53 protein-coding genes and 1 tRNA gene (1 of these 54 running past the window's edge) are annotated in these 56,807 nt (G+C 61.0%); 25 read left to right on the top strand and 29 right to left on the bottom strand.

Going from position 1 to position 56,807, the window contains the following annotated elements:
* Positions 1-240, bottom strand: partial view of a tRNA (N6-isopentenyl adenosine(37)-C2)-methylthiotransferase MiaB gene (gene miaB / locus ASE94_RS00285; RefSeq protein ID WP_061908622.1) — the start only. The gene continues 1,152 nt to the left of window position 1, outside the view; 240 of the gene's 1,392 nt are visible here — the first part of the coding sequence; it begins with the start codon at positions 238-240; its stop codon lies off the left edge, out of view.
* Positions 241-336: 96 nt separating this feature from the next.
* Here miaB and ASE94_RS00280 point away from each other — a divergent pair, with 96 nt between their 5' ends.
* The 6 genes from ASE94_RS00280 to ASE94_RS00255 all read left to right on the top strand — a co-directional run bounded on the left by ASE94_RS00280 (position 337) and on the right by ASE94_RS00255 (position 6,822).
* A complete protein-coding gene (locus ASE94_RS00280; protein WP_061908621.1) occupies positions 337-525 on the top strand; it encodes a hypothetical protein in 189 nt (62 codons plus the stop codon).
* A gap of 47 nt (positions 526-572) precedes the next feature.
* Positions 573-2,303, top strand: a complete 1,731-nt coding sequence (locus ASE94_RS00275; RefSeq protein WP_062628719.1) for a sensor histidine kinase — start codon at positions 573-575, stop codon at positions 2,301-2,303.
* Between the two features lie 128 nt (positions 2,304-2,431).
* Positions 2,432-2,701 (top strand): 30S ribosomal protein S15, encoded by a 270-nt coding sequence (gene rpsO / locus ASE94_RS00270; RefSeq protein WP_061908913.1) that lies wholly within the window; start codon positions 2,432-2,434, stop codon positions 2,699-2,701.
* A gap of 353 nt (positions 2,702-3,054) precedes the next feature.
* Positions 3,055-5,199, top strand: coding sequence for a polyribonucleotide nucleotidyltransferase (gene pnp, locus ASE94_RS00265; RefSeq protein WP_062628718.1), 2,145 nt, complete (start codon positions 3,055-3,057; stop codon positions 5,197-5,199).
* Between the two features lie 225 nt (positions 5,200-5,424).
* Positions 5,425-6,075 (top strand): L,D-transpeptidase, encoded by a 651-nt coding sequence (locus ASE94_RS00260; protein ID WP_061908618.1) that lies wholly within the window; start codon positions 5,425-5,427, stop codon positions 6,073-6,075.
* A 195-nt stretch (positions 6,076-6,270) separates the two neighbouring features.
* On the top strand, positions 6,271-6,822 hold the full coding sequence (locus tag ASE94_RS00255; RefSeq protein WP_062628717.1) for an AAA family ATPase: 552 nt from the start codon (positions 6,271-6,273) through the stop codon (positions 6,820-6,822).
* On the opposite strand, the gene ASE94_RS00250 is transcribed toward ASE94_RS00255, so the two are convergent.
* From ASE94_RS00250 to rimP, 6 genes are all read right to left on the bottom strand, one after another.
* Positions 6,803-7,387: a hypothetical protein gene (locus ASE94_RS00250; RefSeq protein WP_062628716.1), complete on the bottom strand. Its 585-nt coding sequence runs from the start codon at positions 7,385-7,387 to the stop codon at positions 6,803-6,805. The genes ASE94_RS00255 and ASE94_RS00250 overlap by 20 nt on opposite strands.
* 13 nt (positions 7,388-7,400) lie before the next feature.
* Positions 7,401-8,003, bottom strand: a complete 603-nt coding sequence (locus ASE94_RS00245; protein ID WP_062628715.1) for an HAD-IA family hydrolase — start codon at positions 8,001-8,003, stop codon at positions 7,401-7,403.
* Positions 8,004-8,172: 169 nt separating this feature from the next.
* Positions 8,173-10,797 (bottom strand): translation initiation factor IF-2, encoded by a 2,625-nt coding sequence (gene infB / locus ASE94_RS00240; RefSeq protein WP_244483892.1) that lies wholly within the window; start codon positions 10,795-10,797, stop codon positions 8,173-8,175.
* A gap of 239 nt (positions 10,798-11,036) precedes the next feature.
* Positions 11,037-11,726 (bottom strand): RNA-binding protein, encoded by a 690-nt coding sequence (locus ASE94_RS00235; protein WP_162236019.1) that lies wholly within the window; start codon positions 11,724-11,726, stop codon positions 11,037-11,039.
* 25 nt (positions 11,727-11,751) lie between these two features.
* Positions 11,752-13,347 carry a transcription termination factor NusA gene (nusA, locus tag ASE94_RS00230; RefSeq protein ID WP_061908612.1) on the bottom strand — a complete coding sequence of 532 codons (1,596 nt, stop codon included), beginning with the start codon at positions 13,345-13,347 and terminating at the stop codon, positions 11,752-11,754.
* Positions 13,348-13,974: a ribosome maturation factor RimP gene (rimP, locus tag ASE94_RS00225; protein ID WP_082460686.1), complete on the bottom strand. Its 627-nt coding sequence runs from the start codon at positions 13,972-13,974 to the stop codon at positions 13,348-13,350. It abuts the gene before it with no gap.
* Between the two features lie 214 nt (positions 13,975-14,188).
* Between rimP and ASE94_RS00220 the strand changes: the two genes are divergently transcribed.
* Together ASE94_RS00220 and ASE94_RS00215 are read left to right on the top strand one after the other, a co-directional pair.
* Positions 14,189-15,430 carry a sensor domain-containing diguanylate cyclase gene (locus ASE94_RS00220; RefSeq protein WP_061908610.1) on the top strand — a complete coding sequence of 414 codons (1,242 nt, stop codon included), beginning with the start codon at positions 14,189-14,191 and terminating at the stop codon, positions 15,428-15,430.
* Between the two features lie 219 nt (positions 15,431-15,649).
* Positions 15,650-15,934, top strand: coding sequence for a hypothetical protein (locus tag ASE94_RS00215; protein WP_061908609.1), 285 nt, complete (start codon positions 15,650-15,652; stop codon positions 15,932-15,934).
* A gap of 61 nt (positions 15,935-15,995) precedes the next feature.
* On the opposite strand, the gene ASE94_RS00210 is transcribed toward ASE94_RS00215, so the two are convergent.
* The 3 genes from ASE94_RS00210 to metK form a co-directional block, all read right to left on the bottom strand.
* Complete coding sequence (locus ASE94_RS00210; protein ID WP_061908608.1) at positions 15,996-16,364, bottom strand: helix-turn-helix domain-containing protein; 369 nt, start codon at positions 16,362-16,364, stop codon at positions 15,996-15,998.
* 130 nt (positions 16,365-16,494) lie between these two features.
* Positions 16,495-17,199 carry a tRNA (guanosine(46)-N7)-methyltransferase TrmB gene (trmB, locus tag ASE94_RS00205; protein ID WP_062628711.1) on the bottom strand — a complete coding sequence of 235 codons (705 nt, stop codon included), beginning with the start codon at positions 17,197-17,199 and terminating at the stop codon, positions 16,495-16,497.
* 77 nt (positions 17,200-17,276) lie between these two features.
* Positions 17,277-18,533, bottom strand: coding sequence for a methionine adenosyltransferase (gene metK / locus ASE94_RS00200; protein WP_062628960.1), 1,257 nt, complete (start codon positions 18,531-18,533; stop codon positions 17,277-17,279).
* A 206-nt stretch (positions 18,534-18,739) separates the two neighbouring features.
* Between metK and ASE94_RS00195 the strand changes: the two genes are divergently transcribed.
* The 7 genes from ASE94_RS00195 (at position 18,740) to ASE94_RS00165 (ending at position 24,209) form a co-directional block, all read left to right on the top strand.
* Entirely contained in the window at positions 18,740-19,354 is a 615-nt protein-coding gene (locus ASE94_RS00195) for a ribonuclease H-like domain-containing protein (protein ID WP_062628710.1), read from the top strand.
* 72 nt (positions 19,355-19,426) lie between these two features.
* Positions 19,427-19,996 carry a hypothetical protein gene (locus ASE94_RS00190; RefSeq protein ID WP_156351711.1) on the top strand — a complete coding sequence of 190 codons (570 nt, stop codon included), beginning with the start codon at positions 19,427-19,429 and terminating at the stop codon, positions 19,994-19,996.
* Positions 19,996-20,454 (top strand): lipopolysaccharide transport periplasmic protein LptA, encoded by a 459-nt coding sequence (gene lptA / locus ASE94_RS00185; RefSeq protein ID WP_062628708.1) that lies wholly within the window; start codon positions 19,996-19,998, stop codon positions 20,452-20,454. The genes ASE94_RS00190 and lptA overlap by 1 nt, the downstream gene beginning before the upstream one ends.
* Entirely contained in the window at positions 20,451-21,197 is a 747-nt protein-coding gene (gene lptB / locus ASE94_RS00180) for an LPS export ABC transporter ATP-binding protein (protein ID WP_061908603.1), read from the top strand. The genes lptA and lptB overlap by 4 nt, the downstream gene beginning before the upstream one ends.
* A 108-nt stretch (positions 21,198-21,305) precedes the next feature.
* Entirely contained in the window at positions 21,306-22,814 is a 1,509-nt protein-coding gene (gene rpoN / locus ASE94_RS00175; RefSeq protein WP_062628707.1) for an RNA polymerase factor sigma-54, read from the top strand.
* Between the two features lie 306 nt (positions 22,815-23,120).
* Entirely contained in the window at positions 23,121-23,693 is a 573-nt protein-coding gene (locus ASE94_RS00170) for an HPF/RaiA family ribosome-associated protein (protein WP_061908601.1), read from the top strand.
* Between the two features lie 48 nt (positions 23,694-23,741).
* A complete protein-coding gene (locus ASE94_RS00165) occupies positions 23,742-24,209 on the top strand; it encodes a PTS sugar transporter subunit IIA (RefSeq protein ID WP_062628706.1) in 468 nt (155 codons plus the stop codon).
* A gap of 84 nt (positions 24,210-24,293) precedes the next feature.
* Here the strand turns inward: ASE94_RS00165 and ASE94_RS00160 are convergent, their stop codons facing one another.
* A complete protein-coding gene (locus tag ASE94_RS00160) occupies positions 24,294-24,578 on the bottom strand; it encodes a DUF1150 family protein (RefSeq protein WP_061908599.1) in 285 nt (94 codons plus the stop codon).
* Between the two features lie 17 nt (positions 24,579-24,595).
* Entirely contained in the window at positions 24,596-25,015 is a 420-nt protein-coding gene (locus ASE94_RS00155; RefSeq protein ID WP_062628704.1) for an Hsp20 family protein, read from the bottom strand.
* A 74-nt stretch (positions 25,016-25,089) separates the two neighbouring features.
* On the opposite strand from ASE94_RS00155, the gene ASE94_RS00150 reads away from it, so the two are divergent.
* Positions 25,090-26,004, top strand: coding sequence for a glycosyltransferase family A protein (locus tag ASE94_RS00150; protein WP_200913547.1), 915 nt, complete (start codon positions 25,090-25,092; stop codon positions 26,002-26,004).
* 50 nt (positions 26,005-26,054) lie between these two features.
* Here ASE94_RS00150 and ASE94_RS00145 read toward each other — a convergent pair whose 3' ends face one another.
* Positions 26,055-26,363, bottom strand: coding sequence for a hypothetical protein (locus ASE94_RS00145; protein ID WP_062628702.1), 309 nt, complete (start codon positions 26,361-26,363; stop codon positions 26,055-26,057).
* A 284-nt stretch (positions 26,364-26,647) separates the two neighbouring features.
* Here ASE94_RS00145 and rpmI point away from each other — a divergent pair, with 284 nt between their 5' ends.
* The 6 genes from rpmI to ASE94_RS00115 all read left to right on the top strand — a co-directional run bounded on the left by rpmI (position 26,648) and on the right by ASE94_RS00115 (position 32,876).
* Positions 26,648-26,848, top strand: coding sequence for a 50S ribosomal protein L35 (gene rpmI / locus ASE94_RS00140; RefSeq protein WP_035084480.1), 201 nt, complete (start codon positions 26,648-26,650; stop codon positions 26,846-26,848).
* A 19-nt stretch (positions 26,849-26,867) separates the two neighbouring features.
* A complete protein-coding gene (gene rplT, locus ASE94_RS00135; protein WP_061908595.1) occupies positions 26,868-27,269 on the top strand; it encodes a 50S ribosomal protein L20 in 402 nt (133 codons plus the stop codon).
* A gap of 112 nt (positions 27,270-27,381) precedes the next feature.
* Positions 27,382-28,512 (top strand): phenylalanine--tRNA ligase subunit alpha, encoded by a 1,131-nt coding sequence (pheS, locus tag ASE94_RS00130; protein ID WP_062628701.1) that lies wholly within the window; start codon positions 27,382-27,384, stop codon positions 28,510-28,512.
* A 5-nt stretch (positions 28,513-28,517) separates the two neighbouring features.
* Positions 28,518-28,970: an ASCH domain-containing protein gene (locus ASE94_RS00125; protein ID WP_062628700.1), complete on the top strand. Its 453-nt coding sequence runs from the start codon at positions 28,518-28,520 to the stop codon at positions 28,968-28,970.
* 13 nt (positions 28,971-28,983) lie between these two features.
* A complete protein-coding gene (gene pheT, locus ASE94_RS00120) occupies positions 28,984-31,407 on the top strand; it encodes a phenylalanine--tRNA ligase subunit beta (RefSeq protein ID WP_062628699.1) in 2,424 nt (807 codons plus the stop codon).
* Positions 31,408-31,580: 173 nt separating this feature from the next.
* On the top strand, positions 31,581-32,876 hold the full coding sequence (locus ASE94_RS00115) for a folylpolyglutamate synthase/dihydrofolate synthase family protein (protein WP_062628959.1): 1,296 nt from the start codon (positions 31,581-31,583) through the stop codon (positions 32,874-32,876).
* 122 nt (positions 32,877-32,998) lie between these two features.
* Here ASE94_RS00115 and ASE94_RS00110 read toward each other — a convergent pair whose 3' ends face one another.
* From ASE94_RS00110 to ASE94_RS00035, 16 genes are all read right to left on the bottom strand, one after another.
* Complete coding sequence (locus tag ASE94_RS00110) at positions 32,999-34,669, bottom strand: glycoside hydrolase family 3 N-terminal domain-containing protein (RefSeq protein WP_062628698.1); 1,671 nt, start codon at positions 34,667-34,669, stop codon at positions 32,999-33,001.
* Positions 34,670-34,827: 158 nt separating this feature from the next.
* Positions 34,828-35,151, bottom strand: a complete 324-nt coding sequence (gene trxA, locus ASE94_RS00105; protein WP_061908590.1) for a thioredoxin — start codon at positions 35,149-35,151, stop codon at positions 34,828-34,830.
* A 79-nt stretch (positions 35,152-35,230) separates the two neighbouring features.
* Positions 35,231-38,662 carry a double-strand break repair helicase AddA gene (addA, locus tag ASE94_RS00100; RefSeq protein ID WP_062628697.1) on the bottom strand — a complete coding sequence of 1,144 codons (3,432 nt, stop codon included), beginning with the start codon at positions 38,660-38,662 and terminating at the stop codon, positions 35,231-35,233.
* Positions 38,659-41,679: a double-strand break repair protein AddB gene (addB, locus tag ASE94_RS00095; protein ID WP_062628696.1), complete on the bottom strand. Its 3,021-nt coding sequence runs from the start codon at positions 41,677-41,679 to the stop codon at positions 38,659-38,661. Before addB ends, addA begins: the two co-directional genes overlap by 4 nt.
* Positions 41,676-42,341: a nucleotidyltransferase family protein gene (locus tag ASE94_RS00090; RefSeq protein WP_162236017.1), complete on the bottom strand. Its 666-nt coding sequence runs from the start codon at positions 42,339-42,341 to the stop codon at positions 41,676-41,678. Before ASE94_RS00090 ends, addB begins: the two co-directional genes overlap by 4 nt.
* Positions 42,342-42,552: 211 nt before the next feature.
* A complete protein-coding gene (locus ASE94_RS21360; protein ID WP_082460680.1) occupies positions 42,553-45,051 on the bottom strand; it encodes a methyl-accepting chemotaxis protein in 2,499 nt (832 codons plus the stop codon).
* Positions 45,052-45,142: 91 nt separating this feature from the next.
* Positions 45,143-46,117, bottom strand: a complete 975-nt coding sequence (gene accD / locus ASE94_RS00080; protein ID WP_062628693.1) for an acetyl-CoA carboxylase, carboxyltransferase subunit beta — start codon at positions 46,115-46,117, stop codon at positions 45,143-45,145.
* Positions 46,118-46,258: 141 nt separating this feature from the next.
* Entirely contained in the window at positions 46,259-47,083 is an 825-nt protein-coding gene (trpA, locus tag ASE94_RS00075) for a tryptophan synthase subunit alpha (protein WP_062628692.1), read from the bottom strand.
* Complete coding sequence (trpB, locus tag ASE94_RS00070) at positions 47,083-48,297, bottom strand: tryptophan synthase subunit beta (protein WP_062628958.1); 1,215 nt, start codon at positions 48,295-48,297, stop codon at positions 47,083-47,085. The genes trpA and trpB overlap by 1 nt, the downstream gene beginning before the upstream one ends.
* Positions 48,298-48,341: 44 nt before the next feature.
* The gene (locus ASE94_RS00065) at positions 48,342-48,989 is read right to left on the bottom strand and encodes a phosphoribosylanthranilate isomerase (RefSeq protein ID WP_062628691.1); all 648 of its coding nucleotides are present in this window, start codon (positions 48,987-48,989) and stop codon (positions 48,342-48,344) included.
* A 58-nt stretch (positions 48,990-49,047) separates the two neighbouring features.
* The gene (locus tag ASE94_RS00060; protein ID WP_061908581.1) at positions 49,048-49,410 is read right to left on the bottom strand and encodes a lipopolysaccharide assembly protein LapA domain-containing protein; all 363 of its coding nucleotides are present in this window, start codon (positions 49,408-49,410) and stop codon (positions 49,048-49,050) included.
* A gap of 42 nt (positions 49,411-49,452) precedes the next feature.
* Positions 49,453-49,734 (bottom strand): integration host factor subunit beta, encoded by a 282-nt coding sequence (locus tag ASE94_RS00055; RefSeq protein WP_061908580.1) that lies wholly within the window; start codon positions 49,732-49,734, stop codon positions 49,453-49,455.
* Between the two features lie 35 nt (positions 49,735-49,769).
* Positions 49,770-50,717 (bottom strand): signal peptide peptidase SppA, encoded by a 948-nt coding sequence (sppA, locus tag ASE94_RS00050; RefSeq protein WP_156351709.1) that lies wholly within the window; start codon positions 50,715-50,717, stop codon positions 49,770-49,772.
* Positions 50,718-50,798: 81 nt separating this feature from the next.
* The gene (locus ASE94_RS00045) at positions 50,799-51,302 is read right to left on the bottom strand and encodes a GNAT family N-acetyltransferase (RefSeq protein WP_062628689.1); all 504 of its coding nucleotides are present in this window, start codon (positions 51,300-51,302) and stop codon (positions 50,799-50,801) included.
* Positions 51,303-51,376: 74 nt separating this feature from the next.
* Positions 51,377-53,131 carry a 30S ribosomal protein S1 gene (rpsA, locus tag ASE94_RS00040; protein ID WP_082460678.1) on the bottom strand — a complete coding sequence of 585 codons (1,755 nt, stop codon included), beginning with the start codon at positions 53,129-53,131 and terminating at the stop codon, positions 51,377-51,379.
* A gap of 143 nt (positions 53,132-53,274) precedes the next feature.
* Entirely contained in the window at positions 53,275-53,928 is a 654-nt protein-coding gene (locus ASE94_RS00035; protein WP_062628687.1) for a (d)CMP kinase, read from the bottom strand.
* A gap of 189 nt (positions 53,929-54,117) precedes the next feature.
* Here ASE94_RS00035 and ASE94_RS00030 point away from each other — a divergent pair, with 189 nt between their 5' ends.
* The 3 genes from ASE94_RS00030 (at position 54,118) to ASE94_RS00020 (ending at position 56,638) form a co-directional block, all read left to right on the top strand.
* Complete coding sequence (locus ASE94_RS00030; RefSeq protein ID WP_061908576.1) at positions 54,118-54,519, top strand: TIGR02300 family protein; 402 nt, start codon at positions 54,118-54,120, stop codon at positions 54,517-54,519.
* Positions 54,520-54,658: 139 nt separating this feature from the next.
* Positions 54,659-54,734: transfer RNA gene (locus ASE94_RS00025), tRNA-Ala, on the top strand.
* Positions 54,735-54,871: 137 nt separating this feature from the next.
* Complete coding sequence (locus ASE94_RS00020; protein ID WP_062628686.1) at positions 54,872-56,638, top strand: alpha/beta-hydrolase family protein; 1,767 nt, start codon at positions 54,872-54,874, stop codon at positions 56,636-56,638.
* Positions 56,639-56,807: the final 169 nt, after the last annotated feature.

The raw sequence follows: 56,807 nt of genomic DNA, 5'->3' as shown, positions 1-56,807 counted from the left end.
ACCGGTGGCCCGCCTTTCGGTCTGTAGCTCGCGCAAGCGCCCAAGCTCGGAAAAGACCTTCTCGCTGGCCTTTTCCCGAATATGGCAGGTGTTGAGCAAAACCAGATCTGCATCGCCAATATCTTGCGTCGGCATATAGCCGTGCGGGGCAAGCGCATCGGCCATCCGGTCGCTGTCATAGACATTCATCTGACAGCCATAGGTTTTTATGAAGAGTTTCTTAGGCGCAATCTGGTTCATGAGCGGTTGTTTAGCAGATGACAGGTTCTGTTGGAACCGGCTGCAACTGAGGAGGGGGCGGATGTGTTGTTCAAGTCTCAGCCAAAGGAAAATGCCATGACCACCGCTCCAAAAGACGAGGCAGCCGCCATGAAGGACGGCAAGAAACCTGGCCCCAAGGAATCACCTGTGCAAGTGCGCAATGCAGGCGAAGAAGCGCAGGCTGACAAACCCAAGAAATGGGATAAGGTGGACGAAGCTGTCGACGAGAGCTTTCCTGCCAGTGACGCCACCGCGAAGTATTGACCTGCCCGCCTGGGCCTAACCTGCCATTTGACGAGGACAAATCCGCCATGGCAGCACAAGCCCATCATGGGGCCAGTGAACAAGCCAAAGCGAGCAAACTCAAGCCGCGACGGCCACAACCCGTCGCGCTCTATCTGTTCGCACTCGTCCTCGTCATTCTCATTCCAGCGCTTATCGTCGCGCTCGTCCTGCTCAACAGCACCAATGATGCGCAGGAAGAAGTGGTCGAGGCGCTGACCAATGCCACCGTTCAGGCCATGGGACAGTCCGTCGATCGCGAGGTCGCCGGCATGATCACGACCTTGCGCGTTCTCTCATCCGACCAGTCGCTCGAAGGCGGGCAATTGGGCGAATTTCACCGGCGTGCCGTTATCGCACTCGCTGGTACCGGATCCTACCTGATCGGCGTCGACAACACGGGCAATCAACTGCTCAATACGCGGGTCGCCTTTGGCGATCCGCTGTCGCGTTCCTCGGACTTTGAAACTGCGCAGCGTAGTTTGGAGCGCGGACGGCCGACCGTTTCGGGCCTTTTCTTCGGCAAGGTCGCGCAGACCTGGGTCTATAATGTGTGGTTGCCGTTGCCCGACGGCGCTCCTGTCAGGCTCTTGGCGCTGACGCAAAATGCTCGGGATCTCATCCCCGTCCTTCAATCGCGCGAACTGCCGCAGGGCTGGAACGCCGCGCTGGTCGATGGACAGAACACGATCATTTCTTCGACGACTGGCGACGAATTCGCCATTGGCGACACGCTGCCGATGCGGCGCGACCCGAAGACACAACTCCCAGGCTGGACCGAAGAAACGATCCGGAACGATAAGGTCGTGACGGCCGAATGGCGTTCGGCGATCACCGGATGGCGCATCGTTGCCTGGGCCTCGGCAGGCGACGTGAAACGGCCGCTTGGCGAATCCCTCATGCAGCTTGCTGCCTGGGGGCTGATCATTGCGATCGTCGCCTCGCTCATCGCCTTTTTCATCGCACAGCAATTGAGCCTTTCCGTCCGCGGATTGAGACTCGACGCGCAGCGTCTGGGGCGCGGCGAAGCGGTGTTTGAGCGGCATTATCCGGTGGGCGAGATCGACGAGGTTTCAAAAGCCCTGGTGCTCGCCTCGCGACAGCGGCAGACGGCAGAGCGCGACGTGCGCTTCCTGATGCGCGAACTGGCGCACCGCTCGAAAAACCAGATGGCGGTTATTTCTGCCATGGCCAAGCAGACCTCGCGCGGCGCGACGGATGTGCCGAGCTATGTACAGGCGCTCGAACGCCGGATCATGGGCTTGGCGCGATCGACCGACCTGTTGCTTGCGCATGGCCGGGCGGGCGTGTCGTTGCGCGAATTGATCGACCTACAGCTTGCGCCTTTCCGGCCGCACGACGAGGCGCGCGTAACCATCGACGGACCCGACACGCGCATCAATCCGCAGGGCGCGCAGATCCTTGGGATGGCGCTCCATGAACTGGCGGTCAATGCCACGCAATATGGTGCCTTTGCCGATGAGCGTGGCAAGCTCACACTCGCCTGGTCCGAAAACGGCGATGAGTTGGAGATGCGCTGGCGCGAGACGCTTTCAGGGCCTCTCAAGGCGAGCGAACGCGCCGGGTTTGGCACGACTGTCCTCCGCGCTATGGTGGGCGGCGCGCTTGGCGCCAAGGTCGAGCGGCATGAACATCCCGATGGGGTCGAATGGACGATCGACATTCCCGTCTCGGCCCTTGATCCGGCCTTTGCCGCGGTGCGCCCCGACGAGCAGATCGAGGACCGGCAGGGCGAATAAGTCTGGCAATGCCAGCCTTCTTGCACTATATCGACCGCCAGCAGGCCCATTGCCCGCCCAATTACCGGCCCTTCCTGGACGACATCCTGGCTTGGGCTCTTCATCCTCAAATATACAAGGATATGCAGATGTCGATTACCGCTGAGCGCAAGAGCGACCTCATCCAGGAATATGCAACCAAGGCAAACGATACCGGTTCGCCGGAAGTCCAGGTCGCTATCCTGTCCGAACGCATTGCCAACCTGACCGAGCACTTCAAGGACCACTCCAAGGACAACCACTCCCGTCGTGGTCTCCTCAAGCTGGTTTCGACGCGTCGTAGCCTTCTCGACTACCTCAAGAAGGTCGACGAGAACCGTTACAAGACGCTGATCGAAAAGCTCGGCCTGCGCCGCTAAGCACATTCCGGCACGGAGGTCCGCCTCCGTGCCGGTTGCCCTTTCAGGGAGCGTTTTTACGAGAAAGTGGATGCCGCTTTTCGAAAACGTGACGATCTGAAAAAGGGCTACTTCCGGGAGCAGTAAGCTCCCCTTAGGCCGGCGGTGCCGGAGCATGGCAGGATTATTGGCGCCTTCCGCTGTGGAGGCGCTTGTTGTCTTGTCCATGTTCTCAATCTGCCAGATTGAAACAGTGCCTGATTTTGAGCCGGTGCGCACATGGGGTGCGGCGCCGGTGCGGGCACACCGGAAGCGTTCGTGGGCCCTCGCCTAGCCCGCGTTCCCGCGCTCCGGACAGAATGGAAAGACAAGATATGTCGATCAAGTTTGATCACCACAAGGTTGAGCTCAACTGGGGCGGTCAGCCGCTGACGCTCGAAACCGGCAAGATCGCCCGTCAGGCTGATGGCGCCGTGCTCGCGACGCTGGGTGAGACCGTGCTGCTCGCGACCGTGGTTTCGGCCAAGTCGGCCAAGCCCGGCCAGGACTTCTTCCCGCTGACCGTAAACTACCAGGAAAAGTATTTTGCCGCCGGCAAGATCCCAGGTGGCTATTTCAAGCGCGAAGGCCGTCCGACCGAGAACGAGACGCTGACAAGCCGCCTTATCGACCGTCCGATCCGTCCGCTCTTCCCCGATGGCTACAAGAACGAGACCCAGGTGGTCATCACCGTTCTGCAGCACGACATGGAAAACAATCCCGACGTGCTCGCCATGGTCGCAGCCTCGGCTGCTCTCACCATCTCCGGCGTGCCTTTCATGGGCCCGATCGGAGCTGCGCGCGTTGCCTATATCGATGGCGCCTATGTGCTGAACCCTTCCATTGATCGCCGTTCGGATTCCAAGCTCGATCTCGTCATGGCCGGCACGCAGGATGCCGTGCTCATGGTTGAATCGGAAGCTCAGGAGCTCTCCGAAGAGGTCATGCTCGGCGCCGTGATGTTCGGCCATGCCGAAAGCGCCAAGGTGATCCAGGCCATCATCAAGCTCGCCGAGCTTGCCGCCAAGGAACCGCGCGACTTCCAGGCTCCGAACTTCTCGGCACTCGAAGCCGAAGTTCTGGCCATTGCCGAAGCGGATCTCCGCGCTGCCTACCAGATCACCGAAAAGGCCCAGCGCTATGCTGCGGTCGACGCCGCCAATGCCAAGGTCAAGGAAGCTTTTGCTGCCAAGATCGAAGCCGGCGAACTCGCCAAGGAAGAACTGGGCGAAGTCGTCCACAATCTTCAGGCCAAGATCGTGCGCTGGAACATTCTTGATACCGGCAGCCGCATCGACGGCCGGGACCTCAAGACCGTTCGCCCGATCCTTGCTGAAGTCGGCGTTCTGCCCCGCACCCATGGCTCGGCCATCTTTACGCGTGGCGAAACCCAGGCACTGGTAGTTGCAACTCTTGGTACGGCCGAAGACGAGCAGTTCATCGACTCGCTCGAAGGCACCAAGAAGGAAAACTTCCTGCTGCACTACAACTTCCCTCCCTACTCGGTTGGTGAAGCTGGTCGCATGGGTTCGCCCGGCCGTCGCGAAATCGGCCATGGCAAGCTGGCCTGGCGCGCGATCAACCCGATCCGTCCGTCGATGGAAGAATTCCCCTACACCGTCCGCGTGGTATCGGAAATCACCGAGTCGAACGGCTCTTCCTCGATGGCAACCGTCTGCGGCACTTCGCTCGCATTGATGGATGCCGGCGTGCCGATGAAGCGTCCCGTGGCCGGTATTGCCATGGGTCTGATCCTCGAAGGCGAGAAGTTTGCGGTTCTTTCCGACATCCTCGGCGACGAAGATCACCTCGGCGACATGGACTTCAAGGTGGCTGGTACCGATCAGGGCGTAACCTCGCTCCAGATGGATATCAAGATCGCCGGCATTACCGAAGAGATCATGAAGATCGCCCTGGCCCAGGCCAAGGAAGGTCGTATCCACATCCTCGGCGAAATGGCCAGTGCACTCTCGGAAAGCCGTGGCGAAGTGGGCGAATTCGCTCCCCGCATCGAAACGCTGAAGATCCCGACCGACAAGATCCGTGAAGTGATCGGCACCGGTGGCAAGGTCATTCGCGAAATCGTCGAGAAGACTGGCGCCAAGATCAACATCGAAGACGATGGCACCGTGAAGGTTTCGTCTTCGGACGGCACCCAGATCGAAGCTGCGATCAAGTGGATCAAGTCGATCACTGACGAAGCTGAAGTCGGCGCGATCTACCAGGGCACCGTGGTCAAGACCGCCGATTTCGGCGCCTTCGTGAACTTCTTTGGCGCCAAGGACGGCCTCGTCCATATTTCCCAGCTTGCCGAAGCTCGCGTTGCCAAGACCACCGACGTGGTCAAGGAAGGCGACAAGGTCTGGGTCAAGCTTCTCGGCTTTGACGAGCGCGGCAAGGTCCGCCTCTCCATGAAGGTTGTCGATCAGGCAACCGGCAAGGAACTGGTCAAGGAAGCCAAAGAAGCCGACGCCGAATAAGGTCTTCTAAGCCTTTTCACGTTAGGGTTCGGACCAAGGTCCGGACCCTTTTTCTGGCCAGAAATTCACAGCCGCGTGAGACCTGTGCTTTTTTAGCAACAGGTCAGACTGTGATCACATTGTGGCGAGGAACTGCCGCATTCGTGCCACGTTAAGCGGCAGAAGCGTTACTGCAAGGGACGAGGCATTGTCTCGATGTCCCATTGCCCTCCAGAGGTTTGAGTTTTGATTTCCCGCCGCTTGTTTCTCCTCGGCCTGTCTGCCACCACCCTGGCTGCCTGCTCCACCACCCGCCAGCCTGTGATGCAGGAACCGGTCATCGACCCCTATTACGTGCGCATGTATGGCCCAATGCCGTCGGAACCCTATCCGGTTGCGGCGATGGACCTGCGCCGCGTCGACCCCAAGTGGTGGCGTCAGGAAGTGGAATATTTCACGACCGAACGTCCGGGCACGATCGTCGTCGATACGCCGGCGCACTACCTCTATCTCGTGATGGAGAACAATCGTGCCCTGCGTTACGGCGTTGGCGTCGGCAAGGACGAAGCTCTGGTGTTCCGTGGCAATGCCACGATCGGCCGTAAGGCTGAATGGCCGCGCTGGACCCCCACCAAGTCGATGATTGCGCGCGAACCAGACCGTTACGGCCCTTATGCCGGCGGTATGGCACCGGGCGAAACCAACCCACTCGGACCGCGCGCGCTTTACCTCTACAAGAACGGCGCCGATACCCTCTTCCGCATTCACGGCACCACCGAGCCCTACACCATCGGCACCAATGTGTCGTCAGGCTGTATTCGGTTGATGAACCAGGATGTGATCGACCTCTACTCTCGCGTTCCGGTTGGAACACGCGTAACGGTGATCAACGCCTAATCCTGTTACGCAACCAGGACGCAATGTCCGCGTAATAGACCTGTCGGAGTATTGTTCGACAGTTTTTAGAAAATTGCCGGTTGCGGACCATACCGTAGTCACCCGCTTCCGGCATTTCAGAGCCCGTTCCGCAAGGAGCGGGCTCTTTCTGTTTTGGGGATCGCCAGGGGCATCCGCCACTGTTAGCGTGCCAATATGTTCGTCCTTATCAATGGCTCATTCGGCATCGGGAAGACGACGCTCGCAAAGCGCCTCGCTGCGGACATGCCCGGCGCGGTCATCTCCGATCCTGAGGATGTGGGCTACGTGCTGCAACGCACGCCCGCGTTCCTGCTCAGCATGAAACGAAAACCGGCCGATTATCAGGACATGGCGCTTTGGCGCCGGTTGATCGTCATGCAAGCGGTGCTGAAGCATCGAAGCGCACTGATTGAGATCGTGCCGATGGCCTTCACAGACAGAACGTATTTTGCCGCGCTCGAGACAAAACTGGCGCAGACAGCGCCGGTGCTCAAGCTCTGTCTCATTGCGCCGCTGGCGACAGTACGCGAGCGGCTCGAGGCGCGGGCAGCATCGGAAAAGCGTCCGCTGGGAGAGTTTGAAATCATGCGCTCGGCTCAATGCGTTGCGGCGCACGCCGATCCAATATTTGGACGCCCGGTGGACGCGATGCAAGCGCCCGATGTTTTGGCCGCTACAGTGCGGGCCATGATTGATGCGGAAGCCTTTAGGCCAGCAGCGCCATGAGCTTCTTGTCCGCGCGACTTTTCGCGGCGGCTTCGGGCGTGATGTGGTCTAGGACTTCGGTAAGGAATGCTTTGCGCGTAGCAGGATCTGGAAAGGCATCGAGAGGCAAGACCAGAGCGATAATGCCCGAGAGAAAGCTCAGGCTCTCAGGGGTCGCGAAAACGCCTTCAATGCCGCCCCAGCGCAGGAAGAAGTCGATGTCGTCGTCTTTCCAGCGAAGGCCTACATCGTCCGCCGTGAACTGCATCGGGCTGCGCGGGTGGGCCGCGTTCACATATTTGGCCGAGTAGCGATAGAGCCAGGGGATCATCACCTTGGAATAAAAGATGCCCACAAGGATGAAGAGCACGAAGATCAGCACATAGTCCGGCACCTGCGGCAGGACAGTATTATGAAGCACGATGCCGCCCGCGGCCGAAAGAGCACCGCCGATCACCATCGTCCCGTAGAGAATGGCATTGGCGCGGACACGATAGGCTTTGGGATAGCGATGACGCGCAACAACGACGCTGGCTTTGAACAGATCCTCGAAGTCGACTTGATAGGTGAGGCTGAAGGGCTGCATCGAGGCTCCGGGACTAGAGGGTGGCAAGGGCGGCCGGGATAGTCATGCCGGGTAGCCAATGGATGGCAGACCAGCCATGAGCGCGAGCGGCAAGGACATTAGATTCGGTGTCGTCGATGAGAACAATGCTGTCGCCCTTGCTGGCGAGAGCACGGTCAACGTGGGCATAGAATTCGGCGCTCGGCTTTTTGTGGCCGATAGCGGCGGAATAGAAGATGCCGTCGACCTCGGCGGCAAGGACGAGGGTTTCCATAAGGTATCTGGCGCGGAGATGGTCTTGATTGGTCGCCAGATAGACCGGATGGCCGGCGGCGCGCAGGTCGCGCATGGCGTCGCGAACTTTAGTGTCGATGCGAGAGTCGTTTTTGAACCAGTAGTCGATGAGTGTCTGGACTGAGACGTGAGGCGCGATGGTTTTCAGAGCCTCGGTCAGTTCGGAGACCAGCGGCTTTTGTCCGGTGACGATGGCAGACCAGCGGGGCCGAAAGAAGCCCGACTGCAGGGCTTCAAGGGAAATGCCGAGGTCGGCTTCAAGGTCTGTGAAGAGATGGGCGCCGTCTTGGGGGCGGCCGGTGAAGAGGACACCGTCGACGTCCATCAGAATAGGTTTTTGCATTTTTGTTCCCCTGCTTCTGCGATCGGCTCGGCCGCCCCCTCATCCCGCCCGTTGGGCCACCTTCTCCCCGAGGGGAGAAGAATGGATAAAGCCGACAAGCAACAGAACAGAGAAAACAAAAAAGGCGCAGCCGTGGCTGCGCCTGATCTTTCTTGAGGAGCGAGAACGCTTAGAGCTTGCGCTGGACGGTCTCGACGCGGAAGCATTCGATAACGTCGTTGGCGCGAATGTCTTCGTAGTTCTCGAAAGCCATACCGCATTCCTGGCCGGTCTGGACTTCCTTGACTTCGTCCTTGAAGCGCTTGAGCGTCTTGAGCTTGCCTTCGTGGATAACGACGTTGTCGCGGAGGAGACGGACGCCGGCGCCGCGTTCCACGATGCCTTCGGTGACCTGGCAACCGGCAACCTTGCCGACCTTGGTGATCTGGAAGACTTCGAGAATTTTTGCGTAGCCGATGAAGGTTTCGCGACGTTCCGGCTTGAGAAGACCGGACATGGCGTTCTTCACGTCGTCCACGAGATCGTAGATCACGTTGTAGTAGCGCAGCTCGATACCATCGCGGGTCGCGAGCTCATTGGCCTGCTTGTTGGCGCGGACGTTGAAGCCCATGACGATGGCGTTGGACGCGGCCGCAAGGGTGACGTCCGACTCGGTGATGCCGCCAACGCCGCTCATCAGGATCTGGGCCGACACTTCGTCGGTCGAGAGCTTGTTGAGAGAAGCAACGATGGCTTCGACCGAACCCTGCACGTCAGCCTTGATGATCAGCGGGAACTTGGAGATCCCGGCGATCTTGAGCTGGTTCATCATCTGCTCAAGGCTCGTTGCACCGCCGCCGGCCGTCTTTTCACGGATGGCGCGCTGACGATATTCGGTGACCTCACGGGCACGAGCTTCGGTTTCGACCACCGAGAAGCGGTCGCCGGCCGATGGCACGCCGGTAAAGCCGAGGACTTCCACCGGAATGGACGGACCTGCGGATTTGACCTGTTCGCCCTTGTCGTTGATGAGGGCGCGAACGCGGGCAAACTCGGTACCAGCGACGAGAATGTCGCCGATGGAGAGCGTACCGCGCTGCACGAGAACCGTTGCCACGGCACCGCGACCACGATCGAGCTTGGCTTCGATGACAAGACCTTCGGCGCGACCATCACGGGCAACGCGAAGTTCGAGAACTTCGGCCTGCAGCAGGATGGTCTCGAGGAGCTTGTCGAGGCCAGCCTGGGTCTTTGCCGAAACTTCAACGTCAAGCACGTCGCCGCCCATCGATTCGACGAACACTTCGTGCTGCAGGAGTTCAGTGCGAACGCGCTGCGGATTGGCTTCGGGCTTATCCATCTTGTTGATGGCGACGATGATCGGAACACCAGCCGCCTTGGCGTGCTTGATGGATTCGATCGTCTGCGGCATGACGCCGTCGTCTGCAGCCACCACGAGAACGGCGATGTCGGTTGCCTGGGCACCGCGAGCACGCATGGCGGTGAACGCCTCGTGGCCCGGGGTATCGAGGAACGTGATCTTGCTGCCGTTCTTTTCGACCTGATAGGCGCCGATGTGCTGGGTGATGCCACCGGCTTCGCCCGAAACCACATTGGCTTCGCGGATGGCGTCAAGGAGCGAGGTCTTGCCGTGGTCGACGTGACCCATGATGGTCACGACCGGCGCACGATCGGTCAGATCCTCGGCCTTATCGTCGGACTGGATGTCGAAGAGACCTTCTTCAACGTCGGCATCCGAAACGCGCTTGACCGTGTGGCCCAGTTCCGAGGCGATCAGTTCGGCCGTATCGGCGTCGATCACATCGTTGATAGTCGCCATCTGGCCCTGCTGCATCAGCATCTTGATGACTGTGACGGAGCGTTCGGCCATACGGTTGGCGAGTTCGGCAACCGTAATGACTTCCGGGATGATGACTTCGCGGCTGAGTTTTGGCGCATCCTGCTGGTTGCGGCCCATCTTCTTGTCGCGACGACGCTTCATGGCCGCAAGTGAAGGACCACGATCTCGATCGTTTTCCGTCGTGGCGCTCGAAACGGTCAGGCGACCGCGTGCCGAAGCGTCATTGTCATTGCGGCGCGACGGACGCTCGGGCTGAGCGCGCGAGGCGCGGCGAGCGTTTTCGAGTTCGGCTTCGGTCGTCGGACGCTGCTGTGGCGCGCCGGTACGAACGCGACGGCCATCGGCCTCGCTCGGTGCGGCGGGCGGCACATTGCCGATCGGGGCCATGCCGGCGCCGGCAGGACGACGATCGCCGGCCGGACGAGTTCCTGTGCCAGCGGGACGCGTGCCAGTCGAGCCGGCAGGACGCGTACCAGTCGAACCGGCAGGGCGTGCATTGGGGTTAGGACGCGCGTTCGGATTGGGACGTTCACCATCCGGGCGGCCGGTCGGGCGCTCGTTGGACGGACGCTCGCTCCGCTGCGGACGGCTAGCCTGGCCTGGACGACCCGACACCGTGCGCACCTGGGACGGACCCGGATTGCGCTGGCTGGCCGGCACGAAGGGTTCGCGCGGCTGTTCAGGTTCGCTTGGTGCCGGAGCCTCTTCGACAGGCGCAGCCACGACGTCGTCTTCGACGCGACGGGCTTCATCGGCCTGACGGCGTTCTTCTTCCTGACGAGCGGCTTCTTCGCGCACCTGACGGCGACGATTGTCGTCTTCGATGCGGCGCGCTTCTTCGGCAGCAAAGCGTTCCTTGTCCTCTTCGGCGCGAGCGCCGGCGAGAGCAAGGGCCCTTTGACGGGCTTCGGCTTCAGCAGCCGAGAGGCCAAGCGGAGCACGCTGGGTCTGCATGGGGCGGCCCTGCGGACGACCCGAGCCACCCGGCCGGCCACCGCCGGTCTGAGCGCCACCGGCCGGCACACCGGCGGGTTTTGGAACAACGCGGGTGCGCTTTTCCACGACCACCGTCGAGCGCGAAGGACCGCGCGACGTGCCCGCGCGATTCCCGAGACCCGACCCGCTCTTGAGGGTCAGTGTCTTCTTCGCGCCAGCATCGTCGGAACGCTTGTCGTCGTTATCAGCCATACTTCCTATCGTCTTTCGTCCTGTTCCACGGACAAAAGCACACCGGACGCCGCAGAGCGGTCGGTGTCGTTATCCGTCGGATTGGCAATGTAGCGGGCCAGTCTATTGGCCTTTTCCAGTGCCGATTGGGCTGCTGCCCCTGTCATGAGGGCAGCATGTATCACATTTTCTAGTCCAAGTGCCAAACCCAATTGCGTGCTTGAGAGCAATTCGAAATGGGGCACTTGTTTACCGGCTGCGCTGCCCTCGCGTCGGGCATGATTGAGGGCGCGCAGGGCCCCCAGCATCTTGTTCTTGCCATCGGCGGCACCATCGGTGGCCGAGAGGAGAGCGATAAGCTGACCGCCCTCGATGGCACTTTTCACCTTCATGCCGCCAGAGGTGAACTGGCCGGCTTTTCGCGCCATGGCGAGAGCCGAAGAAAATCTTTGTTCAAGGCGCAGGCGCGTCAGGTCTGCCAAATCGACCGGGACAGTGACCTGCTCCTTGAGGCTGCGTGCAAAAGCCTTCTTGCGCACAGCTTCTTCGACCGAAGCATGGCTCAGCGTTATCCAAACGCCGCGGCCTTCGGCTTTGGCGTCCGTATCGGGCACTATAGTGCCATCTGGGCCGAGCACGAAACGAATAAGGTCCTCAACCGGCTTTTCGAGCCGGGTGAGAGCACATGTTCTTATCGTTTCAACGGGCCGGGGCAAGACACTTCTCCGAAGAAAGCGGTCCTTAGACCGCTTCCTCCGTCGTGTCGTCGCCTTGTTCTTCGGCGACTTCATCGGCGGTAATCCAGCCAGCGCGGAGGCGGGCCTGGAGGATCATGTCTTCGGCTTCTTCGCGGCTCACGGGGAAGTCCTTGAATGTTCCCTCGAAGCGCTTGGTTTCGCCATCCTTGCGTTCGCTCCAGCCGACGAGATCGTCAGCGGCGCAGCCGGCAAAGTCTTCCACGGTCTTGATGTCTTCCTTGCCGAGCGCAACGAGCATAGCCGCGTTGAGGCCCGGAATTTCATAAAGGTCTTCATCGACGCCAAGCGCGATGCGCTCATCATCGAACTTGCGTTCGATTTCGGCGAGGTATTCAGAAGCACGGTTCTGGATTTCGCCAGCGGTTTCTTCGTCGAAACCTTCGATCGAGGCGATTTCATTGGGTTCGATATAGGCGAGCTCTTCGACCGAAGAGAAGCCTTCCGAAGCCAATAGTTGGGCAACCATCTCGTCAACGTCAAGGGCCTGCATGAACAGGGTCGAGCGTTCGGTGAATTCCTTGTGGCGGCGTTCGCTTTCTTCCTGCTCGGTCAGGATGTCGATATCCCAGCCGATGAGCTGGCTCGCGAGGCGCACGTTCTGGCCACGACGACCGATGGCGAGCGAGAGCTGCTCATCGGGAACGACGACTTCGATGCGCTCGGCCTGTTCGTCGAGAACGACCTTGGCGACATCGGCTGGCTGGAGCGCGGAAACCACGAGATCGGCAATGGTGTCAGTCCAGGGAATGATGTCGATCTTTTCGCCCTGGAGTTCGGCGACGACGGCCTGAACGCGGCTACCGCGCATACCGACGCAGGCGCCGACGGGGTCGATCGAGGAATCGTTCGAGGTCACGGCGATCTTGGCGCGTGAACCCGGATCGCGAGCGATCGAGCGGATGGTGATCACGCCATCATAGATTTCAGGCACTTCCTGCATGAACAGCTTGGCCATGAACTGCGGATGAGTGCGCGAGAGGAAAATCTGTGGACCACGCTGTTCGCGGCGCACGTCATAGACATAGGCGCGGACGCGATCGCCATAACGGAACATTTCGCGCGGGATCAGCTCGTCGCGGCGAATGATGGCTTCGCCACGGCCGAGATCGACGATCACATTGCCATATTCGACGCGCTTGACGGTGCCGTTGACGATCTCGCCGACGCGGCTCGAATATTCTTCGAACATCCGATCGCGCTCGGCATCGCGCACCTTCTGCACGATGACCTGCTTGGCCGACTGGGCAGCAATGCGGCCGAATTCCATCGGCGGCAGCGGCTCGGTGAGGAAGTCACCAATCTTGGCTTCGGGCGACTTGGTCTTGGCGAACTTGAGATTGACCTGGCGGCTTGGCTCTTCGACTTCCTCGACGATTTCGAGGAGGCGCCACATGCGGGTTTCACCCGAGCGCGGATTGATTTCGACCTTAATCTCGGTTTCGGCGCCATAACGGCCCTTAGCGGCCTTTTCCATGGCATCCTGCATCGCTTCGATCACGACCATACGGTCGATCGACTTTTCGCGGGCGACGGCATCCGCGATCTGCAGCAGCTCAAGGCGATTTGCGCTAACGGCCATTTATTTGTTCTCCTCGGAGAAAGTATCGTCGTTGTCGGCATCGGCATATTCGACCGTTTCGGTCTCGTCGTCGTCGATCGGATGCAGTTCCTGATCGGCGCGTGCCATATCCATCAATTTGTCGGTCATCACGAGCTTGGCTTCCGACAGGGTCGAGAACGCAAGCTTGTGGTCGGGATTGGTGCCGCCAGGCGCATCGGGCAGGCGGATGGTCACGCCATCCTCGTCGACGGCGATGATATCGCCCCGAAAACGCTTGCGGCCATTGATCATGTCGAGCAATTCGACCTTGGCCTCGTGGCCCAGGAAACGCTCGAAATCGCGCTTGCGCACCAGTGGCCGATCGATGCCGGCGGAGGACACTTCGAGGTGATATTCGCGCTCGATCGGATCTTCGATGTCGAGGACAGGCGACAGATCCTTCGACAGTGCTTCGCAATCATTGATGTTGAAGCGGCCGTTTTCGTCTTCGGCCATGATCTGCAGGGTGCAGCCGTTTTCAGGCGTGATCTTCACCCGAACCAGCGCATAGCCCAATCCATTGGCCACCGGCTCGACGATGCGCGAGATACGCGCTTCGAGCCCGGTTTCCTTGATGTAGCGTTTTTCGGTGAGGTCGAAAGCCAATTGGGGTCCCAGATAAGCAAAAAGAGCGGGGCCGGTCCGGCGCCCACCCTCTCAATGAGAGCAACGATGTTGACGTCCATATAGACCGCAATGCTGCTTGTGGCAAGGGTCGGCCTTTGTCGGGACGGGTACCAAGGTACGCAACATTGGCCTAATATGCTGACATCAAACAAAGGTGCGGCTCACTTTGCTGCCACGAGCCTTGGAGCTTTGCATGTCCAACGCCAGTTCCTTCTCCAATCCGCCTGGGAGCGAAGAGGATCGGCTGAAGGCCCTTGCCCGCTACGATATTCTCGATACGCCGCCAGAACCGGCCTTCGATCGGGTGGCGCGGCTGGTCCAGATGATTTTCGGGGTGACGACCTCTGCCGTCTCGCTGATCGATGCGCACAGGCAATGGATCAAGGCGGGGCGTGGGCTCGATTTCACAGAGGTCGCTTTGAGCAACAGCTTTTGCAATCAGGCGATTCGCGAAAAACAGGCACTGGTGGTTCGGGACCTGACAGAGGACGACCGGTTTCGCGACAATCCCTATGTGACCGGGGACCCCAATGTGCGCTTTTATGCTGGCACACCGATCCGCACGCCGGACGGGCACAATATCGGAACGGTCTGCGCCATGGATTCGGGCCCGCGGAACTTTTCCGAGAAGGATGTCGCGATTCTTGAGGAATTGGCCGAAATCGTGATGGACGAGATCGAGTTGCGCCGTCTTGCCAGCACCGACGGGTTGACCGGGCTCAGTACCCGCCGCGCCTTCAAGGAGGAAGCGGAGCGCTTCGTCGAACTTGCGCGACGGCATCGCAGCACCCTCAGCGCCATCAGCTTCGACATCGATCATTTCAAGACGATCAATGATACCTACGGGCATGCGGCCGGCGACATGGTGCTCAAGGCCATAAGCGAAGTTGCGGCAGCGACACCGCGGCAGAGCGATATCGTGGGGCGGCTCGGTGGCGAAGAGTTTGCCCTCGTCCTCCCAGGAGCCGATATCAACTCAGCTCTGGCTGTGGCGGAAAAGCTCAGGCTTGCTGTCAGCGCCTTACAATTCCCCGGCAGCCAGCCACCATTCCAAGTCACCGCAAGTTTCGGCGTTGCCGCGCTCGATCCGGGCCGAGACGATCTCGAAAGCCTTCTAATCAAGGCTGACGAAGCGCTTTATGACGCAAAGCGAAACGGGCGCGACCGCGTTGTGGCCTGGACCGGGACGCTTGCCACGACCAAACCTGTGGAGCGCCAGCGGGTCTTGAAGGCAGGACGGCTCGTTCTTCGAAGGCAGAATTTTTCGTGCGATTGCAGCGTGCGCGCCCTCTGGGACGATGGCGCGGAAGTGCATATAGCCAGCGGGCTCGATGTGCCTGATGTGGTGACGCTTGAAATTCCCGATGCGGCGATGAGCTGGGAAGGACGCATCGTCCTGCGCCGTCCCAACGCGCTCGAACTGCAGTTTTTGTGAGCCTGTTACTATCAGGTGGGCAAGCCATCGCGCGGCACGCACCGGCAGGTAAGCCAGTATCCATCCGGTGACCGGGTATCCTTATAAACACCTGATTTCACTTGAAAAACCGTCATACCCAATTTGGGAAATACAAGAGCGAAAAATCGTCATTTCGTTTCTTGGAGACAGATTTTGGGGTCCTATTTCTGGAGTGTTCAAACGAAAGGAACACTCCAAATGATCAAGAACACCATGCTCGCCCTGACCGCCATTGCCCTCGTTGCCGGCGCTGCCGCACCAAGCTTTGCCGCCACCAGCCTTGGCGACAGCAATAATGACAAGAGCTACCTGACCGACGAAGTCGCCAACGACTATACCCTTGCCCGCCTCAACGAAAAGGGCATCAAGGCAACGTCCGTCGAAGACTGGAATGGTCTCGTGCGCGCTTTCGTGACCAAGGAAGATGGCACTCAGGCCATGCAGTTCTTTGATGCGGATACGCTGGCCCCAGTCTCCATCTAAAGACTGAAGCGTCTGACGCTCCTGGCGCTGCCGGTTATCGGCAGCGCCCGAAGCTTGAAGATCAATCGATAGTGGCGCCGCTGATCCGGTCGAAATTATCCCGGGCGGCTTCCATAGCCTCGCGGTTGCGCAGCACAAATGTCTGGAAAGAATCGACGAGGTCCAGGAGATCGAGCCCGAGTTCGGTCAGCGCATAATCGACGCGCGGCGGAATGGTGGCAAAAGCGGTGCGCGAGATGAAACCATCGCGCTCAAGTTCGCGTAAAGTGGACGACAAGGTCTTCTGAGAAATGCCGGCAAGCGAACGGCGGATTTCATTGAAGCGCAATGTGCCAGCACGCAATTCCGAGACGACGACCAAAGTCCATTTCCCCGCCCGCAATTCCAAGAGAGCCCTGTCTTGGGACGAAAGGGAAAGCGGTACGGACATGTTTGGGCTCCGAGGCCAGTCAATCAAAGGCCGGAGTGGTCTTCACGGCGGCGTGTTGCCGATATGGGAAGTTTTTGCCAAAGCGGAAGAGGGCAGCATTCCGAACTCGGCGTTCGCCGAAACGAAACGATCAGCGCCTGAAGAAGGTGAAATAAAAGCTGATAAGGCGCCCCTCTCGACGGGCCTTTTGCTCGTAGCGCGTCGGCTGCCAGCCGGGATAAGGCGTATGCCAACTGCCGGGCGCGTCCGGAGCAAAGGTGAAGAGCGGCTCGCGCACGATGTGGGCCAGGGTCCAATCGGCATAGTCTTCGATATCGCTGGCAAAGTGGAACGTGCCGCCCGGACGGATGACGCGGGCGAGTTCCTTGAGCGTCACTGGCGAGACGAAGCGACGCTTATGGTGGCGCGTTTTGGGCCAGGGATCGGGATAAAGGAGATAGACCGCGTCGACGCTGGCATCGGGCAGCGTCACGAGAAGTTTTAGCGCATCATCGGTGAAGAGGCGGACGTTTTCGATGCCGTTCGCAAGGATGGCCTGGACCATCTTGCCGATGCCGCCCGTAAAAACCTCGCAGCCGATAAAGCCGGTTTCTGGTTCTTCGGTCGCCTTGCGCGCCAGATGCTCGCCACCGCCATAGCCGATCTCGATGACGATGCGCTTGGCTTCCGGGAACAGGGTCTTAGGATCAAACTGTTCGCCCAGCGTGATTTCAAGCTCGGGCAGGGCTTGATCTACCTGAGCCTTCTGCCCGCCATGCAGCTTCTTTCCGGAGCGGCGGCCAAAAAAGGCGCGCTGTTCGCCATCGCGAGTTTTGGGAAGCTGGTGGTCGGTCATGGCAGAACAATTTCAAAAAAGCGAAGGCCTCTCCCCGCATCGCGGAAAAGAGGCCTTGCGTCAATCCAAAGCGAGGATCAGGCCACCGCGGCCTTGAGAGCCTTCACGAGATCGGTCTTTTCCCAGGAGAAGCTGCCGTCGCGGCCCGGCTTGCGGCCGAAGTGGCCGTAGGCCGAGGTTTTGGCGTAGATGGGCTTGTTGAGGTCAAGATGCGTGCGGATGCCGCGCGGCGTCAGGTCCATCACCTCGGCCAGGGCCTTTTCGAGCCTGGCTTCGTCGACCTTGCCGGTGCCGTGGAGGTCGACATAGATCGAGAGCGGCTTGGCAACGCCGATGGCGTAGCTGAGCTGAATCGTGGCGCGCTCGGCAAGGCCGGCGGCGACGACGTTTTTGGCCAGATAACGGGCCGCATAGGCAGCAGATCGATCGACCTTGGTCGGGTCCTTGCCCGAGAAGGCGCCACCACCGTGCGGTGCTGCGCCACCATAGGTGTCGACGATGATCTTGCGACCGGTGAGGCCAGCATCGCCGTCGGGGCCACCAACGACGAACTTGCCGGTCGGGTTCACGTGCCAGACGGTCTCGTCGCTGATCCAGCCTTCAGGCAGGGCCGCGCGGATGATCGGTTCGACGATCTTGCGGACATCGGCAGAGGTCAGCGATTCGTCGAGGTGCTGGGTCGATAGCACGATCTGGGTAACGCCGACCGGGTGGCCATTTTCATAGCGAATGGTGACCTGGCTCTTGGCATCAGGCCCGAGCTTGCCGGCAGGGCCAACATTCGCCTTGCGGGCAATGGTCAGGTCTTCGAGGATCTTGTGCGCGTAGTAGATCGGGGCGGGCAGAAGTTCTGGGGTTTCGCGGCTCGCATAGCCAAACATGATGCCCTGATCGCCGGCACCGACATCCTTATTGCCCGATTCATCGACACCCTGGGCGATGTCGGCCGACTGGCCATGGAGCAGGACTTCGATCTTTGCCGTCTTCCAGTGGAAGCCAGACTGTTCGTAGCCGATGGCGCGAATGGCCTTGCGGGCAGCCGACTTGAATTTGGATGGATTAACGAGCGGCGCGCCGGACGCATCGGTCAGGACATTGCCCGACTTGTCCTTCTTGAGAAGGGTTTCGGGCACGCGGACTTCGCCGGCGATGACGAGACGGTTGGTCGTTGCGAGGGTTTCGCAGGCGATGCGGACCTTTGCCGGATCCATGCCGACCTTCTTGGCTTCACGGAAGACGAGGTCGACGATCTCGTCGGAAATGCGGTCGCAAACCTTGTCGGGATGGCCTTCGGAAACCGACTCGGAGGTGAACTGATAGGACGATCGTGCCACGCGGCGGCTCCAGAATGCAGAAAATGGGCCAAAATGGCCAAAACTAGCGGTTTTGTTACATTCGTCCTGTTTGCGGTCAAGCGTCATATAAAGAAATCTTGATATGACCCTTCGGCAAGGTTGAGCAATTCTTGCTTATCGCCGGTGCCTTTCCATCGCCGTCTTGCTGTGCCAAGGAATGACCAAGATGAAGAGTGGGAAAAACCATGGCTATTCGAGTGCATCGCGGCGATCTGCCCAACCTGAATAATTACGGCCGCGAAGTCGCTATCGACACCGAAACCATGGGCCTCAATCCGCATCGCGACCGGCTATGTCTCGTGCAACTGTCGCCGGGCGATGGTAGCGCTGACATCATTCAACTGCCCAAGGATCCGGGCGAAGCGCCGAACCTCGTCAAACTGCTCACTGATCCCGGCGTCACCAAGATCTTTCACTATGCGCGCTTCGATGTCGCGGTGTTGCAGCAGCGCTTTGGCGTCGTGACCGGGCCGATCTATTGCACCAAGATCGCCTCGCGCCTTGTCCGCACCTATACCGACCGGCACGGGCTCAAGGAATTGGCACGCGAGTTGCTCAATGTCGATCTTTCCAAGCAGCAGCAAAGCTCAGACTGGGGCAATGAAAAGCTCAGCGATGCGCAGCTCGATTATGCTGCCTCGGACGTATTGTATCTCCACGATCTGAAGCGCCATCTCGATCGCATGTTGAAGCGTGAAAACCGGATGGAACTGGCGCAATCCTGCTTCGACTTCGTCAAGACGCGTTGTGCGCTCGACCTGCTGGGCTGGCAGGAAACCGACATTTTTGCGCATAGCTGAGGTCCGAGCGTGGCGACGGCGGACGGCTCAGAGCGGTCTCGACATTACCGGCGCTTGATGCGCCGGAATCGCATGGTCGGACTTATGCGGTTCGCGGTGCCCGCTGCCGGTCTCGTCATTCTCGCGATATTGCTGATTCAGATCGCGATATCGAGCTTTGGCGCGCGATATGGCATTGGCACCATTACCGTCGATCAGGACCGCGTCCGGGTCGAGGCGCCAGAATATGCCGGGACCATGTCGGATGGCTCGACCTATCGCGTCTGGGCCGAACAAGCCGAAGCGAAAATCGAAAACACCGATCTCATCGAATTGGCCAATGCCCGCGTCGAGGTCAACCGCAATGACGGTCTGCGCCGCGAAGCGTCAGCAAGCCGGGGCGTGCTCGACACGATCCACCAGCAGGTGGTGATTGAAGGCTCGACCGATATCGGCGATTCGAGCGGAACTTCGGGCCGGCTGGTCGATTCGGTGTTCGATTGGCTAAGCCAGACTTTGACCACGCAGGGCGCCGTATCGATCGACTATGCCGATGGCACGACGATCCGGGCCAAGGGCATGGTGCACGAAGCCGAACTTGGCCGCTGGACATTTAACAACGCGATCGTCACCTTGCCCTCAACGCCCGGGGAAAATCAGTAATGCGTCTCAAAAACTTTGGTCTTGCTGCCGTTCTGGCGCTGATGCTGGCGCCGGCTGCATTGGCGCAGACCCCGGTAGAAATTTCGGCCGACACGTTTACGGTCGAAGAATCGGCGCAGCAGGCGGTGTTCACCGGCAATGTGGTGGTCAAGCACCCCACTGCCAATGTCTGGGCCGACAAGGTCGTCGCTTCTTATGGCGAAGGCGGCACCAGCGACATCAAGACATTCGAAGCCACGGGCAATGTGCGCATCGAAACCGATGACCAGAACGCAACGGGCGAACGGGCCGTCTTTACACCCAGCGACCAATTGATGCGGCTGACGGGCAATGTGAAGGTCACAAATTCCGGCGGCACGGTCAATGCCGAGGAACTGGTGGTCAACCTCGAGACCAATGTCTCGACCTTTACCGCCAAACAGGGTGGCCGGGTGACCGGGGTTTTCACTTCGCAATGAGCCAGACGCGTCTCGATCAATCCGGCTGGCTGGTTGCACAGGGCCTCGCCAAGAGCTTTGGCAAGCGGGCCGTGGTGCGCGACGTCTCGCTCGCGGTGCGGCGGGGCGAAGCTGTCGGGCTTTTAGGGCCCAATGGGGCGGGCAAGACCACGGTTTTCACGATGATCATGGGGCTCGTGCGGCCCGATGCCGGGAAAATCCAGCTCGATGGCAATGACATCACCCATTTGCCGCTGTTTCAGCGCGGACAATTGGGGATCGGCTATCTACCGCAGGAGCCGTCGATCTTTCGCGGTATGACGGTCGAGGGTAATATCCTTGCGATCCTCGAAAACACGGTGCGCGGACGGGCCGAGCGCAAGCAGCGGCTCAGGCAGTTGCTCGACGAGTTTTCGATTTCCCATCTTGCCAAATCCAATGCGCTTTCGCTCTCGGGTGGCGAGCGGCGGCGCGTGGAAATTGCGCGCGCGCTGGCGGCCGAGCCGATCTTCATGCTGCTTGATGAACCCTTTGCCGGCGTCGATCCCATTGCCGTGGCAGAAGTGAAGGGTCTTGTGCGGCAGTTGACCCAACGCGGCATCGGCGTGCTGATCACCGATCACGCGGTGCGCGAGACGCTTGGGCTAGTGGATCGGGCCTATGTGATCCATGGCGGTTCGGTGATGATCCAGGGTAAGCCCGAAACAATTTCTGCGGACCCCGACGCACGCCGCGTCTATCTCGGCGAAAATTTCCAGTTCTAGTACACACTTCAACTGGCACGGAACTTGCCCTCAAAAACGAATTGCGTCATGGTGCGCCTCGGGAAGCCGCCCGAGAGGGCATGATTAGTGGGCCAAGAGGTTGAATAGATGGCACTTTCGCCGCGGCTGGAGTTTCGCCAGGCCCAAAGCCTGACGCTGACGCCGCAGCTGATGCAGTCCATCAAGCTGCTGCAGTTGAGCCACCTCGAACTCAATGATTTCGTCGACCTGGAACTCCTGCGCAATCCCTTGCTCGAGCGCGAGGATGGATCGGAGGGCGGCGACGCCGAGCCTGCCGAGCTTCCGGATCGGCAGATCGAACTCAGCGCTTATGAAGATACCGTCGCCCAGGGGGAGCGGACAAAGGACGCGGCCGAAATCGCCGAGGGCTATGACACGGCGGTCGAGAACGTTTTTCCCGATGCCGCACCGCACGATATCGGGGTCACCAATGGCCCGGATCGCGGCGGCAGTTTTGAGGGCGGCGAGGCGCCTGATCTTGATCAGTTTGTCGCGTCTAAACCCAAGCTCAGTGATCACCTTGAAACCCAGGCGCAAATGCTGCTGCGGACGCCGGCAGACCGGTTGATCGGACAACACCTCATCGATGGGCTCAATGAAGCGGGCTATCTAACGGTCGAGTTGGACGCTGTCGCAGAGCTTTTGGGCGCGGAGCTGGGGGATGTGGAAGCGGTCTTGGGCGCGCTCCAGACCTGCGACCCTATAGGAATCTTCGCCCGATCCGTTTCCGAATGCATGGCGCTGCAATTGCGCGAGCGCGATCGACTCGATCCAATGATGCAGCGGCTCCTTGATAATCTCGCGCTTGTTGCCGAGCATAATCTTGCAGGGCTGATGAAAATCGTCGGCTGCGATCGCGAAGACCTGGCGGATATGCTGGGCGAGTTGCGCCTACTCGATCCGCGGCCTGGCCTGGCCTTCGACAGCGCGCCGATCGAATCTGTCGTCCCTGATGTTTTTGTGCGGTCCGGGCCGGATGGCGGCTGGCAGATCGAACTCAATACCGAGACCCTGCCCCGCGTGTTGGTCAACCGCGTCTATTATGCCGAGGTGACCAAGAAAACGCGCGACACGGCGGAAAAGAGCTTTCTGTCCGATTGCCTTGCGACAGCGAACTGGCTGACTAAAAGCCTCGACCAACGGGCGCAGACGATCACCAAGGTGGCTGCAGAAATCGTCAAGCAGCAGGACGGGTTCTTGACCCATGGCGTGGCGCATCTCAAGCCCATGACGCTCAAAATGGTCGCCGAAGAAATCGAGATGCATGAGTCGACTGTGAGCCGCGTCACCGCCAATAAATATATGGCCACCCCGCGCGGGCTCTACGAGATGAAGTATTTCTTCACCACTGCCCTCGCCTCATCGACCGGCGGCGGGGACCATTCGGCGGAAGCCGTGCGCCACCGGATCAAGCAATTGATCGATGCCGAGCCGGCCAATGACATCCTTTCGGACGACACCATTGCCGAGCTGCTCCGCAAGGAGCAGGGCATCGACGTCGCACGCCGGACGGTCGCCAAGTATCGAGAAGGCATGAACATTCCCTCCTCGGTCATTCGCCGGCGGCAGAAGAAGGCCCTCCAAAAAATCGCCTGAGCCAAGCGCTGCGGCAGATCGCCCCGCAAGCGCGAAATGGCTGGAACCCAAGGTTGGGGTTTAAGCGTTCGATTCCATGCCCCATCGGGAATGTGCGAGCGAAAGGCTAAAGACATTGCGCCTTTCTGTCATCCGCTCAATCGCCTCTTTGGGACGGGATGCGGATTGCCCATCCGGTCGGGCGGGTCTAGCATCATCGAACTGTCACACCACATATCGTGTGACGGTTGGCAGGATCCCGAATGTCGGGGAATCGGCTTTTGGGACCTTCTGCGTCGAACACACGACCGAAAGGAAGAAAAAGCCATGGCCTTGCGCGTTTCGGGAAAGAATATGGATGTCGGCGATGCTCTCCGGGGCAAAGCGGAGGAGCATTTTGAAGCTGTCGTCGGCAAGTATTTCGACGGCGGTTATGATGGACATCTGACCCTCACCCCCGATGGGATCGGCTATCGCGCCGATTGCGTGGTGCATCTGGACAGCGGCGCGAGCCTGCAGGCAAGCGCCCAGGGTGGCGACGCCACCTCGGCCTATGAAGTGATGGCGCTCAATATCGAAAAGCGGTTGCGTCGGTATAATCGCAAGCTCAAGTCGCATCGTCGCGGACCGGGAACGGGCGACGATGAAACAGCGCAATATACGGTTTTCGGGTCGTCGGATGCCTTCGATGAGCTCGACGAAGACTACGCGCCGCCCGTTGTTGCCGAGACCACCAAGAACCTTCGCCAGATGAGTGTCGAAGAAGCCGTGATGGAGCTCGACCTTTCTGGTCAGCAGGTTGTGATGTTCCGCCACGCTGGACATGGCGGCCTGAATGTGGTCTACCGCCGCGCGGACGGCAATATAGGCTGGATCGATCCTGCTTTGGGGGCAAATTGATGCGCCCTCCTGCCGTAGCAAAGCTTAAGTAGAGCCCAAGGCAGATTAATGGAATTGGCCGACATTCTGGCGGAGGACGCCGTACTTGACTGTACGGGGCTGACCTCGAAGCGTCAGCTGTTTGAGGTCTTGTCCGATAAGGCTTCTGAAATCACCGGCATGGATCGAAACGAGATCCTTGCGTCCATCACCGGGCGCGAGGAACTTGGATCCACGGGCCTGGGGAACGGTATTGCCATTCCCCATGGCAAGCTCAATGGCCTCAAGGACGTGACCGCCGTTTTTGCGCGGCTGGACGAGCCCATCGACTTCGATGCGGTCGACGATCAGGCCGTCGATGTGGTGATCATGCTGCTCGCACCGGTCGGCGCGGGTGCGGATCATCTTAAGGCTCTCTCGCGCGTGGCACGCTTGCTGCGCACTGAAAGCGTCATAGACCAATTGCGGACCGAAACGGATCGAAAGCGGCTCTACAACATGCTGACGACCTCGCTCGAGGACAGCGCCGCCGCCTGAATGCGGATTCCTGAAATTAAGAAGCCCCGCTGGCCAACTGCTGGCGGGGCTTCTGTCTTAGGCTACGGCTCAAGTGACGCTGGCTTAATGCAGCGTTGCGAGCCCCAGATTCTGGTCGCCGAGCCACTCGGTAACGGCGTCGGCAGTATCGGCCACCATGAGCGGCGTGCCGTCGGCAGACATGACGAGCTGGTAAAGCTCATCGGAATTGAACTCGGCCTCGCTGATCATGTGGGACAGCAGTTCCCCGTAAACCGGCTTGATATAGGCCACGGCGCTGCCGCCAAGCGCGGCGAACTGGGCCTCGGTCAAGTGCCGGAGCGGGTGTGCCTCGGGGTTCAGGGCATCGATATTGCGTCTATCCATCATTTTATTGGCCCTTTCTATCAGAGCGATCGAATGTCTATTCGGCGGGCGAGCTTGGTTACGCGTGGACGCTCAAGAGCAATAACGAGCATTCCATGGTTTAAAGTTGCATCTTTGACGATCATGCCATCGGCGAGCAAAAAAGTTCGCTGAAATTGGCGGGCGGCAATGCCGCGATGCAGGAACTCGCGCCCCGGCTCATCCTTCTGCTTGCCGCGGATGGAGAGCTGGTTGTCTTCGGTCATCACTTCGAGCTCGTTTTCGGCAAAACCGGCCACGGCGATGGAGATGATGAACCGCTCGGCCCCATCGGGCTCTGAAGTGCGCTCGATATTATAGGGGGGGTAGCCATCCGCCGACCGGGCAAGCCGATCGATCCTCTCTTCGAAACTATCGAAGCCGAGGAGAAAAGGTGCGGAAAACACCGAAATACGCGACATCAACGCCGTCCTTGTTTAGCCAAGCAACGATGCCGGCCGACCCAAAACACTGGCATCGGCTGACTGAGGCAGATATGGGTGTTTCCCGCCTCGGTTCAAGCCCAGAGGCCTTTGCCGCACGACGTTTCGAGGCCTCTGTGACCCAATCCCGTACTGTCGCCGTCATTACCCCAGCCTTCCGTGCTCAAGACACGCTTTCGACTACGGTGCAGAGTGTGATGGACCAGAGTTTTGCCGATTGGCAGCATTGGATCATTGCCGATGACGGGTTCGATTATGCGGCTTTCCTGGACGAAAAGGGGGTGCGCGATGATCGCCAAATTTTCCTGACCAGTGGCGGGGTTGGGACAGGCGCATCGCGAACGCGGAATGTGGCGCTCGAAAAACTTGAAACGCCTTTTGTCGCCATTCTCGATGCCGATGACCGACTAAAGCCGGATAAGCTCGAACGGGCCGTGGAGGCGCTGCAAAATGCGGCGATCGTGACGACGGCGCTCGATGTCATGACCATGGATTTTGCGCATCTGCGCTATGTTGGTGACGGGCCGGATCGCGACCTGACGCCGGGCGAGCACAAGTGGGTGAGCGTCTCGATGGATTCCATGGTCGTCTGGGACCGGACGAAGACCGATGCGCGCTATGATCCGACGCTGAGCAACATGACCGATCTCGAACTGCTGCTGCAGCTTTATCGCCACGCGCCACGGTCGCTGCATTTGGGTACGCCCCTCCACGACTACGTGAAGCGCGATGGCTCGATGAGTAATGGCAAGGATGTGGCGGCGGGGATGATCGCTTCCAAGACCGAAATACTCCGGCGGGTCGAGAGTGGGTTCTACGGCCTGTCATCCGTCGATATCGCAGGAATCGCGCGGTTTTTGCGCGTGTCGCTGGCAGCGGAGGCGGCGTATGGAGCGGCCCTGGCAGAGCACCCCGGGCTTTTGTTTGAAAACCATCTCGAGCCAATGCTCGCTGCAGCCAAAGCTTGAAACAAAAAAGGCGGCCACATGGGCCGCCCTGTTGCCATCACACGCTGGTCTTAGAGCGCGTAAAGGGTAACGCTGGTGCTGCTGGTCGCATCAAGGCCAACGATCTGGTCGATCTGGAAACCCTGGTCGGTCACAGTGCGTGCGAGAGCTGGGTTGTTCTTGATCTTCTGCTGCAAGGACGCTGTGTCGACGTCGATCGCAAGCGAACGGGCTTCAGACGGGTTGACGGTCAAAACAGTGGCAAAGTGCGCTTCGTCAAGTGCCTGGATGGAAGAATCGACCTCGAATGGACTGGCCATAGCGGCGCCGGCAGAGGTGGCGAGAAGGGCAGCGACAGCAAAAGCTTTGATGGTACGCATAGATATACTCCTTAAAATATCGCTCCGACGCTGGGAGCGTGCTGAATAGACGCGAAACCCCCGAATAAAGTTTCATGAATGTTCGGTAAGGTTGAACACCAAAATGTGGGTGATCCAAACCCCGCGGTTTTCGTAAGCGCGCCACCGACGAGTCGGCCTTGCCAATCCTCACCATTCCCCCTATAGAGCGCCATCTCCGGATCGCCCGGCCAAAAGGCATGCCGTGGCGATCTTTGAATGCGATGGGCCCAAATCCATCCTATTTTCCTATAAGGACCCGCAAAATGCCCAAGATGAAGACCAAGTCCGGCGCCAAGAAGCGTTTCAGCTTCACCGCCTCGGGTAAGGTGAAGGCCGGCGTTGCCGGCAAGCGCCACCGCCTGATCAGCCACAACGCCAAGTACATCCGCACCAACCGCGGCACCAAGATCCTGTCCAAGGGCGACGAGGGTCTGGTGAAGTGGTACATGCCGTACAACCGCTAAGCTGGAAGGACACTAAAATATGGCACGCGTAAAAAGAGGCGTAACCGCCCACGCCCGTCACAAGAAGGTCTTGAAGGCCGCCGAGGGCTATTATGGCCGTCGTAAGTCTACGATCCGTATCGCCAAGCAGGCCGTCGAAAAGGCCGGCCAGTACGCGTATCGCGATCGTCGCGTCAAGAAGCGCAATTTCCGCGCTCTCTGGATCCAGCGTATCAACGCTGCTGTCCGTGAACACGGCCTGACCTACAATCGATTTATCGACGGCCTCAGCAAGTCTGAGGTTGCTGTCGACCGCAAGGTGCTGTCCGATCTCGCGATCACCCAGCCCGAAGCGTTCGGTGCCCTGGTCGCCAAGGCCAAGGCAGCGCTGGCTTATCTCGAGGGCGTCGACAAGACGACCCACGCCCGCGTCACCGCCTAACCTTCAGTCTCGCTGAGGTCGAAATTGCGCCTTGCGCCAACCTGAAAAGGGCTGGCGCGGGGCGTTTTTGTTTGCTCTAACCGCCTTCAAATTTCATTGCCGAGAGCCCCCAATGTCCTTGGAAACTGATATCAACACGCTGCGCACCGAACTTTCCGCTGCGATCGCCGCCGCGGACACCGAAACCGCTCTCGATGCCGTCCGCGTTGCTGCCTTGGGCAAAAAAGGCTCGGTCTCGGCCTTGCTCGGTACGCTTGGCTCCATGGCTGCAGACGAACGCAAGAACGCTGGCCCCGCCATCAACGGGCTGAAGAATGAGATTGCGGGTCTGATCGACGCGCGCAGCACCGAACTCAAGGGCGCGGCGCTCGAAGCGCGGCTCAAGGCCGAGACTGTCGATGTGACGCTGCCATTGCAGCCGGCGCCGACCGCCAAGGGCCGTATCCACCCGATCAGCCAGACAATCGACGAAATCACCGCCATCTTCTCGGATATGGGTTTTTCCATAGCCGAAGGGCCCGATATCGAGACCGACTACTACAATTTCACGGCGCTGAATTTCCCCGAAGGTCACCCGGCGCGCGAAATGCACGACACGTTCTTCATGAAGACCGGTCCGGACGGCGTGAAGAAAGTTTTGCGCACCCACACCTCGCCCGTGCAGGTGCGCGTGATGCAAAAGACCAATGAGAAGCCGGCGGCCTCCTACCTAACCCCGTCGCAGGATCCGCCGATCCGCGTCGTCATGCCCGGCCGCACCTATCGCAATGACTCGGACCAGACGCACACGCCGATGTTCCACCAGGTCGAAGGCCTCGTCATCGACAAGGACTCGCACATTGGCCAGTTGCGCTGGGTGCTCGAAGAATTCTTGAAGGCTTTCTTTGAAGTTCCGAGCGTGACGCTGCGCTTTCGCCCGAGCTTCTTCCCCTTCACCGAACCGTCGATGGAAGTCGACGTGCAATGCGATCGCTCGGGCAGCGAAGTGAAGATCGGCGAAGGCAAGGATTGGCTCGAAATTCTGGGCTGCGGCATGGTGCACCCCAATGTGCTGCGCAATGCCGGGCTCGATCCCGATGTCTATCAGGGCTTTGCCTGGGGCATGGGCATCGATCGCTTGGCCATGCTCAAATATGGCATGCCGGATCTACGCGCCTTCTTCGACGCCGACCAGCGCTGGATCAAACATTACGGCTTTAGGCCGCTCGACTTGCCGACGCTGTTCGGCGGCCTGAGCAGCTAAGCGCAATGACAATGCCCGCCGACAGAGCCCAACCCGTGTGTTTCAGCTTCGGAGACAATCCAGAGCTGGCGGATCGGCTGCTTGCGCTGGTGCTGGCGGGCAAGAAGGATGCGACCTGTGGGGCACTGGCCCACTTTGGCGGCGGCGGGGAGCCGCTGCCGCAGGTTGGGCGGCGGGACATTGTGCTCAATGGCGCGGGTGAAGAGGCCTGCGTGATCGAGACGGTCAGCGTCGAGATCATGCCGTTCGACGCCATTCCTCCAACCTTCACAGATCGCGAGGGCGAGGGGCCCTATGCCGAATGGCGCGCAGGGCATGAGGCCTATTTCGCGCGCAATGGCGGATTTTCTCCCGACATGGAGATCGTCTGCGAAATTTTCAGGCTGGTAGAGGTGCTGCCGGCCGGACGTCAACTTTTGGCCGAAACGCTGCTAGCCAGCGCCGACGGCACCTTCTGAAGGTCCCAAGAACATGAAATTCACGCTCGACTGGCTCAAGGAACATCTCGAGACCAATGCGTCCGCCGATGAGATCGCCGTGGCGCTGACGACGATCGGCCTCGAGGTCGAAGGCGTTGAGAGCCAGGGCAAGGCGCTCGAAAAGTTTGTCATCGTGCAGGTGGTGAAGGCCGAGCCGCATCCCAATTCCGATCACCTCAATATCTGCAAGGTCGATGCGGGCACGGGCGAGCTGATCGACGTCGTTTGCGGCGCGCCGAATGTGAAGACCGGTATGAAGTCCGTCTTCGCTTTCCCCGGCACCTATATTCCGGGCAAGGATTTTGAACTCAAGGGTGGTGTGGTCATTCGTGGTGCACCGTCCAACGGCATGCTCTGCTCGGCGGCGGAACTGCAGCTCAGCAACGATCATGACGGCATTATTTCATTGCCTGACGATGCACCGATCGGTGCGAAATATGTCGACTATGCCGGTATCAATGGCGTGGTTTTCGATATTTCCATCACGCCGAACCGCGGCGACGCGACGGGCGTCTATGGCGTGGCGCGCGATCTTGCCGCCTTTGGTCTTGGCACGCTGAAGAAGACCGACTTTTCGCCAGTGCCGTCCAAGGGCAAAAGCCCGATCGCGCCGCTGCCGCAGCAGTTTTCTGGCGATGAGCCCAAGGCGATCCGCAAGTTTGCCGGCCGCTTCATTGCCAACGTGAAGAACGGCCCGTCGCCGGACTGGCTGCAGGCGCGCCTGCGGGCTGTGGGCCTGCGGCCGATCAACACTGTTGTCGATATCACCAACCTCGTCTCGCTCGGGTGGGGCCGGCCGCTGCATGCCTATGATGCCGATAAGGTCGAAGGCACCATGGTGCTGCGCAATGCGCGTGGTGAAGCGTTCGATGCGCTCGATAACAAGATCTACACGCTCGACGAGACCATGACGGTCATCGCCGACGACACGGGCCCACTCTGCCTTGGCGGCATCATGGGCGGCATCCGCTCAGGCGTGACCGAGGAAACCACCAACATCTTCATGGAATGTGCAAGCTGGGACCCGGAGCTGATCGCCCGGACCGGCCGCAAGACCGGTATCGTATCCGATGCCCGCTATCGACTTGAGCGCAATGTCGATCCGGCGCTGACCGAGCCGGGCATGGAACTGGCGACGCGGCTGGTGCTTGAACTCTGCGGCGGCGAACCGATGGAGCCGGCGATCTCGGGCGAGGACGTTTTTGCCAATACGGTTGTCGAATTTCCGCTAGGCGAAGTGCGCCGTCTGACGGGTCTTGATGTGGCTCCGGAGCGGATTGAAGCAATTTTGGCTTCGCTTGGTTTTGCGGCCGAAGGGTCTGGCGACACGCGCACGGTGAAAGTGCCGAGCTGGCGTCCCGATGTCACCCAAAAGGCTGATCTCGTTGAAGAGGTCATGCGCATGGTGGGCGTCGACAATGTGCCGGTGGAACCGCTGGCGCGCCTCAACCACGTCGCGCCGCGCATTCTGACCACCATCCAGAATCGTCGCCGCATTGCTCGTCGGACGCTGGCAGCGCGCGGCCTCGATGAGGCCGTAACCTGGAGCTTCATTTCGCACGACGACGCCACGCGCTTTGGCGGCGGCACAGAGGACCGGCAGCTGGCCAATGCCATTGCTTCCGACATGACCGACATGCGGCCCTCACTACTGCCGGGCCTGCTGGCTGGTGCAAGGCGCAATGCCAATCGCGGCTTTGCCGATGTGGCGCTGTTCGAAGTCGGGCAGGTGTTTCTTTCGGATAAACCGGAAGGCCAGCATACCTATGCCTCGGGTGTGCGCACCGGAACGGCTAAGCTTGATGGCGCGGGGCGCCACTGGTCGGGCAAGGCCGAAACGGTTTCCGTCTGGGATGCCAAGGCCGATCTCGCGGCAGTGCTCGATGCGCTCGGGATCGATGTCGACAAGGTGCAGGTGCTGCCTGAGGCTGCGTCCTGGAGCCATCCCGGTCGCGGTGGACGCTTTGCGCTAGGTCCAAAGGTCACTTTGGGCTGGTTCGGCGAACTGCATCCGGCGCTGGCGGCTGATCTCGATATTTCGGGGCCGGTTGCGGCCTTCGAAATCGACCTCGATGCCATGCCGGAAGCGCGCAAGAAGGCGACGAAAACCAAGCCGGCGCTGGAACTGAGCCAGTTCCAGCCGGTGTCCCGCGATTTTGCCTTTGTCATGGATAAGGGCGTTGCCGCGGCGACGATCCTGAGGGCGGCCAAGGGTGCGGATAAGGCGCTGATCACCGGTGTCGGCATTTTCGATGTGTTCGAAGGCGCCCATGTCGGCGAGGGCAAGAAGTCGGTCGCCATCGAAGTTACTCTGCAGCCGCGCGACAAGACGCTCACGGACGAAGATATCGAGAAGGTTTCGGCGGCAGTTGTCGCGGCCGTGACCAAGACGACGGGCGGCGAACTGCGGAAGTAGTTTTCGCCCACGTCACCCCCTCCCATCCTCCCCCATCAAGGGGGAGGTGTCGGGCCGGTGGGTGTCTCAATACTCTGCCAAGCTCCGACCTTCACCTCCCCCCTTGTGGGGGAGGTCGGGAGGGGGGTAGGGCAAGCGCGTTGCGATTCTTCGCCGCCACCTCGGAGACAAAAGTGTCCCGCACCGACGCCATTTTGAAACGCCTGTCTGGCCTTCATCCCAAGCTGATCGATCTCAGCCTCGATCGCATGCTGCCGCTCCTCGACAAGCTCGGCAATCCGCAGGATCGGTTGCCGCCTACCATCCATGTGGCGGGGACCAATGCCAAGGGCTCGACGATCGCCTATCTCCGCGCCTTTCTCGAGGCGGCGGGGAAAAAGGTGCATGTCTATAATTCGCCGCACCTCGTGCGCTTCAACGAGCGCATCCGGCTGGCAAGCAAGCTCGTTGAGACGCGACTGCTCAATGCCGCTCTCGAAGAGGTGGAGCGGATTAATGGCGGGGCCGGCATCACCTTTTTCGAGGTGACGACGGTGACGGCGTTCAAGCTCTTTGCCGAGACGCCGGCCGATTTCCTGCTGCTCGAAACCGGAATGGGCGGGACGTATGACACGACGAATGTCGTCAAGCAGCCGCTTGGGACCATCATCACGCCGGTCGACTTCGACCACCAGGGATTTTTGGGAAATACGATCGCCGAGATCGCGTCGAACAAGGCCGGGATTTTGAAGCGTGGCTCGAAGTCCGTCATAGGCATTCAACGCGACGAGGGTCGCAAGGTGCTGGAGCGCGCGGCGCATCGGTTGGGGATCACGCCGCTTTGGCAGGGCGAGGATTTTCACGGAACGCAGCAGGACGGGCGGTTGGTTTATACCGACGAGGCTGGCATGCTCGACCTGCCACCACCGGCGCTGCTCGGACCGCACCAGTTCGACAATGCGGCCCTGGCCATTGCCGCAGCGCGGCATTTTGAATTGCCGGTGACCGACAGGGATTTTGCCGAGGGCCTGCGGAAAGTGACCTGGCCGGCGCGGATGCAGCCGGTCCGCTCGGGCAAGCTGCGCGATCTGCTGCCGGCAGGCCACGAGCTTTGGCTCGACGGGGGGCATAATCCGCATGGGGCCATGGCGCTGGCGCGGACCATCGCCGAATTCGACCGCAGCCGGCCGGCGCCGCTGGTGCTGATCATGGGCATGATGAACACGCGTGATCCCGGCGAATTTCTTGAAGCGTTCAAGGATTTTCAGCCGCGGGTGATGGCGCTGACCATTCCGGGAGAGCCGAATGCGCACCCAGCCGGACATATCGTCAACCGCGCGGAAAGCTTGCGGCTTCTGGCGCGGCCGAAGCGGTCGATCGTCTCGGCGCTTAAAGCAGCGGCGGAGGTGCCCAATGCGCGGGTGCTGATTTGTGGGTCGCTGTATCTGGCGGGTGACGTGCTGGCAAAGAACGGTACGCCACCGGATTGAGGCTGGCGCGGACGCCATCGGCTCCTCTGCGGAGGATGGATACCCCTCACCCTGGCAAATCTGCTGAACGCACATTTGCCTGTCCCTCTCCCACAAGGGGCGAGGGAGGATTGAGTGGTCCACTAATACTTCGCCTGCTCACTACCGCAGAAGGGATCGACCGGGCTTGTTCCCGTAAACGCTTTGCGCCCCAGAAGTGCGTTGAGGACCGCCTCCTGGATGGCGTCGCTCGAGCCGTAGGCGTTGATATAGGTGGAGACGCGCGGGGCGTCGTAGAGATAGTAGGGAAAGCCGAGAGAAACCATGAGTGTCGGCACTTCGTGCCAGTGGCGATGCATGGCGCCGAAGACAGAGCCGGTCAAGCGTTTCCAATCGAGGAAGATGCGGCTGCGGGTGAGGAGCGTTTCCTCGGCGAGCAGATAAAGCACGAGATCATAGTCGCTCGGACGCTCGGCGAGGTCGGGCGTGTGGAGCGTGACCTCAAAACCCTCGCGCGTCAGCATATCCGGCAGGGATAGCGGGATCGGGTGCGGGGCGAAGGGCTGGACGGCGCCAGTCGAATAGATCAGCACGCGCTTGTGCTTGGCCGGCGAGAGCGGCAGGAGGTTGGCCGTGTCTTTCACCAGCGTCGGCATGCGGGCAGTGACTTCTGCAGCCTTGGCCAGCTTTTCCGGCGTGGCGACAATTGCGCGAGCGGTGTCGAGATTGGGCTCGGGACGGTCCCTGTGAAGGCCAAGGGCGGCCTTGAGGGCGAGGACGCGGGTGACGGCCTCGTCGACGCGCTCCTGGGTCAGGCGGCCATCGGCAACCGCCTTCACGAGGCGCATCAGGTCGCCATTGGGGTCGTCCGAAAACAAAATAACATCGCAACCAGCGATGATGACTTCGGGCAGGGTTTCGTCGCGCGGGCCCCAATCGCCGAGACCAGCCATGGGCGTGGCGTCGGAGACGATGAGGCCATTGAAGCCCAGGCGCTCGCGGAGGAGCGTTTCGTTGAGCACGCGGCTCAGCGACGCTGGGCGGAATGCCTCAGAGGTGGCTTCGGGATCGAGCTCCCGCACGAAAGCCGGGAAGGCGATGTGGGCGGACATGACGCTGAGAACGCCGGCATTGATGGCGGCGCGGTAGAGGCGGCCAAACTTTTCTTCCCATTCGGCAAGGGTCAGCGGGTTGACCGTCGTGACCAGATGCTGGTCGCGATCGTCAAAACCTTCGCCGGGCCAATGTTTGACTGTCGCAGCCACACCATTGCCCTGGAAGGCGGCGATCTGGGCCAGGGCGTGGCGCTCGATCTTGTCGATATCGCTGCCATAAGAACGCGTACCGACGATGGCGCTGCGCCAGGCGGCGTTGATGTCGATGACGGGAGTAAAACTCCAGTTGAGGCCGACGGCGCGGGCTTCCTCCGCCATGATGGTGGAGATGGCCGTGGTGGCTTCGACATCGTCGACAGCGGCAAGGCCGAGCGGGTTGGGCACCGAGGTGCCGAAAGGCAGACTCATGCGGCTGCCTTCGAGATCGGCCGATACCAGCATGGGCGCAGGACCGATGGCGTCGAGCTGGCGGGCAAAGTCGATCTCGGCGGCGAGATTTTCGGAATAGATGCGGGTCACGCCACCGGGGCGGAAACTCTTTAGCGTTTCCAACGCTTCGTCGGCCGGGCCGCGGGCCAGCAGCACAAAAAGCTGGGCCAGCTTGTCGCGCGGCGCCAGGCCATCGCGTGTCGAATGGACCCAGGCGATCGCCTCTTCGTCGAGATGGAACGGGGCGGCGGACAGGTCGATGGCGGACAAGGGCAGTCTCCGGAAACGGCGAATTCTATAGAGCTAGCAGAGCGCTTAGGGCGCTGCCACTCGTGAGTGACCGGATAAGGCGACCAGATTGTGGTCGGCAAACAAAAGCGCCGCCGGACGTGTGTCAAGCGGCGCTTGGTATTCTTTAGGAGGCCGTCTTAGGCGGCGTGGCCTTCGAGCCACTTGGTGAGGCCTGCCTTGGGCGTGCCGGCACCGATCTTCATGTCGGCGGCTTCGCCATTCTTGAACAGAATCATGGTGGGGATGGAGCGGACGCCATACTTGACCGTCGTCGAGGGGTTCTCGTCGACGTTGAGCTTGACGATCTTCACCTTGCCGGAAAGTTCGGTGGAGAGTTCATCGAGCACGGGGGCGATCGCCCGGCAGGGCCCGCACCACTCCGCCCAGAAATCGACCAGAACCGGTTCCTGAGAATTTAGAACTTCCTCGCCAAAGGTGGCGTCGGAAACCTGCTTCGTCATTTAGTGTGCCTTTTGGGTTGAAAGCGGTGGCTTGTTTGCTCCCAAAGCTGGGGAGAGTCCAGCCTCTGCACAAGATCGATCACCGCAGGGTGAAATCCGCAGTGGCGCCGTCCAACAGGGCTTTGGGCAAAATCAGCAATGATTCCAACTCTGTCCACAGGATCGCTGCCCTAACAGGACGGCCGGGGAACAGCTGGCTTGCAACCAGCGCATATAACCCGAGCTGCGTGATGTACCGCGCCGGCACGCCGGCGGCCTCCTTCGGCGCCGACGCATCGGACTTGTAGTCGATCACCGTTACCCCGGTGTCGTCAACCACAAGCCTATCGATACGCCCAGCAAGGCGGATTGGTTCCCCGCCCCGCGTGCCTTGCACCAGAAAAGCCACTTCGGCCCGGCTGTCGGGTCCGAAGAGCGGGGCGAAGTCGGGGTGGTCGAGGATCGACAGCGCCTTATCACCCAGGCGACCCCATTCGACTGGCAAGTCGGGCAGCAGGGTTTCGAGCGCGCGCGGAATGACATTGGGCCAGAGGGCGGGATCAACCTTGCCTAAGTGCTGAAGCAGGGCGTGAAGGGCGATGCCGGATTTGCGCGCGGTCTCGGCGTCGCGCACGCGTTCGGCGAGCGTCGCGAGGACGGGTTCGCCGCCGACGGCTTCATGGGCCCGCGAGGGCGAAAGGATTTGCGGTGGCGCGAAATCTGGCAGGGGTGGCGGATCGACCCAGGTGGATTTGGGCGCACTGGTGGGTTGGGTCGCGGTGGCGATCAGCGGCGTCGGGCGATCCGCCGGGAAGATGAGCGCAGAGAGGCCGTTTTCGTCCTCGACGCGCTCGGACGCTGCGCCGAGCGCTGATTCTATGGCCTCATACCATGTGCCGTCGAGCTTGCCGCGCTGGGTCAGGGCGCCGGTGACATAGAGTTCGTCTTCAGCGCGGGTCATGGCCACATAGAGTTTTCGCCAATATTCCTGGGCAAGATTGGCGTCGATCTCTTCCTTGCGCGCGAGGGTCGCGGGGACATGCTGGCGTTGGCTAGCGGCGTGGATGAGGAGTGGGCCGGGTGCGCCATTGAGCACATAGACCGGGCTGCCAATCTGCTTGCTGTCGGGCTTGCTTGCAGCATCAGCCATGATGACGATGGGGGCTTCGAGCCCCTTGGCGCCGTGGACGGTCATGACGCGGACGCCGCCACCGCCTTCGGCCAATTCGCGCTTGATCGAGACGTTGCGGCTGCGCATGTCGGCGGCAAAGCCTTGCAGCGACGGCTGCTCGCGCTGTTCGTGGGCCAAGGCCAGTTCGAGGAATTCGGAGAGGACCTCGTCCACCTCGGGGCCGAGGCGCGTATGGAAGCGTTTGAGGCCGCCATCGGCATAGAGGACGCCGGTCAAAAATTCGAAGGGACGCTCGAAATCGAGATCGGCGCGCCAGCGCGTCAGGCGCTCGGCAGCAGCCCTATCGGCGGGGCTGCTTGAAGCCAGGAGCGCGGACCAGAGGCTCTGGTATTGGGAGCGGGTGCTGGCGAGAATGAAAAGATCGTCTTCGGAAAAATCGAAGAGCGGGGAGCGGAGAAGCGCGGCCAGTTGCAGATCGTCGGCGGGGTTGAGGAGGACATCGATCAGCGCGAGGAGATCGAGAATGGCGATATGGCTCGTGACCGCAAGTCGATCGGCGCCAGGGGTCGGCACATCGAGAAGGCGCAGGGCGCGGATGATTTCCTGGAAGAGCGCACTGCGGGATTGGACGAGGATCAGCACATCATCGGCGCGCACGGCCCGGCCGCGCTGGGCAAGGGGGCGCCCCGTATCGATCCAGCCCTTGATCTCACGGGCCATGCGGAGGGCCACTTGGCGCGCTGCGCTTTGTTCTGCTTCCACCGGCTCCAGCGGCCACTGGCCGTCGCCGAGTTCGGATTTTTGCGCCTGGATGGGCGGCCAGAGCGTAACCGCGCCGCCGGCCTGGCTGCGCGCCGCGGTGTGGAGCACGGGGTCGGCGGCGAGGAGCGCGAGCTGGATGTCTGGGCGGGCGCAGACGCGGTCCACAGCGTCGAGAATGCCTTTGAGCGTACGGAAACTCGTATGCAGCGGCAGGCGGGCAAAGGCCATTTCGGCGGCTTCGGCACGGCGGGCGAAATCGTGGCCGGTGGTGCCGAATAGCGCCGGCTGGGCGCCCTGGAAGGAATAGATCGACTGCTTCTGATCGCCCACCGCAAAGACCGAGCGCGGGCGGCGAGCGGCGCCTTCGCCGACGAAGAATTCTGCGGCCAGCGCCCGGACGACGCGCCATTGCTGATCATTGGTATCCTGGCTTTCATCGACCAGAATATGCTCGATGCCTGCATCGAGCTTGTATTGGACCCAGGGCCCGATTTCCGAATTGTCCAAGAGATCGCCGAGGCGGGCGACGAGATCGTCGAAATCGAGCAGCGCGTGGCGGCGCTTGTCGTCTTCGTAGCGATTGGCAATGGCAACGAGAATATCGAGAACCGCGGCGCTGCGCTCGACCAGTTCGGCGGCTTTGATGCGCGTGTCGAGGGCGACGAGCCGAACCTGTTCGCGTGTCAGGGTGTCGAAAATGGCGGGGTGATCGGCCTGCTCTTTCTTGACCATCAGGCGGCTGCGCGGAGTGCCTGTACCCGTGAAGAAGGCGGCGCGGAGGAGATTGGGATCGGGCTGATCGGGATCGAGGCGCGCGAGAAGATCGGCGCAGGTCTTGTTGCCTGCGGCATCGCCGCCAAGCGTCGAGACGATATGGCGGAGCGTGGTCGGGTCGAGGAATGTGTCAGCGGTGACGCTAACGATCAGGTCGGCCGCGCTTTCCTTGCCTACACCGACAAGCATTCGCAGCCGTTGCTTAGCGGCCTCAGGATCGGCAAGAAGGGCTTTGAGACGTGCGCCTTGCCCCAAGGCAGCGCCAATGGCTTCCCCGATATGATGATCACTCAGGCGTTCGAAGAGCGTTTCGACCGCGGCTCGGTTTTCGCCACCGCGCAGGCCCTCGGCGAGGACGCTTTCGCGGGCGGCCATGATCAACTGGCTCTGCTGGTCTTCTTCGATGACGGCGAAATCGAAGGGCACGCCGGCTTCGATGGGGAAGCGATGGAGCACGGCTTCGCAGAAGGCGTGGATGGTGAGGATGCGGAGCCCGCCGGGTGTTTCAAGGGCGCGGGCAAAAAGCGTGCGTGCGCCATTGAGCCCGTCCGTATCGGGGACGGCGCCGGTGAGGCCAAACACGGTCTCGCGCAGTTCCGCATCGTCAATGACGGCCCAGCGCGCCAATTCATTGGACACGCGCTTCCGCATCTCGGCGGCGGCGGCTTTGGTATAGGTGAGACAAAGGATGGATTCAGGCTTCACCCCGGCCAGCAGCAGCCGCAAGACGCGGCGGGTGAGGACGAAGGTTTTTCCCGATCCGGCATTGGCCTCAACCCAGATGGAGTGGCTCGGGTCCGTCGCGCGGCCCTGTGCATCTTTGGTGTCGAAGGGGACGGTGAGGTCGCCGCGTTCTGCGCTCATGCGTCGTCCTCCCCGCCGTCGACGCTGGTCCATTCGGCGACGCGGGATAGATGATCGTAAGGCCCGGCAAAGCGCTGGCCGGCGAGCGGCAGGAGGCGCGCAGGCATAGGCGTGTCACGAAACAGAAAGTGCTCGATATGGCTCTGGAGGCGGCGATTGATCTCGTCGGCGGCCTCCATGATCGGCCTGCCATCGCCGGGCTTGAACTCAGTGGGCACGAAAGCTTCGGGACCGAGGCCGATCTTCACATAAGTCAGAGCGCTGGCAGGCGCGGCGGCAAGGCCAGTCATGGCCCCTGCCCCACTCATCACCGCTTCCATCAGTAACTGCGGCGCCTCAAAGGCCTTCATCATAGCCGGAGTGGGCGGCGAACCGGTCTTGAAATCGAGAATTTCGACCGTGCCGTCGAGCATTTCATCGACGCGGTCGGCTTGGCCCGTGATCCGGAAAGGCTCGGCCAGAGAGAGCGGCATGTCGCCCTTGATTTCGGCATGGCGCTGTTTGACGCGGGCATCGCGGCTGCGCTCAAAATCGAGGAACTGCATGGCAGCGGTAGCAAAGCGTTTGAGCCAGATGTCGCGGCGCTCGCCGATAGCTTCAAGGCCGGAAAAGGCATCGGCGGCGATGGTCATCAGGGTGTCGAAGGCCTCTGGCGAGTTGGGGTCGTGCCCCTCTTCGACGAATCGGGCGAGGGCATCGTGGATGATGGTACCGCGCTCGCGGGCGTCGGGAACATTGCCGAGCGGATCGAGCTGGCGCAGGCGCAGCACGTGCTTAGCGTAGAGGTCATAGGGCGAACGCATCAGCGTTTCGACCTCGGTGACCGAGAGGCGACGCGGGCGGAGATGCGCGGGCGGATTGGGCGCGGGGCGTGTCGCGGGTTTGCTTGTCTCGACTGCATCGATCGCGCGGGCCGCAGCGAGCCAGCTTTGGCCGCACTGACGTAGGAGCTTTGCGGCGTCTTCGCCGGCAAAGGCATCGAGCCGCTGGACGAGGCGCGAGGGCAGTGCAGGGCTTGTGCCGATGCGATCCGCATAAGCGATGATGACATCAGCATTGCCCATGGCTTCGGCAAAGTCGTGGGCGGCGAGGCCCTGCAGGCGCTCGGGTGGTTCGAGCCCGGCGGCGAGGCGCATGCCGCGGCTGAGCCAGGGGCCGGGATCGGCGGGCTCGGGCCAGACATCTTCGTTGAGCGCGCCGAGAATGGTCAGGTCCGGCCGCATCAAGCGGGCTTCGATCTGGCCCCAGATGGCGATATCGCCGCGCCGGTCGAGCCGATTGCGAACCTGAAAGCCGTTCATGAGCGCGGCGAGGACGCTATCGAGGCCTTGGGGCGCGAAGGCGTGTCCCTGCCCGCCGTGCTTTTGCAGTTCCTCGGCCCAAGCGCGGAGTTCATCGCAGCCGCGGACGGGCGCGCCATCGGCGACGGCATCGACGGCAGAGTTGATCGCGGCGGCGAGATCGGCGGCGCGGATGTGGGTCTGATCGAGCAGTTTGGTAAGCGGGGTCAGGGCGCGGGAAATGTCGTCGAGCAGCGCGGTAATTGCTTCGGCCTTTTCCGCGTTCAGTTTGCGAGCAGCACTTTTGGGTGGCTCGACCAGGTGATCAGCGAGAGTTTTGCGCAGGCCATCGAGGCCGGGTGCAGGCCGCTGGCCGCGGAGGAGCGCCAGTTCGATATCGTCGGCGAGTTGGGCCACCTCCTTGCGGCTGCGGCCAAAAAGACTGGCACGATTGCGGAGGAGCGCCACGAGATCGACGGCGGCGCAGCGATTGACGGCGAGGGTCAGGATCTGGCGGGCAAGGCGACCGACGGTCGACTGGAACAGCGGGGCACCGGCGGCATCGTCCACATAGACATCGAAACGGGCAAGTTCGGCGGCGATGCGGCGCGCGAGATTACGGTCGGGCGTGATGATACCGACGGTTTTTTTGCGGGCGAGTGCATCGCGGGCGGCAAGCGCGATGGCGCGGGCCTCCTCGTCTTCTTGTCGGGCGGCGATGATGGTGACGCCGGTCAGGGCCTGTTCAAGATCGCTAGCGGTGAGGCGGTCGCGCGACCAATGGGCGGTTTCGGAGGTCAGCGCGAGCGCGTGGTGGATGAGGCGGGTCCGTGGATGGTCTTGAGCCGCGAGCTCGACCACCTCACCCGGACCGGCGCCGAGCGTGCGCAAGAGTTTTGCGAGATGATATTGCGGATGGCCATGCGGGCTTTCCTCGCTGCGGAGGAGCGCGGCGTGGGTTTCGGCCGACATGGACGTATCGAGACCGGGCAAGACGACAGCGCCGCGCGGCAGGCGTTCAATCGCCCGAAGGAGGCGGGCCGTGGCGGGAATGGAGCCGGTGGAGCCAGCGGCAATGACGGGCCGATCGCCATAAATGAACGGCGCGCCTTCGGCCTGGCGATCGAGCCGAGTGCCGCGCAGGGTTGAGGGATCGGCGCGGCCAAGATCGTCCAGCATGGAGGGCCAGGCGCTGAGCGCGATGTCGAGAAACTGCAGCGTCTGCTGCCAATAGGCGCCGAGCTCTGGGCCAAGGGTTTCGCCGAGGGTCCGCAGTTCGGTCACGCCGGTCTCGGCGATGGCAAGGTCGTCGAACACTGCAGCGAGTGAATCGGCCATGGAAAAGATTTCGGCGGCCGTCGGGGGCGAGGCAAAGGCCTGGCCACCGGCGGGGCTATGGGCCCAGGCGGCTACGAGCCGGGAAAGGATAAGCCGGCGCTGCACGAGGCTGGCGGGCGGCAGGGTCGGCGGCGCGTCGAACGGTGGAAGGAACGGCTCTTCGTCGCTCTCATCGCCGCCAAAGGTGCGGATATCTGGGAGGAGCCCGGTGAAGCGCGGATGGGCCGCAAGACATTCGGCGAGCGATTGCCGGGCGCGCTGCGTGGGCAGGATCACGGTGACGTCGCTGAGCCAGAATGGGCCCGTCTGCAACCAGCCGCTCAGGAGGCGCCCGTCCATGATTGCATCGGCAAGCGTGGGCAAGAAGGGCGCGTGGGGGGCGATGGAAAAAAGGCTCATGCCGAACCGAGGCGGCGTTCGGTTTCGGCGAGCGAGGTGGGGTCGCCGACATGGTACCAGTCGGCATCGAGCACGACGCCCTTCAGACGCTCGTCATCCATGGCCTTTTCCATGAGATCATAGAAGGAAAACGCGCCATCGGGCGTGTCGTCAAACACAGCGCGGCCGACGACGGCGACGCCGCCATAAATGATCGGCGCACCATAATCGCGCGTAACCAAGCCTGAGGGATCGAGGCAGAAATCGTGGCTGCGGCTCACGCCCGTGGCGCGGCGGGGCTGGATGCAGAGGATGACGATGTCGTGAGGGCTTTCATAGCGCGCCAGCATTTTTGCGAGCGGGCGATCGGCGCCGTCGGCCCAGAAGGCATCGGTGTTCATGACGAAGAAGGGATCGGAGACCAGCATGGGCAGTGCGCGCTTGACGCCACCGCCGGTTCCAAGAAGCTCATCCTCGTGGCTGATTTTGATGAGGCCACCGAAATGGGCAAGGATTTGATCGGCGCGATAATGCGCATTGGCGACGAAGCGTTTGACGCCCTCAGCCTGAGCATTGCGCATGATGCGCTCGATCAGCGGCACGCTGGCAACTGGAACGAGAGGCTTTGGGATCGTGTCGGTGAGCGGACGCAGGCGCGTGCCGAGGCCCGCGGCGAGGAGCATGCAATCGGGGAATCGGTCTTGTTTCTCCATGCCGGGATAGAACCGGCGGAGGGGGTGGTTGTCTAGGGGTGGGTGAGAAGGTCACCCTCTCCCAACCTCCCCCTTCAAGAGGGAGGTGTCAGGCCAGTGGTCTTGATAAGAAATTGCCCCGAACGCAATGTTGCACCTCCCCCTTCGTGGGGGAGGTTGGGAGGAGGTGCCTGCCGTCGGGTTAAAACTCCGACCAGTCTTCCATCTTTGGCGCGGCATTGCCGGCGGGGCGGCGGAGATAGGTGCTGGCGACGGATTTGAGCTTATCCTGCATGCCCTTGATGCCGCGGGCGGGCGCGGGTTCGGCGGCGCGGGCGGGTGTGGCCGAGACGGTGAACTGCTCGACGATGCGGTCGAGCTGGCTCGCCTGGCCTTCTGTCTGCTCGATGGCGGCGTTGGTTTCTTCGACGAGCGCCGCGTTGTGCTGGGTCATTTCGTCCATCTGGCGGACGGCGATGGTCACTTCTTCGATGGCCGACGCCTGGGTACGGCTGCCGCGGGCGATGGCTTCGAGATCGGCGGTGTTTTCGCGGATGGCGTCGAGCATGCCCGACAGTTTGCCCGCGGCGTCGGAAACGAGCTGGGTGCCGCCCTTCACTTCGCTGGCGGACTGTTCGATCAAGACCTTCACGTCGGCAGAAGCGCTGGCAGCGGACTGGGCGAGGCGACGCACTTCAACGGCAACGACCGCAAATCCCTTGCCGGCTTCACCGGCGCGCGCTGCTTCGACGGACGCGTTTAGGGCCAGAAGGTTGGTCTGGAAAGCGATGTCGTCGATCATGCCGATGATGTTCGAAATCTTGGCTGAGGACTGCGTGATCCGGCCCATGGCCTGGTTGGCGCGGGACATCACCTCGCCGCCTTCTTCGGCCGATCGGGAAACGGCATGAGCCTTCTTGCTGGCGGCTTCTGCCATGGCGGCATTGTCGAGCACGGTGGAGGCCAGTTGCTCCATGGTGGCCGAGGTTTCTTCGATCGTCGCGGCCTGGCGGGTCGTGCGCTCGGAGAGATCGTTCGCACCCGAAAGGATTTCGCCAGTGGCGCGCTTGAGCGTGCCGGAGGTGGAGCGCAGCTGGCCGACGATGTCGCCGAGACGTTCGGCCACGGCATTGGTGTCGGTCTTGAGGCGAGCAAAGGCGCCCTGGTAGTCGCCATTGACCCGGTGGGTCAGGTCAGTATCAGCGAGGGCCGAGAGCACCGAGCCGGTTTCCGAGAGACCGCGATCGACGGTTTCGACGAGGCGATTGACCGAATGGGCCAATGCATTGAGCTCGGCATCGGGGAAACGGGCTTCGACGCGATGGGTGAAATCGCCTGCGATTGCGGCGTCGACGACGTCGCCGAAGGCGCGCTGCAGCGTGACCATCATCTCGGCGCGTTCAGCCTGATTGCGGATCGCCTGGGCGGCTTCAGCTTCGGTGAGCTGGGTAACCTTGCGGCCATTTTCGCGGAACACCTCAACCGCGCGGGCCATGGCGCCGAGTTCGTCATTGCGCTGGCCGAAGGGCACTTCTGTATCAAATTTGCCGCCAGCGACAGTTTCCATCGTGCCGGTGAGGCGGGTGATGGGACGAGTAATCGAGCGCGAGAACAGAAGGCTGAGGACGGCGACGACGGCGAGGAGGCCGGCACCGATGGCAAGCATCATGTTGCGCATCTGGGCGACCGGGGCCAGAACCTCGTCGCGACCCATGACGGCAATGGCCGCCCAAGTGCCGCCCTTGGTGACGATGGGCGCAGCAGCGACGAGCATCGGCGTTGCGCGGTATTCGCTGGATTCGCCGATGGGATGCTGGCCCGAGATAGCGGCATCGAGCACAGGGCCGGTGAAGCTCGCGGTCAGCGCGTCATTGTCGGGCGTGAAGATGGAATCGGAGCGCAGCTTGCCATCGGCGCCCACGACGATGACTTCTCCGGTTTCACCGAGGCCGGTGCGGTCGCCAACGACACCGTCGATCAGTTGCGACGGCAACTGGAAGGCGACGACGCCGATCTTGCGGCCCTGAGCGTTGAACACGGGCTTGGCAAAGAAACTCGCTGGCTTGCCGGCAGATGGCGCATAGGCTTCGTAATCGGACACCGCGATATCGGTGTCGCTTTCGATGGCGAGGGCTTGTTGATAGACGCGGCCGAGGCCAGTCGTGGCGAGCGGACCGCCTTCGGCAAGGGTCGTGCCGAACTCCTGATTCTTGTCGAAGGAGTAGACAACGAACCCCTTCAAATCCATCAGGTAAAAATCGGCGTAGCCGCGCGCGGTTACCTTGTTGCGGAAGGCCGGGTGGAAGCGGGTGTGGGTAACATCATAGGCGCCGGTTGTGCCAAGCGTATCGAGCGCCGAGAGATTGTCCTTATTGGGATTATCATCGACATAGAGTTTTCGAACTTCGGCAGTCGGATCGACCTTGAACTGCAACCAGGCGCCGGCGAAATCACGGAGGGCCTGCTGGGTATCGGCGGAGCGCGAGGTTGCGCTCAGGTCTTCTTCGACGCCGGCAATGTAAGACGAGACGGCGCGAGCGCGTTCGGAAGCGAGGGTTTCGAGCGTATTTTCCGCCGAGGTGCGGAGCGCCTGCGAACCGATCAGGTAACTCGCAAGACCGACACCGATGCTGACAAGCAGAGCCGAGCCCAAAAGGGCCAATGGCAATTTACGGGCGATCGGCAGAGTAAATCGGCGCATAAAGCTTCCCCCATAGGCAGTTCGGCCTCGTAGAAGGCCGAACGGTTGTGCGGGAAAGTTAGGCTAAGGCCGTTAAGTGCGGGTAAAGACCCTATTCCGCATGCGCGGCAGCTTGCACCAGATCATCATCGCCTTCAGCGGCAACGGCAGCATCGCGAACGCTTGCCTGAGCAGCTATGGCTCTGCCGGCCGAACCCGAAAGTTCCTCATTGGCCGGAGCGCGCGTCAGGATGCCGGCAAGCGAACCAATGGTCGAGCGCAGGTTGTGACGATGGACGACCATGTCGACCATGCCATGTTGATAGAGATATTCCGAGCGCTGGAATCCTTTGGGGAGCTTTTCGCGAATGGTCTGCTCGATAACGCGCTGGCCGGCAAAGCCGATGAGTGCACCGGGTTCGGCCAGATGCACGTCGCCCAGCATGGCATAGGATGCGGTGACGCCACCGGTCGTCGGATTGGTCAAGACGACGAAGAACGGCAGTCCAGCCTCACGGAGGCGCAGCACGGCCACGGTGGTGCGCGGCATCTGCATCAGCGACAAGACGCCTTCCTGCATGCGCGCGCCGCCGGAAGCGACAAAGAGAATGAACGGCGTCTTGCGCTCGACAGCGGTTTCAAGGCCGGTGACGATTGCTTGGCCGGCGGCCATGCCGAGAGAGCCAGCGAGGAAATCGAAATCCTGCACAGCAACAGTCACGGGGCGCTGATAGAGCTTGCCGGTCGCAACCAGGACTGAATCGTCATAGCCGGTCTTGGCGCGATTTTCCTTGAGCTGATCGACATAGCGCTTCTGGGCGCGGAATTTTAGCGGATCGGCCACAGCCGACTGCGATGGGACAATGTCATAAGCGCCATCATCGAGGAACGTCGCCAGCCGGTCGGTCGGCTTGATCTTCATGTGGTAGCCCGAATTGGGAACCACCCACTGATTGGCCTCGAGATCGCGGTAAAACACCATCTCGCCTGATTCCGGATCCTTCACCCAAAGGTTTTCCGGCGTGTCCCGCTTGGTGTTGAGGAACGAGCGGATTTTTGGGCGGACGAAATTGTCGATCCAGTTCATGGCGCGGCCTTTCGCGATGATCTCAAGAGCGTTTGGTGGCGCTCATTTGGCGTCACCTAAACGTCAATTGTGGCAATTCTTATCAGGTGAGGCGGGGTACGGCAAAGGCAAGAGCCGCGCTATGCACAGCGGCTCCGCGCCTTATGCCCGCGCCCGCTTGAGGCCGGCGGCAAGGTCGGCGACCAGGTCGCGGACGGCGCTGACGGTCTTGTCAGTGGCTTTGCCATCGACGAGCGACTTGGCCACGGCATCGACGATGACGGTACCAACCGCAATGCCGTCGGCATGGCGGCCCATTTCGGCGGCATCATCGGCGGTCTTGATCCCGAACCCGACGATGACAGGTAGTGCGGTATGCGCCTTGATGCGCTGGACCGATTCACCGACGGCAGCGCGCGACTTGATGACTGCGCCGGTCGTGCCGTTCATCGAGACGTAGTAGACAAAGCCCGAGGTGTTTTCGAGCACGAGGGGCAGGCGCGCATCGTCAGTCGTGGGCGTCGTCAGGCGGATGAAATTGATACCCGCCTTGAGTGCGGGCATGCAGAGTTCGACATCTTCTTCGGCTGGCAAATCAACGATGATCAGGCCATCGACACCAGCTTCGCGAGCGGTTGTGAGGAATTTGTCGACGCCGAAGACATAGATGGGGTTGTAGTAACCCATCAGGACGATCGGGGTCGTTTCGTCCTTGCGGCGGAATTCTTCGACCATACCGAGGACGCCACGCAGCGTCTGACCAGCGGCGAGGGCACGTTGCCCACCCATCTGGATCGCGACACCATCGGCCATGGGATCGGAAAAGGGCAGGCCCAGTTCGATGATGTCGGCGCCCGCCTGCGGCAGGGCGTTCATGATGGCCTGGCCGGTCGCCAGATCAGGATCGCCACCCATGACATAGGCAGCGAGCACAGGACGATTGGCCTCTTTCGCAGAGGCGAAAACGCGGTCGATGCGGGTCGTCATTATTTCAAAAGTCCCAGATATTTGCCGACGCTTTCGACGTCCTTATCGCCGCGGCCTGAAAGGCAGAGGACGACGGATTGGTCTTTCGTCATCGTGGGCGCGAGTTTCATGACCTGAGCCAAGCCATGAGCGCTTTCGAGCGCCGGAATGATCCCTTCCATCTTCGTGCAGAGCTGGAACGCTTCGAGCGCTTCGGTATCCGTGATCGGCGCATACGTGACGCGCTTGGTGTCATGCAGATAAGAGTGCTCGGGACCGACGCCGGGATAATCAAGGCCTGCAGAGATTGAATGGCCTTCAAGGATTTGGCCGTCATCGTCCTGCAGCAGATAGGTGCGGTTGCCGTGGAGGACGCCGGGGCGGCCGCCCGTCATCGAAGCGGCATGGCCGTTTTCGATGTCGATGCCATGGCCACCGGCTTCTGCGCCATAAATAGCCACCTCAGGATCATCGAGGAAAGCGTGGAAAGTGCCGATGGCGTTGGAGCCACCGCCGACGCAGGCGACGACCGCATCGGGCAATTTGCCTTCGCGTTCGCGGAACTGCTCTTTCAATTCGGTGCCGATAACCGATTGGAAGTCTCGGACCATTTCCGGATAGGGATGCGGGCCAGCGGCGGTGCCGATGAGATAATAGGTCGATTCGACATTGGTGACCCAATCGCGAAGCGCTTCGTTCATCGCGTCCTTGAGGGTTCCTGCCCCCGCCGTCACCGGACGCACTTCGGCGCCGAGCATTTTCATGCGCAAGACATTCGGCATCTGGCGCTCAACGTCCGTCGCGCCCATGAAGATGGTACAGGGCAGATCGAATTTGGCGCAGACCGTCGCCGTCGCCACGCCATGCTGGCCGGCGCCGGTTTCGGCAATGATGCGGGTCTTGCCCATGCGCTTGGCCAGCAGAATCTGGCCGAGGCAATTGTTGATCTTGTGCGAGCCGGTGTGGTTGAGCTCTTCGCGCTTGAACCAAACCTTGGCGCCGCCCAGATGCTCGGTCAGCCGTTCGGCAAAATAGAGCGGGCTGGGGCGGCCGGTATAGTGGGTCGCAAGGTTCTTGAGTTCGGCGAGATATTCCGGGTCGACCTTGGCCGCCCGGTATTCCTTTTCGAGATCGAGAATGAGCGGCATGAGCGTTTCAGCAACGAAACGCCCGCCATAAAGACCGAAGCGGCCATGCTCATCCGGGCCGTTGCGCAGGGAATTGATGCCGTCCATTTGGATCCTCTCGGCGCCGCCGAGCATAACCCGGCCGACGACTTCTAACTGGCTGACCGTGAGTTGCGGATGAACGCTTCGACCAGCCTCTTGTCTTTTTCGCCGGGCGCCCGCTCCACCCCGGAAGACACATCGACCCCAAAGGGTGCGACGTTCCTGATGGCCTCGGCGACGTTGTCCGGCTTCAGGCCACCGGAAAGCATGAAGGGGATGGATGGGTCAAGCGCCTTGAGCAGTGACCAATCGAAGCTTTCGCCCAAACCGCCCGGGCGGTCGGCGCCTTTTGGCGGCTTGGCATCGAGGAGGATGCGATCGGCGACCTCGGCAAAAGCGGCGACCTGGGCCACATCATCGGCAGAGCCGATGGGGAGGGCTTTCATGATCTCGACGCCGGCTTCGGCACGAATGGCCTCGACGCGGTGCGGGGTTTCCGGCCCATGAAGCTGGATCCAATCGGGCCCAAGTGCAGCAACTTCGGCGACACAGCTATTGTCGGGATTAACGAGAACGACACAGCTTTCGACACGGCCGCGCGAGGCGGAGATCAGTTCACCCAATTGCTCGATGCCGACATGGCGCGGCGAGCGGGCAAAATGCATGAAGCCGATCATGTCGGCACCTGCGGCAATGGCCACATCCAGCATGTCGAGCGTTTTAATGCCGCAGATTTTGACGATCAGGGGGTCGGCCATCGTGTTGGCGAAACTCTAGGGGTCGGAAGTTTTGAAATGGACGAGCAGCGCCGACCGGTCACCGCAGGTCCAGGATTTCATCCACTTCGGAAAGCGCTGCTGGCGTCGCCTGGGCTTGGCGTCGCCGCTGGTTTTCCAGTTCCTGATTGAGTGCCTGCGCTTCGCGGCGCCACTGGCGCTCGCGCTTGCGGTGCTCGCCTTGAGCAAACCAGGTCGCGGTGCCACCAAGCAGCACGCCGACCAAGAGCACGATATAGAGAATCACAAAGAGCGGAATGCCATAGCCAGCCGTACTGGCATCAGCCGGAGCACCGAACGGATTGAGATTGATCGCAACGAGCTGGCGATTGGCAAGCGCAAAGGCCACCAGCACAAGGCAGAGCGGCACCAGAACCAGCCAACCGACAATCTTGCTGATCATGCAGTAATCCGAACTACCTTTTCGTCCGCAACGGGAGCGCGATTATTCGCGATTGAGCCGTTCGCGGATTTCCTTGCCAGCCTTAAATTGCGGCACATACTTTTCTTCGACTTCAACCTGTTCACCCGTGCGCGGGTTGCGTCCGACGCGCGCGGGGCGGTTTTTTACCGAAAAGGCGCCAAAGCCGCGCAGCTCTACCCGGTCGCCGCGCGCCATGGCGTCGCCGACCTGATCCAGGATGGCATTGACGATATTTTCGATATCGCGCTGGAACAGATGAGGATTTTCTGCAGCGAGCTTCTCGACAAGTTCAGACTTGATCATGGAAGGCTCCGGTCTCCAATGCGAATGCCCATGGCTCAGGGCTTTGGCCCAAACTGCCAAAGCGAGACCAAACCGTCAAGCACGACAGGACCATCAGGCGAAAGACCGAGTGCCGCACGTGCCGAACCGCCCAAAAGACGTCCGGCCCAGCCAAATCCGTCCTCGGGTTGCGGCCAGACATCGACCACGGCAAGCTTTTCGGGGACTTCGCGCTCCTTGACGAGCCAATCAATGGCTTCCAGTTCGCCACCGATCGCATCGATCAAACCTGCGTCAAGGGCGACGCGGCCGGTGACAATGCGGCCATCGGCCAGCGCAAGGGCCGCCGGACGCGGCATATCGCGTCGCTCGGCAACGATATCGACAAACCAGGCAAAGCTGTCCTGCACCAGTTCGTTGAGCGAGACACGGGCCGCGCCTTCCAGCGGCTCGTCATTGTCGGGTTCGGCCTTGAGGGGGCCCGATGCGACCTTATCGAGGTCGATGCCAATGGTATCGAGCAGTTTGCCGGCATTGACGTGTTGATAGAGGACGCCGATCGAGCCAACGATGGATAGGCGGCGCGCAAAAATCCGGTCGGTGCCAATGGCGGTCATATAGGCGGCAGAGGCGCCGAATTCGTTGATGGCCGAGACGGTCGGCTTTTTGTCGCTCAGGCGGCGAAGTGCCTCATAGAGTTCTTCACCACCGGCCGTAGTGCCGCCGGTCGAATTGATGGCGACGACAACGGCTTTTACGGTGTCGTCCTCAAGCAAGTGCTCGAAGAGGGCCTGACGCTCGGCATTGGTGGTGATGAGACCATCGATGGTGACGCGAGCGATGACATCCCCAGCCCCCTGCCCCGGCATGGCGAAACGTGCTGTCATGGCGAGCACTGCGATAACGGCTGCCACCAGCGCCAAAACGCGCCAAAGCCCCCGCGACCGGCGATAGGTGTCAGCGGCGAGCGCTTCATGGGCGCTGGAAGGAGGAAGATCGGTCACGGCATTGTCCCAAGCGAAGTCGGCGTGACCATACACGGCTTGGACGAAACAGCCAGAGAGGCGGCTGATTTTTGATGCCGCTTAAAGCGTCTTGGTCATGTACCGCGCCGCATCCTCATAGGCGCCAAGTTTCTTGGCCAATTCCGGGCGGTCTTCGGTGACGAAACCCTGTTTTTCCCAAAAGGGTACGGAGCCATTGACCGCAACGAGGCCAATGCTGGCAAAGCCCATGGCCTCGGCATGCTTGGTCAGAGCAGCTACGATCTGCCCGGCCGCGCCAATGCCGCGAGCAAGGGGCAGCAGCGCGAGGTCGTGGATGTAAAAACTATCGGCCTCTTCGGGCAAGCTGCCCAGAAGCGTGTTGAGCGCAGGCAGTTCGCCGCGACGATAGGGATGACTGAGAACATAGCCCGCCGGTTTTTCGGCGACCTCGAGAATATAGCAGCCGTGGCGATAGAGGGTGTGCTTTTCGGTCAAAACCTCTTCGGCCTCGAAGAAGCCCGGATGGACCTTGTTGGCAATGGCAAAGACCGACTCGAGATCATAGCCGCTCATGGCGCGCCAGGCGACGTCGCGAAATCGCATGGGTGTGGTCCCTTTTAACAAAACGGCCCGCGCTAAAAAGCGCGGGCCGAAGGATTGGTCAATAAGCCCAAGGCTTACTTGTCGTCGCGGCCCTTGAGAGCAGCGCCGAGGATGTCGCCGAGCGAAGCACCCGAATCCGAGGAACCGAAGTTCGCAACGGCTTCGCGTTCTTCGGCGATTTCGAGCGCCTTGATCGAGAGCTGGATGCGGCCGGTCTTACGGTCGTACTGGGTGACGCGTGCGTCGACCTTTTCGCCCTTGGAGAAACGTTCCGGACGCTGGTCGTTACGATCGCGGCTGAGGTCGGCGCGACGGATGAAGGCCGTGACTTCGCTGTCGGCGATGCGCACTTCGATGCCGCCTTCGTTGACTTCGATGACTTCGGTCGTCACGACGGCGTTCTTGCGAAGGCCACCCTGTTCGCCGCTGGCGCTGGCGGTGTTGTCTGCAAGGTCGTCAGCAGCAAGCTGCTTGATACCGAGCGAGATACGTTCCTTTTCGACATCGACGTCGAGAACCTTGGCCGAAACCATGTCACCACGGTTGTAGTCGTCGAGAGCGATTTCGCCCGACTTCTGCCAATCGAGATCGGAGAGGTGAACCATGCCGTCCACATCGCCTTCGAGGCCAATGAACAGGCCGAATTCGGTCTTGTTCTTGACTTCGCCTTCGATGGTCGAGCCGATCGGGTTCTTCTCGGCGAAAGCTTCCCACGGGTTCTGCAGGGTCTGCTTGAGACCAAGCGAGATACGACGCTTGTCGGGATCGACTTCGAGCACGACCACGTCGACTTCCTGGCTGGTCGAGACGATCTTGCCGGGGTGGACGTTCTTCTTGGTCCAGCTCATTTCCGAAACGTGGATCAGGCCTTCGATGCCTGGTTCCAGTTCGACGAATGCGCCGTAGTCGGTGATGTTGGTCACGCGGCCAGAGAACTTCGCGCCGATCGGGTACTTGGCTTCGATGCCTTCCCATGGATCAGCCTGGAGCTGCTTCATGCCCAGCGAGATACGGTGGCTCTCGTGGTTGATGCGAACGATCTGGACCTTGATGGTCTCGCCAATCGTGAGCACTTCGGACGGATGGTTGACGCGACGCCATGCGATATCGGTGACGTGCAGCAGGCCGTCGATGCCGCCGAGATCAACGAACGCACCGTAATCGGTGATGTTCTTGACCACGCCGTCGACAACCTGGCCCTCTTCGAGCTGCTGGACGATTTCCGAACGCTGTTCGGCGCGCGATTCTTCGAGAATGGCACGACGCGAAACGACGATATTGCCGCGACGCTTGTCCATCTTGAGGATCTGGAACGGCTGCGGCACGTTCATGAGCGGAGCGATATCGCGGATCGGACGGATGTCGACCTGCGAACGCGGCAGGAAGGCCACGGCGCCTTCGAGATCGACGGTGAACCCACCCTTGACCTGATTGAAGATCGTGCCTTCAACGCGCTCATTGGCGTTGTACTTTTCTTCGAGCTTGACCCAGCTCTCTTCGCGGCGCGCTTTTTCGCGCGAGAGAACGGCTTCGCCCATGGCGTTTTCGACGCGGTCGACATAGACCTCGACTTCCGAGCCGATGACGATCTGGCCGTCACGGAACGCCTGACCGAATTCCTTGAGCGGAACGCGGCCTTCAGTCTTCAGACCGACGTCGATGATCGCCAGGTCTTTTTCGATGGCGACGACTTTGCCACGAACAACGGTGCCTTCAGCGGCGTCGTTGTCGACAAAGGAGTCGAGCAGCATCGATTCAAAATCGTCTTTAGTCACAGTTTGCTGTGCCAAACTTTTTCTCCGTTGCGCCGGTCGTTGAGGGTTGCTGATCCTGTTTCGAAACGGGTCCGCTTCAGCGAAAATGCCAAAGCCGGCGCACGGAGCACCGCTTCTGGAAAACAGGATGATCTTTTAGTCGGGATCCGGGCCAGCGGTTGAAATGATTGCCTTAGCCAGAAGACCCAAGGAGGAAATTAGGAGAACGAATGTTCCCCTGCCTTGAGCGCCATGGACTTGTCGACAATCGCGATGGCAGCGCGGAGTGCGGCCTCTATACTCAGTTGCGTCGTATCGAGCAAGTGCGCGTCATCAGCTTTATAGAAGCCACCATTGGGATTGAGCATGTCTCGGGCGTCGCGCTCTTCGATCTGGTGAAAGAGCGCATAGCGATCAACTGTCCGGCCGCGGGATTCGAACTGGCGCGCCCGGCGCTCCATCCGCGCCTTGCTGTCGGCCTGGATGAAGAGCTTTACATCAGCGTCCGGGCAGATTTTCGTGCCGATATCGCGACCATCGAGAACGGCGCCGCCAGCTTGCAGCGCAAAGGAGCGCTGGAAGTCGAAAAGGGCGCGGCGGACCTCGGCGATGACGGCGACTTTAGACGCAAGACTACCAGCCTCGCTACTCGTCAGGGTCTCGATATCGGTGAGTTGGGTAGCATCGAGAGCGCGGGCGGCGGCTATGGCTTCGGAATCGAATTGATCAGTGTTCTCATAAGCTTGGGACGCCACGCCGACGGCGCGGTAGAGAAGCCCGGTATCGAGATGGGGGAGCCCGTAGTGGCGGGCGAGACCTAGAGCCAAAGTCCCCTTGCCCGATGCCGCTGGGCCATCCACCGCTATGATCATTGCCGCAACCCCGCCACGCTAGAATTCCGAAACGGGCTTAACACGGCGGCGGCGGGCGGGGCCAGCCTTGGGCGCACGCGCATTTTCGATTTGACAGAGACCGCCATTGCGCCTTACCGCACTGGCCGAATATCTGGTTGGGCCGCGGCGGCCGACCGAAAGCAATTTCCCTTCGTGTGAGGCATGTGAATGGCCAACTCCGAACGCGGTACAAAGCGTACCGACCCTGATACCGGCAAGAAGTTCTACGATCTCAACATGGATCCGATCGTCTCGCCCTATTCCGGCAAGTCTTATCCCCGCTCCTACTTCGACACCCTTGCGACCGGAAAAGCTACGGCTTCGCGCAAGATAGACGACGAAGATGAGGCCGAGGAAGAAGAAGAAGTCGAAGATACCAACGCCCCCGAAATCGTCAGCCTCGAAGATGCTGACGCCGAAGAGAGTGGCGAGGAAGAAATTCCAGATGTCGACGACGTCGAGGTCGACGAAGAGCTGGGCGACGACGAAGAAGACGTGTTCCTCGAAGAGGAAGACGACGACGCCGACGACGGCCTGGGTTTTGAAGTCGGCGACGACGAAGACCGCTGATTTCATTCATGTTTTCCGCTGGGGGAGGTTTTCCCCGGCGGATGAAAAAAGTGTCATTTAGGCACTTGCTTCTCTCGGAATCATCCTCTAGGTTCCGCCTCGCTTCAACCGGGCACTGCCCCTGAAGCACCCATTGAATGGGGCCTTAGCTCAGCTGGGAGAGCGCTTGCATGGCATGCAAGAGGTCAGCGGTTCGATCCCGCTAGGCTCCACCAATTCCCCTCAAATCGGTAGCATTCCGTTAGCATCGAGACGCTTTCAAGCCGTTTCGCGTTATGGTTTGGGTGTTCGGCGGTTGTCACGGCCGGTCGCTCCCCTATAGTGGCGACGAATTCACCCCAGGCACGCCTTCTTGCCGACCCGATCCGACTTAGATCTCCCGAGCGAAACCAATCCGTCGCAGCCAGCGTCGTGGGGCGATGCCGGACGACGCGTCCGGCGATTCGTTTATCGCCGGCTCGACGCGCTTTCCGCCGGTGGCTGGCTTTTTGGCCTGTTGTTTGCCGCGCTCTCGCTGACCCCATCGCTTATTCCGCGCAATGTGCTGGTACAGGGGATCCTCTCCGGTTGTGCCTTTGCTGCCGGCTATGGCATCGGGGTCTTTCTCGAATGGCTGTGGAATTTTCTCGAGCTGCGCTGGCCGAACCGGCGCGTGGCGCGCTGGGTGGGGCGGGCCTGTGCGATCCTTTGCCTTGTGCTCACTATCAGCTTCCTCTGGTTCTGGACCGGCTGGCAGAATTCGATCCGATCGGGGATGGGCGGAGCGCCGATCGAGGCGACCCAACCGCTGCTCGTGGCGCTGGTGGCTGTCCTGCCCGCGGCGCTGCTGGTCGGGTTCGGGACGCTGCTCGTTGCCGGGGTGCGGGTGCTGGCGCGCTGGATGGGTCGGCTGATCCCACGGCGGGTGGCGTTGGTTGGTGCCATGGTGCTCGTGGGCCTGCTCACGGCAATGATCGGCGATGGCGTCGTGGCGCGTGGGCTGCTTTATTCGGCTGACCGCTTTTATGGCAATTTCGACCGGTTGGTGGGCATCACCGAACCGGCGCCGACGGACACTCTCAAATCAGGGAGTGCGCAATCGCTGGTGCCTTGGGACACGATCGGGATCGATGCGCGGGTCTATGTCGAAACGGGACCGACGCCCGAGGAAATTACCGCGCTGACGGGCAAGGCGGCTGAAACGCCGCTTCGGGTCTATGTCGGGCTGCGCTCGGCCGATGCGCCGGAAGACCGGGCAGCCCTGGCTGTACGGGAAATGGACCGGGTCGGGGCGTTTGACCGCAAGGTGCTTGTGCTGATCATGCCGGTCGGGACGGGCTGGGTGGAGCCGGCGGCGATCGATACGCTCGAAATTTTGCATGGCGGCGATGTGGCGAGCGTAGCGGTGCAATATTCGTATCTTACGAGCTGGCTGTCGCTGGTTTCGGAACCCGATGTGGGGGTCGAAACGGCGCGAGCACTGTTCAACGCGGTTTATGAGCGCTGGACGGCGATGCCGAGGGACAGTCGACCCAGCCTTTATCTCCATGGCCTCAGCTTAGGCGCCTATAGTTCTGCCGCGTCGACCTCGATTTATGATGTCTTGGCAGATCCATTCGATGGCGCGCTTTGGGTAGGACCGCCCTTTGCGAGCGCAACCTGGCGCAGCACGGTGGCCAATCGCGATCCCGGCTCGCCGATCTGGTTGCCGCGGATTGGACAGGGTACGACGGTGCGCTTTGCCAATAGCGCGATCGATCTGGAGGGCACGGCGTCCTGGGGGCCGATCCGCATCGTCTATCTGCAATATCCCTCCGACCCGATCGTATTCTTCGATTGGTCCCTGCCCTATCGCGAGCCGCTATGGCTGAGTGGGGAACGGGCACCTTCGGTTTCGCCGCTGCTCAACTGGTATCCGGTCGTCACCTTCCTTCAATTGGCGCTCGACATGGCGCTGGCGCAGACGGCCTCCATTGGTTTTGGGCATGTTTATGCGCCGCAGGATTATTTTGAGGGCTGGGTGGCGGTGACCGGCGCTGGGGATTTGAGCCCGGCGGACCTCAAGGTTTTACGGGACAAGCTCAGCCGGCATGGCGGGCGGGAACTGCTTGGGGGCGGGTGGTTCAAGGCGGGGGTTTGATTTGGGAGTGTTCCTCGGGGGTCATTGCGGCCCCTCACCCACCGTTCTTCCCTCGGGCTTGACCCGAGGGTCGCTTGCCGCACGCACAAAATTGGTGGCTCCCGCGCTGGCCCTTGTCTGTTGAAAGTGTGCGAGATTGGTTCCGGGAGGGCGATCGATTGGCCCTTGG

The organism is Devosia sp. Leaf64 (assembly GCF_001421945.1).
In the GTDB taxonomy this organism is placed as follows: Bacteria; Pseudomonadota; Alphaproteobacteria; order Rhizobiales; family Devosiaceae; genus Devosia.
This window is presented reverse-complemented; position numbering and strand designations above follow the sequence as displayed.

Excerpts from the sequence above, each read along its gene's own strand:
- ASE94_RS00280 (WP_061908621.1), top strand. The coding sequence starts at position 337 with ATGACCACCGCTCCAAAAGACGAGGCAGCCGCCATGAAGGACGGCAAG.
- ASE94_RS00275 (WP_062628719.1), top strand. The coding sequence starts at position 573 with ATGGCAGCACAAGCCCATCATGGGGCCAGTGAACAAGCCAAAGCGAGC.
- rpsO (WP_061908913.1), top strand. The coding sequence starts at position 2,432 with ATGTCGATTACCGCTGAGCGCAAGAGCGACCTCATCCAGGAATATGCA.
- pnp (WP_062628718.1), top strand. The coding sequence starts at position 3,055 with ATGTCGATCAAGTTTGATCACCACAAGGTTGAGCTCAACTGGGGCGGT.
- ASE94_RS00255 (WP_062628717.1), top strand. The coding sequence starts at position 6,271 with ATGTTCGTCCTTATCAATGGCTCATTCGGCATCGGGAAGACGACGCTC.
- ASE94_RS00250 (WP_062628716.1), bottom strand. The coding sequence starts at position 7,387 with ATGCAGCCCTTCAGCCTCACCTATCAAGTCGACTTCGAGGATCTGTTC.
- ASE94_RS00245 (WP_062628715.1), bottom strand. The coding sequence starts at position 8,003 with ATGCAAAAACCTATTCTGATGGACGTCGACGGTGTCCTCTTCACCGGC.
- infB (WP_244483892.1), bottom strand. The coding sequence starts at position 10,797 with ATGCAGACCCAGCGTGCTCCGCTTGGCCTCTCGGCTGCTGAAGCCGAA.
- nusA (WP_061908612.1), bottom strand. The coding sequence starts at position 13,347 with ATGGCCGTTAGCGCAAATCGCCTTGAGCTGCTGCAGATCGCGGATGCC.
- ASE94_RS00220 (WP_061908610.1), top strand. The coding sequence starts at position 14,189 with ATGTCCAACGCCAGTTCCTTCTCCAATCCGCCTGGGAGCGAAGAGGAT.
- ASE94_RS00215 (WP_061908609.1), top strand. The coding sequence starts at position 15,650 with ATGATCAAGAACACCATGCTCGCCCTGACCGCCATTGCCCTCGTTGCC.
- ASE94_RS00210 (WP_061908608.1), bottom strand. The coding sequence starts at position 16,364 with ATGTCCGTACCGCTTTCCCTTTCGTCCCAAGACAGGGCTCTCTTGGAA.
- trmB (WP_062628711.1), bottom strand. The coding sequence starts at position 17,199 with ATGACCGACCACCAGCTTCCCAAAACTCGCGATGGCGAACAGCGCGCC.
- ASE94_RS00195 (WP_062628710.1), top strand. The coding sequence starts at position 18,740 with ATGGCTATTCGAGTGCATCGCGGCGATCTGCCCAACCTGAATAATTAC.
- ASE94_RS00190 (WP_156351711.1), top strand. The coding sequence starts at position 19,427 with ATGGTCGGACTTATGCGGTTCGCGGTGCCCGCTGCCGGTCTCGTCATT.
- lptA (WP_062628708.1), top strand. The coding sequence starts at position 19,996 with ATGCGTCTCAAAAACTTTGGTCTTGCTGCCGTTCTGGCGCTGATGCTG.
- lptB (WP_061908603.1), top strand. The coding sequence starts at position 20,451 with ATGAGCCAGACGCGTCTCGATCAATCCGGCTGGCTGGTTGCACAGGGC.
- rpoN (WP_062628707.1), top strand. The coding sequence starts at position 21,306 with ATGGCACTTTCGCCGCGGCTGGAGTTTCGCCAGGCCCAAAGCCTGACG.
- ASE94_RS00170 (WP_061908601.1), top strand. The coding sequence starts at position 23,121 with ATGGCCTTGCGCGTTTCGGGAAAGAATATGGATGTCGGCGATGCTCTC.
- ASE94_RS00165 (WP_062628706.1), top strand. The coding sequence starts at position 23,742 with ATGGAATTGGCCGACATTCTGGCGGAGGACGCCGTACTTGACTGTACG.
- ASE94_RS00160 (WP_061908599.1), bottom strand. The coding sequence starts at position 24,578 with ATGATGGATAGACGCAATATCGATGCCCTGAACCCCGAGGCACACCCG.
- ASE94_RS00155 (WP_062628704.1), bottom strand. The coding sequence starts at position 25,015 with ATGTCGCGTATTTCGGTGTTTTCCGCACCTTTTCTCCTCGGCTTCGAT.
- ASE94_RS00150 (WP_200913547.1), top strand. The coding sequence starts at position 25,090 with ATGGGTGTTTCCCGCCTCGGTTCAAGCCCAGAGGCCTTTGCCGCACGA.
- ASE94_RS00145 (WP_062628702.1), bottom strand. The coding sequence starts at position 26,363 with ATGCGTACCATCAAAGCTTTTGCTGTCGCTGCCCTTCTCGCCACCTCT.
- rpmI (WP_035084480.1), top strand. The coding sequence starts at position 26,648 with ATGCCCAAGATGAAGACCAAGTCCGGCGCCAAGAAGCGTTTCAGCTTC.
- rplT (WP_061908595.1), top strand. The coding sequence starts at position 26,868 with ATGGCACGCGTAAAAAGAGGCGTAACCGCCCACGCCCGTCACAAGAAG.
- pheS (WP_062628701.1), top strand. The coding sequence starts at position 27,382 with ATGTCCTTGGAAACTGATATCAACACGCTGCGCACCGAACTTTCCGCT.
- ASE94_RS00125 (WP_062628700.1), top strand. The coding sequence starts at position 28,518 with ATGACAATGCCCGCCGACAGAGCCCAACCCGTGTGTTTCAGCTTCGGA.
- pheT (WP_062628699.1), top strand. The coding sequence starts at position 28,984 with ATGAAATTCACGCTCGACTGGCTCAAGGAACATCTCGAGACCAATGCG.
- trxA (WP_061908590.1), bottom strand. The coding sequence starts at position 35,151 with ATGACGAAGCAGGTTTCCGACGCCACCTTTGGCGAGGAAGTTCTAAAT.
- addA (WP_062628697.1), bottom strand. The coding sequence starts at position 38,662 with ATGAGCGCAGAACGCGGCGACCTCACCGTCCCCTTCGACACCAAAGAT.
- addB (WP_062628696.1), bottom strand. The coding sequence starts at position 41,679 with ATGAGCCTTTTTTCCATCGCCCCCCACGCGCCCTTCTTGCCCACGCTT.
- ASE94_RS00090 (WP_162236017.1), bottom strand. The coding sequence starts at position 42,341 with ATGCTCCTCGCCGCGGGCCTCGGCACGCGCCTGCGTCCGCTCACCGAC.
- ASE94_RS21360 (WP_082460680.1), bottom strand. The coding sequence starts at position 45,051 with ATGCGCCGATTTACTCTGCCGATCGCCCGTAAATTGCCATTGGCCCTT.
- accD (WP_062628693.1), bottom strand. The coding sequence starts at position 46,117 with ATGAACTGGATCGACAATTTCGTCCGCCCAAAAATCCGCTCGTTCCTC.
- trpA (WP_062628692.1), bottom strand. The coding sequence starts at position 47,083 with ATGACGACCCGCATCGACCGCGTTTTCGCCTCTGCGAAAGAGGCCAAT.
- trpB (WP_062628958.1), bottom strand. The coding sequence starts at position 48,297 with ATGGACGGCATCAATTCCCTGCGCAACGGCCCGGATGAGCATGGCCGC.
- ASE94_RS00065 (WP_062628691.1), bottom strand. The coding sequence starts at position 48,989 with ATGGCCGACCCCCTGATCGTCAAAATCTGCGGCATTAAAACGCTCGAC.
- ASE94_RS00060 (WP_061908581.1), bottom strand. The coding sequence starts at position 49,410 with ATGATCAGCAAGATTGTCGGTTGGCTGGTTCTGGTGCCGCTCTGCCTT.
- ASE94_RS00055 (WP_061908580.1), bottom strand. The coding sequence starts at position 49,734 with ATGATCAAGTCTGAACTTGTCGAGAAGCTCGCTGCAGAAAATCCTCAT.
- ASE94_RS00045 (WP_062628689.1), bottom strand. The coding sequence starts at position 51,302 with ATGCGATTTCGCGACGTCGCCTGGCGCGCCATGAGCGGCTATGATCTC.
- ASE94_RS00035 (WP_062628687.1), bottom strand. The coding sequence starts at position 53,928 with ATGATCATAGCGGTGGATGGCCCAGCGGCATCGGGCAAGGGGACTTTG.
- ASE94_RS00030 (WP_061908576.1), top strand. The coding sequence starts at position 54,118 with ATGGCCAACTCCGAACGCGGTACAAAGCGTACCGACCCTGATACCGGC.